This window comes from Candidatus Nitrospira neuquenensis (assembly GCF_979578155.1).
The window spans coordinates 56703-111699 of the sequence record NZ_CEFZDU010000035.1 but is presented as its reverse complement, the minus strand read 5'-3'; the positions used below and the strand labels follow the sequence as shown (position 1 = coordinate 111699).

Genomic DNA, 54997 nt, shown 5'->3' with positions numbered 1-54997 from the left:
CGAACGGCCGATCACCACGCCTCCTCCCGTTCCCGCTTGCCCTTGCCCCGGTACAGCCACCAGAGGGATCGCAGAAGCTGGACCCCGACGTAGAGCGACAGCCCGATGAGCAGCCCGCGGGCGCCGGCGCCGCCCCAGGACCAGGCCTCCGGCGCGTGCAAGAGCAGTCCCAGGACGACATGCCCTCCCAACCCCAGGCAGAGGGCGAAGACGATCCACTCACGGGCGATCGCGATTTTCCGCGACTGGTCCATGGGTCGGCGGCCGGAGCGGGAGGCGGGACGAATCCCTCGCGTCAGACGGAGCTTTTCGCGGATTCGATCTCCGTCGCGGTGATCAAGCTCGTCAGGTATTGCGAGACGAAGGTGAGCGCTTCCTCGCGCCCGTCGGCGCGCCGGCCCTTCTCCCGCCGCTGCACGGACAGCTCATGCTCGAGGTCGGACTTGACCTCGCTCAACACCCGCTGCAACGAGGAGGGGGTGAGGTTCGCATCCATGTCCTCCAGCTCCTGGCATCGGTCGAGCACCCAGTTCAGCCCCTCGATCCGCCCCTGGTAGCTTTCCTGATCGGCCAGGTCCAGCCGCGCCATCGTCGTGGCGAAGGTCTGCGCTTCATAGACCAGGTTGTAGAAGCTGGTGACGGCCCGCTGCAAAGTCGGATTCATGCTTCTCCTCGCTCAAGGGTAAACGTTGGCTCCATTCTATACGGGGGACCGGCCAAGAACAAGCGGTATTTTCGGCAGTTAGGTGAAAAGGAGGGCGTGGAACTCGGCCATGAAGCCGTAGTAGAGGGGCGCAAAGTCCTTGAGGCTCTGGGGGCTGGTCTCCTTTAAACGCTTGAAGAAGAAGACTTGGTGGCGGGGGTCCAGTTGCTGGAGCAGCTCGCCCAGCTTGGACATCTCGTAGCTGCCGGCCGGCACGCTGAGGATGTAGTGCACGAGGCGCTCGACGAACTGCTCGCCGACGTAATCGCTCGTGATGAACCCCTCGGGAAGCTTGCCGGTGGCGAGAAACTCGTCGAAGGGAATGGCCTGGGCGGCGAAGGGAACGGACGTGGGAGATGGCGTCGTCATCCTCTCCTCGGAGAATCGAGCCCGCGGGGCCCGATTCGGCGCCCACTCTACGCGAAGGCCCGCGCGAGCGTCAAGCCTCGGCCGGCCCGGCTTGACAGGCGGACGGGCCGCCAGTAGAATCGCGGCTCTTCTCGGACTCGGCGAGCGGGAATAGCTCAGTGGTAGAGCATCGCCTTGCCAAGGCGAGGGTCGCGGGTTCAAATCCCGTTTCCCGCTCCAGCCGACCCCCTCCTTCACGGCGCTTCCGCCGCCATCCTGCCCGAGCTTAGCCCGCACGATTCATGACGGTTCGTCGAGAAACCGTGGAGTCGCGTCGCGAGACGGGCGCGTGGAGCCGCGAAGGCCCGAGGCGTACTTGAACCCGTCCGTCGAGGGTCCGAGCGGCGAGCCCGCCCGCCAGCATGCACGGCAGTCGCCTGCTGGCTTGTCGCAGCCGCGAATCCGCGGTTGCAGCAGAAACGCTCATGAATCATGCGGGTTAGGGGGCCTATCCCTTCGCGGAATCCGGCTTCAATAAACCCCTGCGCGACCGTTTGTCTGCGTCTCCCTATCCCCAGAAACAGTGACTATCCTGTGGATAGGTACGACGTTCGGCGCGGCGGACCGGCTTGAGAGGCATCGAGTCGTTACGTTGCCTAGAAATTTGGCATGGATGTCGCCAGCAAATCAATGGGTTCTGCGCCTTGATTCCCGTTGATCCGCCTTCCCCCATACCTTGTATCAAGTAAAAATTTCTCATCGTCTATGCACAGGCTCGACCGGGGTTCTCGATCGGGCAAGGAGGTTGCTTGAGACGCCGACTCGATCCGGCGGCGCGCGCGGCTTCCTTCCCAGAGGCCGTGACCTGCCCCATCCCCTTCTGTTATAGTACCGCCCTTCCCAGGCCAGCCGCTGCGGCGTCGCCGAACCACGGTGTTGGTCCGAGGGGTGCCATGGAACGACGTGAGCGGGCGCGTGTCGCGGTCGCGTTGCCCGCGTCCTTCTCGGGCGGCAGCGTCGCCGGCGGCGGGCTCGTCACGGAGCTCTCCGCCGGAGGCTGCACGCTGGTGAGCGAGGAATTGCTCCTTGGCGGAACCACGCTGGTCCTGACCATTCACCTTCCGGAGCAGGCGCTCCCCCTGCGGGTGGACCTGGCCGAAGTTCGGTGGGCCGACGGGCGGACCAACGGGCTTAAGTTCCGGCGCCTGCGTCTGGAGGAAAAGCAGCGGCTTCGGCAGCTCCTTGCCCTCTTGGGCAGGAAGGAGGGCCGCGACTTCAGGCGGGCGGGATAGCCGTTGCTCGCGGGAAAGCCGCGGGACGGGAACCGGGCCGACGCGAGGACGACCACGGAGGGCGGGGATGCGCACCTTCTGGGTGAGAACCGCGATGACGCTGCTCCTGGCATCGGGCGGGTGCCTGACCGCGGGTGACCTTACGGCCGGCTCCGAGAAGGCCGGCCCCGTGCCCGATCCCCTGCAGCAGGGACGGTACCTCGTGCGGATCGCCGGCTGCAACGATTGCCATACCGCCGGCTACGCCCGGAGCGGCGGCCGGGTGCCGGACTCCCAGTGGTTGACGGGAGAGGCGCTCGGCTGGCGCGGCCCCTGGGGTACGACTTATCCGGTCAACCTCAGACTGTACATGCAGAACCTGTCGGAGGATGAGTGGGTGGTGCGGGCGCGCACCATGCGGACGAGGCCGCCGATGCCCTGGTTCACCCTGCAGGCCATGACCGACGCCGACCTGCGGGCCATCTATCGCTTCATCCGCCACCTCGGCCCCGCGGGCCAGGAAGCCCCGGCATATCTCCCGCCCGGCATCGCCCCCCCCCACACCCTACGTCCTATTTCCCGCGCCACCGGACCAGGGCGAGGCTCCCCGTTAGGCACCTCATTTCTTCCCGACGAGCCTGACCTCGAGCGCCTCGTGGGGGTAGGCCCGCTCCGTGTTGACCGCGAAATCGATCGTGTCCTTGACGGCCTGCTTCATCCTCGGCACCAGCTCCTCCCTCACCACCGGGTCCCGGAGCGTGGCCCGGACCGCGTTACGGACCGCGTAATTCGACGTGAACTCGATCGCCTCCTTCATCTCCTGGCGCAGCACCGTGGTCATCACCTCAAAGACCGTCAGGACCGACAGGGTGAACATCACGGCCCAGGGAATCGCCCGGACGAACCCCTCGGCGAGGATCTTTCCGTAGGACTTCTCGTTCATCGGTCCCTCCTGGGTTCTGGTGGCTCCATCGCGGCGGGCCGGCGGCGGGGCCTTCAGCCGGCTCCTCATTTTATCGTGATTGCACCTAGGCGTTCCACCGGCACACCCTAGCGCGCGCCGGCGGACTTGTCAAACACGGAAGACGGCCCTCAGGACGGCGGGGCGGCGGGCGGCGCGGGCGGCCGCTCGGCGAGCAGGGCGACCACCGAGGCGAAGAACTCGTTCAGCGTGGGCGCCGGCCCCCGCCCGAAGTTGAGGTGGCGTTCGCCCTGCCATTCGGCCAGCACGGTGATCGGGACCTCCGTGCCCGGCGGCCGGCTGAACTCGAGCGTCACGAAGCGGGCCACCTCCTCCCGGCCCTCCGACGCCGGCCGATAGACGGCGGCGACGAAGATGGCCTCCGGCATCCGCGTGGCCCGCGGCATCGTGATCAGGACCACGAGGCTGCCGTCGTCCAGCTTCCGGACCTCGTGCTTCACCTCCTGGGCCGAGGCGGTGTCCGGCTCGCCCGTCAGCTTGATGCCCACGAACATCCAGGCCGCCTGGAGGAACTCGTCTCCGTCCTGATTGAGCTCGCCCAGAAAGCCGGCCGGGTCGCGCAGGAACAGGTCGCGCAACAACCGGTGCGCGAAGACGTAGTGTTGCTGCCGCGGACGGGTGTCGTCATCCCGGCTCGCCGCGGGAGGGGTCGCCGAGGCGGGCGGCGCATCGCCAGCCCGTCCGACCGCCAGCCCTCCTCCCCACCAGGCGCCGGCGGTCAGCAGCATGACTCCGACGAGGGCCCGTGTCGATCGCGCGCGCATGGACGGCTCCTTTCGCTAAGAAGATGTCGGGGGTGGAGCGGCGGAACCGGCCTTCACCGTCTGGTCGCCGTGCGGGTGGATCGCCACTCCGTGATCAGTTTTTCGGCCGCGGCCAGCTCCGCCGGGGTCATCCTGCGGGCCACCTGTTCCCGGGAGTGGAGGGAATCCGTGTAGCCGTACTCGACGGCGAGGGCGAACCACATGTAGGCCGCGACGAGATCCTGCGCCACGCCCGCGCCCTTGGCGTACATCAGGCCGAGGTTGTGCTGCGCGGCGGCCTCCCCCTGCTCGGCCGCCCGCCGGTACCAGCGCACCGCCTCCGCCTCGTCCTTGGGCACCCCCTCGCCTTCGTCGTACATGAGGCCGAGGTTGAACTGCGCCTCCGCGTCCCCCTGCACCGCCGCCGCGAGGTACCACTTGACGGCCTCGCGGTCGTCCTTGGGCACCCCCTGGCCGTTGTCGTACATGACGCCCAGGTTGTACTGGGCCTGGACCAGCCCCTTCTCGGCCGCCCGGCGGTACCAGCGCGCCGCCTGCGCCTCGTCCTTGGGCACCCCCTCGCCGGCTTCAAAGAGGAGCCCGAGGTTCAGCATGGCCCGCACATCCCCCTGCTCGGCCGCCTTGAGCAACCAGGCGGCAGCCACCGCCGGATCCTTCGGCCCCCCCTGTCCCTCCAGGCACATGATCCCGTAGTTGTACTGGGCGGCGGCCACGCCCTGCGCCGCGGCCTTGCTGAACCAGTAGCGGGCCTGCTGGGGGTCGGGCGCCGTGCCCTCCCCCTTCACGTACATGTAGCCCAGGTTGTGCTGGGACTCCCCGTCGCCCGCCTGCGCCGCCAGGCGGAAATGCTCCAGCGCCGAAGTGTAGTTCCGGTGGCTGTAGGCGTTGCTGCCCAGTTGGTAGTGCCACATGGCGCAGCCGGGCAGGGCGGCGACCGCGGGGAGCAGTAGGCACAGCAGGAATCGGGTCGAGCGGGTCGGCATCCGGCGCACGCATCCTCCTCGGAAGCGAGATGACCGTTATCGGCGCGCGGCGCGGAGGTCCGCGAGCAGCCGCCGCGCCCGGCGTCGCTCTTCCGCCGACAGGGGCTCGCCGCCGAAGCGCGCACGGCAGTACAGGTCGGTCAGCGGCCCCACGAAGGCACCGGCCGCCGCCCAGCGGTCGGACACCGATCGGGCGAACTCCAGCGGCGTCGAGCCCGGCGCCTTGGGGAACCCGCGCGCCTCCAGCCCGCGGAGCATGGCCGCATAGAGACGGACGACCGCCGCGTGCTCGGACGCCCCGCCGCCGGGCCGGCGGGCTCGGAGGTGCCGCCACCCTCGCACAATCAACAGCCAGAGTCCAGCCCCGACCGCCGCGAGCGCGAGCGCCGCGCCGACGTCTTGTCCCAGCGCCCAGACCCGGCGGACCGTCTCGCGCCAATCCTGGCCGGCCCACCGGGCGACCTCTGTCAGCCAGGCGGACAGCCGCCGTCCCACCCCTTCCCCGCGCTCGCGCAGGCCCCGCGCGACGGCGGCCTGGTCGCGCAGGCTGTACTGGATCACGATCCGGTCCCACTTGAGCCGGAGGGAATCCACGAGGCGGCCGATGACCGTCGCGTAGAGGTCGCCGGCCTCGGCACCCAGGCTCGGCGTGGGGTCGAAGCTCACCCAGCCGGACCGCGGGAAGTAGACCTCCACCCAGGCGTGGGCGTCCTTCTGCCGCACCGTGTAGTACCGGCCGAAGTCGTTCCACTCGCCGGGCAGGAAGCCGGTCACCAGCCGCGCCGGGATGCCCAGGGTCCGGAGCATCACCACCATGGCCGTCGCGTAGTGCTCGCAGTAGCCGCTCTTGCGGTCGAACAGGAAGGTCTCCAGCGGCGCGCCGCCCTCTCCCTCGCCGGTGTCGAGCGTGTACCGGTAGTTGGCGCGCAGGAACCGCTCGACCGCGCGCACCTTGCCGAGGACGGTCGGCGCCGAGCGGCTCACGTCCGCCGTCAGCTCGGCCACGCGCGGGCCCATCGGGGGAAGCTGGAGGAAACGCCCGGCCGTCGGCCCGGGCGAGGCCGGCGTCGTCGCGGTCCGGTCCTCCGGCGCGATCCGGTCCGGGATCGAATAGACGCGGTACTGAAAGCGCGTGACGGGCGGATACGGCAGATGCAGGCTGCCCATGCCGTCACGCTGCAGGGCCGGAAAGCCGCCCTCCACCGTCTCGACGAAGGAGGCGGCGAAGAGCACCGTGGTGTCCAGCACCTCCAGGAGGACCTCCTGGCGCAGGCCGCCGCGGGCGAGGTCTCGACCGCCTTCGCCCGGCACCATGAAGGCTCCGCTCGGGGACCGCTCGAGCTGGTGCTGCGCCGAGAGGCTGTTGACCCAGGCGCGGCCGTTGTAGACGTCGAAGGCCGCGCCGCGGAAATACAGCCGGCCCTCGACCGGCGCCTGGTGCTCCGGCAGCACGACGCGCATGACGACGGTGTCGTCCTGCTTGATCGACCCGATCTCGCCCAAGTCCACCTTGCCGGAGAACCCCGTCGTCCTGATCGCCTCGACCCGGCTCTTCTGGAAGAACCCCGCGCCCACCCGCGGCGTCACGAAGAAGAGCACCAGCGTCAAGCCGAGGGTGCCCGCCGCGACGCCGTTCGTCGTCCAGAAGAAGGCGGGGGTCAGCGGGCTGCGCGCGGGCCGGGCCGACGCGCCGCCGGCGGCCGGCGGCGGCCCCGGCTCGCCGGCCAGGTGTCCCAGCAGCAGCGCCCACACGGCGGTCAACAGGTAGAGGATGAACACGACGCCGTACCACAGCTCCACGGTCAGGGCCGCGCAGGCCAGAAGCTGGAGAAAGCTGATCGCCTGCAGGTGCGCGAAGTCCGCGCGCTCCCGCAGCATGAAGCACTTCGCGACCATCAGGCCGCCGAGCAGGTACACGCCGGAGAGGAGCGGGTCGCGGGTCACCCAGAGCAGGTCCACGAGCAGCAGCGCGCAGAGGCCGAGCAGGGTCGCGTTCCAGACGGACCGCGACAGGAGGAACGGCCCCCAGTCCGGCAGGAGCCCGGCGAAGCGGGCGGCGCCGAGCGCCAACGCCGCCAGGCCCAGCGCGCCGACCGCGCCGGGGACCTGGCCGGTGAGGAGCAGGCCGCCGAAGGCGATCAGGACCGACAACAGGGAGGCGAGGCCGAGCGCGCCATCGGGTCTCATGGCCCGTCTCCCGGCCGAAAAACCCGGACGGCGCCGGACCACGGTCCGGGCGGCCGTGCGTCGGGCCAGGGCAGGACGAGCAGCGTCGGGTCGTCACCGTCGGCGAGCCCGGCCCTCTCGGTCGGCAACTCATCGGGGCCCGCCGGCCCGCAGAGGGCCAGGACATGCAGGAGGCGATGCAGGTGGGTACTCCCCGCGCCGAAGGGCACCGCCTCACGCCCCGCGACGAGGCTCAGGCTGAACCCCCGCTCGTGCAGGGAGACGGCGAGCGAGGCGGTGAACGACACGGCACGCTCGAAGGCCTCGTCCGCGCCGGAGAGCCGGGCCGGCCCGCCGGGCCTCGCCGTCGCCAGCACGAGCCGGGCGCGACGCAGCACCTCCGCCTCGGTCTCGCGGACGATCAGGCGGCCGTGCCGCGCCGCCGTCCGCCAGTGGATCAGGCGCGAGTCGTCGCCCGGCTGGTAGTCCCGTAGGTTGTAGAGGCCGGCGCCCGGCCCGCGCCGCGGCAGGCCGCGCTCCCGGCCCAGGCCCGCCAGCTCCCGCGTCACCTCCTCCGGCAGCGGCGTGAGCTCCGGAAAGACCACCAGTTCGGCGTCGAGCGGCCGGAAGGCCGACTTTGCGAAGAGCCCGAAGGGGAACCGCGTGCGCAGCCGCACTCCCTCCAAGCGATGGACGCCCCGCCGCGGGAAGAGCAGCGGATAGCTCTGAAGCGCGCGCGCGCCGGGCGGCAGGTGCGCGAGGATCACCCCGCGGTCCAGGGCCTGGCCCGCGGCCACGTCGAGCACCTCGAGCGAGAGCGTGGGGAAGCGGGCCTTCCGGTTCGCCACCGAGAGGGAGGCCGTCGCGGGCCGGTTGGCGAAGATCGGCGACGGCATCCGCCGCCGCACCTCCAGGCCGCGCACGCACTGCTCGGAGAGGATGCCCGAGACCACGATCAGGCTCAGCATCATCGCCAGCAGCAGGTAGAGGAGGTTGTTCCCCGTGTTGACGGCGGCGATGCCGACGCCGAGCGTGAGGAGGACGAAGCGGCGGCCCTCGCGAGTCGGGCGGACGGAGCGGCTGGGGACCAGGCGACGGAGGAGCCGGCGGAGCATCATGGGGTAGCCGTCAGCGATCAGCCGTCAGCCTTCAGCCTCGTCATTCCGGCGGAAGCCGGAATCCAGAATCAAGACTGGACCCCGGCCTTCGCCGGGGTGACGGCCTGCCCTGGGGTGACAGGCTTTGCCGGGGTGACGGAGGAAGGCCAGAGCCTGATGGCCCTCTCCTACAGCGGCACCGGAACGGATTCCACCAGGTCCTGGATCACCTGCTCGGCCTCCTCGAACCGCCCGCCGGCGCCGCCCGCCCCACCCAGGCCCGGCCTGATCAGCACGCGGTGGGAGAGCACGGCGGGGGCGAGTTCCTTCAGGTCGTCGGGGAGGCAATAGTCCCGTCCGCGGACGAGGGCCAGCGCCTTGGCGGCGGTCTGGAGCGCGAGCGCCCCGCGCGGGCTCACGCCCAGCGCCAGCAGGTCGCTCTGCCGGGTTTCCGCGACGATGGCGAGCAGGTACTCCTTCAGGCTCTCCTCCATCCGCACGGAGTCGGCCAGCCGCTGCAGCTCGATCACTTCCGGCACCGACGCGACCGGCTTCAAGTCCTCGGCCGGATGGGCGACCATCTGCCGGTCCAGGATCTTTTTCTCCTCCGCCGGCTCCGGGTAGCCGATCCGGAGCCGCAACAGAAACCGATCCAATTGCGACTCGGGCAGCGGGAACGTGCCGTGGTACTCCATCGGGTTCTGCGTCGCGACGACCATGAAGGGCGCGGGGAGCGGATGGGTGTGGCCGTCCACCGACACCTGCCCGTCGTTCATGGCCTCCAGCAGGCTGCTCTGGGTCTTGGGCGTCGTGCGGTTGATCTCGTCGGCCAGCACCACGTTCGCGAAGAGGGGCCCGGGCTTGAACTCGAAGGCCTGGCGCCGCTGGTCGAAGATGGAAACCCCGAGGATGTCCGAGGGCAGCAGGTCGCTCGTGAACTGGATGCGCCGGAACGTGCCGTCGAGCGAGCGGGCCAGGCTGTGCGCGAGGGTGGTCTTCCCGACGCCCGGCACGTCCTCGATCAAGAGGTGCCCGCGGGCCAGGAGCGCGACGATCGCGAGCTCGACCGCTCGGGCCTTGCCCTTGATGACCCGCTCGATGTTCGCCTGGATGGCGCGGATCGTCGCCGTGGCGGTCATGGTTCGCCCGCTTGCCGAGCCGACCGGACTCGCCGCCGAGCTTACCATCGGGGTCCCGGTGCGTCAATTTGCGGGCACGTCGTCGCTCTTTCTCGCGACATCCGGCACGAGCGTCAGAAACCAGGGCAGCGGCTCTTCGGACATTCCGGTGAAGAGGCGGGCGGTGAGGCTGGCCGGGACGTCCGGAAAGGTCGCCCCGCGGCGGACCTCGACATAGCGGAAGCCGGACGACGGCGCGCCGGCCGGCTCGCCGGGCCTCGGCAGGGCCGCGCGCAGGGCCGCCACATCCGACAGGACCAGCGATTCGCCGACATTCAGCGCGGCCAGCCGCCGGTGGACCTCGCCGAAGACCTCCGGGAGCACGGCCTCCTCGAAGATCACGTCCCGCGGACGGAAGCGGTCCTCCGCCAGCAGTTGCGCGAGCAGCTCCCAGAAGACCTCCCCGTCCACCGAGGCGAGGACGGCCAGCCGGCCCCGCCGCGCGACCAGGTCGAGCAGCGCGAGCGGCCCGCGGACCTCGAACTTCCAGGGGGGGAACAGGAGCGTCCGCCCGCGATGGCGGACTTCAAGGGCCGGCTCCCCGTCCTCGCGAACCGGCCGGAACTCGCCCTTGGTCCGGCGAAGGTGCTCGGCGACCAGCCCCGGGGACAGCCGCGTCGGTTCCAGCGCGCAGGTCGGCGTCGGCGGGGCGTAGCAGGCGGCGATCGTGTACCGCGGCTTCAGGCCCTTCACCCCGTCCAGCTCGAACATGTCCTGGTCGCCCCAGAAGCGGAAGGCGAGCCCCGGTCGGCCCCGGAGGCGATCGAGGCGCTCGCGGTCCGCATGGAGCCGGCCGCCGAGCGCCGAGCCGGGCTTGAGCCGGTCCACGCAGTGGAGCGTCAACGTTTTCGACCGGGCCGCCAGCCGCGGGACCACCTGCCGGGCCAGTTCCTCGGCGAAGGAGAGGTCGCCGGCTCCGAGGTCGAGCAGCGACGGGTCCTCCGCCTCCACGAGAAGGTCGAAGGGGTTGCGCGAGCGCCGGAGGAGCGCCTCGACGCGGGCGGACGACAGGCCCGCGTCGGCGTCAGGCTCCTCCAGCTTCAACAACCCGAAATAGAGGCAGAGCGCGCGCACCGCCTTGGTCGCGGGCAAACCCGTGAGGGGCTTGAGCGCCTCGCTCGACAGGTCCTGGACCGACCGGGCCTTGCCGTCTCGCAGGGCTTCGAGCAGCGCCTCGCGGAGCGGCGTCGGCTCCGCGGAACCACGGATCGCTGCGGCCAGTCGGGCGAGCGTCTCGGGCGCGGCGGCGCGGGCGAGCAGGCGGCTGGAGGCTTCCCAGGCGCCGGCATCGGCCTCCTTGGCCCGGCCGAGACGCCGGCGGAAGTCGGCGAGGAGCTGGTGGTCCATGCTCATGGGCGGAGGAAGTGCCCAGGTGACCTACGGGCGGCACACGTGTACGATGGTCGCATGCACGACGAGAAGATGGGCCGCGTCATGTCGCGCGAGAATAGTCCCGCCCCCGGTGGGCGTCAAGGTCGGCCGGGTTTGGCCAGGCCGGTGTTCCTGGCGGCGACCCTGCTCACGCTTGCCGGGGATTTCGCCTTCGGCTCGCCCCCGTCGGAGGTCGCGGCCCCGCCCGCGGAGATCTACCGGACCGGGCAGGTCCTGGATGGACGGACCGGCAAGCCGGTGTCCTTCGAGGCCTGGCTCGCGGGGCTCGCCGCCCAGGACGTGATCTACCTGGGCGAGGAGCACCGCAACCGCCACCATATCGCGGCGGCGCTCACCCTGTTGCGCGCGCTGGCGGCCGGATCGCGGAAGCCCGTGCTCGCGCTGGAGATGTTCGGCTGGGACGGCCAGGCGGGGCTGGACCGCTATCTCACCGACCGCGCGATGCCGCGCGAGCGTTTCCTGGAGGAGTCCCGCTGGGAGCAGAACTGGGGCGGCGCCTTCGAGGACTACGAGCCCCTCGTCGCGTTCGCGCGGGACACCGGCGCGCCGGTGCTGGCGCTCAATCCCCCGCGTGCGGTCGTCCGGCTCGTCGCCAAGCGGGGCCTCGCCCAGGCCGGGACCGACCCGGAGCTGGCGCGGTGGGGGCTGGAGGCCGAGGCGCCGGTCGAGGACCCCGAGTACCGTCGGGTCATCTTCGACCAGATCCGCCGCTGCCACGAGGGTCTCCCGGAGGAGGCCTACCAGCGGCTCTACGAAGCCTCCCTCCTTCGGGACGAGGGGATGGCGAAGACCATCGCCGCCGCGCTGGAGCGGGCGGCGCCGGGCTCGGGTCCCATCGTGAGCTACACGGGCGGCGGCCACGTCCAGCGGGGCTTGCCGGTGCCCCACCGCGTGCGGCGCCGGCGCGCCGGCGCGGTTCGGCAGGTCACCGTCTACCTCACGGCGCTCACGCCGGACCGGACGGAGGAGATCGCGACGCTCCTGCGCGACGGCGTCGCGGACTATCTCTGGCTCACGCCGGTCGGCGACCACGGCCCGCCGCGCCGCTGCCGCTGAAGCGGCTTCAGTTCTCGTCCGGCGTTCGGGTACAATGGGCGCCGTTTGCCCGCGGACAATCGTTGAGGAGGAGAGGCAGATGGCCGACGAGGTGGTGATCGCGCAGCGCATGCCCTATGTGATGGAGGTGGAGCCGGGCACGTATTGGTGGTGCCGGTGCGGGCGGGCGAAGACGCAGCCCTTCTGCGACGGGTCCCACACCGGCACGGAGTTCGCGCCGGTGGAGGTCGAGTTCCGGGAACGCAAGCGGGTCGCCTTCTGCGGCTGCAAGCACACGAAGAAGCCGCCCTTCTGCGACGGGACGCATTCCCGCGTCTGACGCCCGGAGTCCCTGGATGTCGGCCGGCCTGGCTTCAGCCGTTGGGGTATACTGTGCCGCCAGGCCATCGGTCGATCCCTTCCGGCTGGACCGTGCCGCCTTCTCCATCGGACGCCTGAGCCTTCCCACGAAACAGCCTCCTGGCTGTCCCGCTCCCCGCAAGATCGCCTGACGGCCATCGAGGTGATGCGCCGGATTCTCTATGGCTACGATCCAGCTACCGCCGGACCTCAAAGAGTTCTTACGGTTGCCCAACGCGAACGGGGGTGAGTACCTCGTCGGCGGCGGGTATGCCGTCGGGCTGCACGGATTCCCGACAGTACCCGACGGCCTCGACATCTGGATCGCCGCGACGCCCGAGAACGCCCGGAAGCTGGAGCGCGTCCTCGTCGAATTCGGCTTCAACCCGCCCGGGCTGTCCTGTGACCTGTTCCTCGAAAAGGACCGCATCATCCGGATGGGCGTCCCGCCCATCCGGATTGAGCTGCCGACCTTCATTTCTGGCGTCGTCTTCCAGGACTGCTACCCCTCTCGCCGGAGGAGCGAGGTCGACGGACTGCGGGTGGACTGCATCGGCCTGGAGCCCCTCACGATCAACAAACGCGCGGCGGGCCGCCACCAGGACCTCAGCGACCTCGATCGCCTGCCCTGATGGCCCTCCTCGATCCCACGTGTCGGCCCGGTGCCCGGCCCAACGTTCGTGCCGCTGCCCGCCACCTCGCCCGCGTGGACCCGGTCCTGCGCGGGCTGATCGCCCGAGTCGGCCCCTGCACCCTCGCGCCGCGCCGGGACCACTTCGCCACGCTCTGCGACTCGATCATCTCCCAGCAGCTCTCCGCCGCCGTGGCGGCGGCGATCTTCGACCGGTTCGCCGCGCTCTATCCGAGGCGCCGCCCCACCCCGGCGGCGGTCGCGGCCACGCCGGTGGCCCGGCTGCGCGCCGCCGGCCTCTCGCGGCAGAAGGTCGCCTACCTGAAGGACCTGGCCTCGGCCTTTTGCGACGGGCGCATCCGGCCGAGGCGCCTGGGCCGGCAATCCAACGAGGCGATCATCGCCTCGCTGGTCTCGGTCCACGGCATCGGCCGCTGGACGGCGCAGATGTTCCTGATCTTCTCGCTCAACCGGCCGGACGTCTTCCCGGTGGACGACCTGGGGATCAGAAAGGCGATGCGGCGCTGGTACGGGCTGCGGACGCTGCCCGCGCCGGCCCGCATGCGCCAGATCGGCCGCGCCTGGCATCCCTACGAGACCGTGGCGTGCTGGTATCTCTGGCGGAGCCTGACGCTGCCAAGCGTCCCGGCGGCATCACTCGGAGTGACTCGTCGGTGAGGGGGGGGAGGGCTCCCGGGTAGCAGCGGCCGGCCACCTCGCGGAGCCGTTCCGGGTCGGCCGAATCCCGCGCGGTCCTACTGTTTCCCGGTCGGCGCCGATCGCTCGGCTTCCTGAATGGCCCTGGTGTACGCGGCGCAGCGATCCTTCTGCGCCGCCGGGTCGGCTTCGTACTTCTCGAGGCACTTCCGCTGCGCCTTGAGCAGCTCGGCCTTCTCCTCCTTGATGTCGGCCTCTCCCCGCGTGTTGCGGTAATCCTGGTACCACTGGCACCCGGCCATCACGTCGAGCAGCAGCACGAGCCCCACCAGCCCACCCAGTCGCATCGGCGCCTCCTTTGCGTCATCGTCGACGTCCCGCTCCCGGCGCTCACCCGCCGCGCCGCCGGGGCGCGCATCTGCAGAGGAAGTGACGGAGCGGGCGGTATCCTAGTCCCGTGCCTGTGAAAAGGCAAGCGCAGCCTGCGGCGCGTCCGCCGGCGACTGGCGCGCCGGCCCGGCGGTGAGCCCGCCGGTTCCGCCGGAGCCCTCGGCCAACGCGGTCAGGAGCGCGCGGCGGCCGGCTTGGCCGTGAGCCGCATGACGAGGACGTAGAGGACGCAGAGCAGGAGGGCGAAGCCGCCGACGAGGTAGGACCGCGACTTCATCGCCTGGACCAGACCCTGGGGGTTCTGGATGAGGTCCGGCTGGCTGCCGAGCAGGTCCCCGCCGAACCAGGCGAGCACGGCGCACCAGAGCCCCGCTCCCAGGATAGTCATCAGGCTGTAGGTCCCGAAGGGCATGCGGACCAACCCGGCGGGAATGCCGATCAAGTGCCGCACGACCGGCACGAGCCTGGCGAAGAAGACCCCGCCCGCCTCGTAGCGCGCGAGCCAGCGCTCCGCGCGCAGCAGCTTGTCCTCCGGGCAGAAGACGTACTTCCCGTAGCGGATCAGCAGCGGGCGGCCCAGCCAGCGGGCGGCCCAGTAGGTCGCGGCGGCGCCGAGATAGCTGCCGACCGTCCCCGCCAGCACCACTCCCCAGAGGCTGTACCGCCCCTGCGTGGCCCAGTAGGCGGCGGGCGGGATCACGATCTCGCTGGGAATCGGAAAGATCGAGCTCTCCAGCGCCATCAGGAAGACGATGCCGGGATAGCCCCAGTCGTTCACCCACTGAAACCAGACGCTGACCCAATGGTTCATCGGCGCGTGCTCCAGGCGTTCTCCGGAAGGACGGAAGGCGGGATTCTACAGCGGCGCCGCGCCGGAAAGCCAGCGCCGCCGGCCGGCTTGTCACGCGCGCGGCGCGGGGGTATAGTGCGGCCTCGATGAACGAGGACTGGCTGGCCGTGGTGGTCGGGTTGAGCCTGGTGGTCCTGGCGGCGGCGGGGCTCGTCACCCGGGTTCCGTGGTGAACGCGCCCGCCGGACAGACCGCCGACCGCCCGGGCGTCCTCCTGTCCGTTCTCCTCGTCGTCGCGCTGGCCCTGCTGGCCAACCGGCTGACGGCCATCGGCAAGACATGGCTCGGCCACGAGATCCTGGAGTATCCGCTCTGGGCGGTCGGATTGGGCCTCGCCGCGAACCTGGCCGTGAGGGCCGCCGGCGTCCGGGAGCGGCTGAGCGCGGCCTTCCGCACCGAGTTCTTCCTCAAGACCGGCCTCGTCCTCATGGGCGCGACGATCAACTTCCTCGACATCCTGACGATCGGCGCGAAGGGCATGGTCCAGGCGGTCGTCGTCGTCACGGCGATCTTCTTCCTGACCTGGCACCTGGCCGGCTGGTTCCGGCTGGACGACAAGCTCCGCGCGCTGATGGCGGCCTCCGTGTCCATCTGCGGCGTGTCGGCGGCGATCGCCGCGGCGGGCGCGGTGCTGGCCAAGAAGGAGCACCTGACCTACGTGGCCACGCTGGTCATCGTCTTCGCGCTGCCGCTGATGCTGATCCAGCCCTACGCGGCGAAGGCGATGGGCCTCTCGGCGGACGTGGCCGGGGCCTGGATCGGCGGCAACATCGACACGACCGCCGCCGTCGTCGGCGCCGGGGCGATCCACAGCGAGGCGGCCATGAAGGTCGCCTCGGTGGTGAAGGTCTCCCAGAACGCGCTCATCGGCTTCGCCGCGTTCTTCCTGGCCCTCTACTGGGTGGTGGTCGTCGAGCGCAGGCCGGACCGGCGGCCGAGCCCGCGGGATATCTGGACGCGGTTTCCGAAGTTCGTGCTGGGGTTCCTCGTCGCCTCCCTGATCACGACGGCGGGCCTCCTCTCGCCGGAGCAGGTCAAGGCGACGATCGTCCCCCTGCGCAACTGGTTCCTCGCCGCCGCCTTCGTCTGCATCGGGTTGGAGCTGGCCTTCGACGAGTTCTTGTCGGTCGGCTGGCGGCCGGTCGCGGTCTATTGCCTGGCGACGGCGGCCAACACGGCGCTCGCGCTCGCGGCGGCCTACGTGCTCTTCGGCGACGTCTTATAAGGAGGCGGCCGCCCCATGTCGTCTGACGGTCCCGCCCGCCGCGTCGTCGCCCTCGCCCCCCTGCCGCCGGAGAAGTCGGCCTACGCGCTCGCGCGCTACAGCCGGTCGCCGGACACGATCGAGGACAGCCTCCGGTGGGTCCACGCCCACTCGTCGGAGAAGTTCTGGGAGCAGTTCTACTTCGCGTACGGCCACGCCTCGATCGCCGACCTCGGGCACGTCATCGTCTGCTTCGAGCAGGTCTCGGAGCTGGCGGCGATCCGGCTGGAGGACGAGCCGCTCTGGGACGGCCAGGCCAAGTCCAGCCGCTACCAGAGCTACAGCCCCTCCGGCTGCGTGACGCCCGCCTCGATCCGCGGCACGGAGACCGAGGGCGCATACCAGGGCATCCTGCGCAGCCTCTTTTCCATCTACGGGCTGCTCCACGGGCCGCTCACCACATTTTTCACGGCGCGCCACCCGAGACCCGAGGGGATGAAGCCGGGCGACTACGAGCGGACGATCGCCGCCCGCGCCTTCGACGTCACGCGCTACCTGCTCCCGCTCGCGGCACGGACGAACGTGGGCCAGGTGGTCAGCATCCGGACGTTGGAGAAGCAGATCACCCGCCTGCTCTCCTCGTCGCTTCCCGAGCTGAAGGACATCGCGGAGGACCTCAAGGAGGCCTGCCGGCGCCCGCCGGTGAACCTCTGGGCCGAGCTCTCCGGCCAGTCGGCCGGGCCCGCCGAGCCGCTGGCCCCGACGCTCGCCCGCCATGCCGCGCCCAGCGCCTACCTGGCCGAGGTCTATACCGACCTGGCCCGCCACGCGCGGGAGGTCCTCACGGCCGCGGGACTCGACCGGCCGGAGGCCTGGACGGCGGCGAGCGCGTCCGGCGGCGTGGACCTCATCGAGCCCCACGACCCGATGGACGAGTTGGTCGCCACCCTGCTCTATCGGGTTTCCCACGCCCCCTACCGAGCGATCCTCGCGCTGGTGCGGGATTGGACGGAGAAACAGAAGCGCGAGACTGTCGAGGTGGCGCTGCGGCGGCGCGGGCCCTACGACGAGCTGATCAAGGAGTTCCGCTCCGGCTACGCCTTCGTCTTCGACATCCTCATGGACATCGGCGGCTGGCGGGACCTGCACCGGCACCGGCGCTGCCAGCAGGTGCAGCAGACCTTCACGACGCGGCACGGCTACGAGGTCCCGCCGGTGCTCGTCGCGGCGGGCCTGGACCAGGACTACCGGATGGCGATGGACGCGGTGCGGGCGGACATCGAGCGGCTGCGCGGCGCGAGCCAGGAGGCGGCGCTCTACGCGATCCCCTTCGGCTTCCGCGTCCGCTGCCTGTTCAAGATGGACTATGCCGAGGTGGACTACATCTCCAGGCTCCGCTCCGGCGTGAAGGGCCACTGGTCCTACCGGGGCGTGGCCTGGGAGATGAAACAGCAGCTCGCCCGCCGCTACCCCTTCCTCGCCGACCGCATCCAGGCCACGCCGCCGGACGTGGAGGACACGTTGACGCGGTAGGGCCCTCGGCGCCGGATGCCACGCCCGCCCCCCTTCGTTTCTCTTTACTTGATCTTCCGTACGAGAGTTCCTATCATGTCCCCGCGCATTGGCCCGACGGACGGCGCGCTGGCGCCGAGCCAGGCCGGCGCCCCCTGCGCTGTGAGGAGGTGGCCATGCCCAGGAAACCCCTCGGGCCCTTGTCCGCCGGCGCCGCCGTCCTGCTCCTACTGACGGCCTGCGCCGGCTTCCTCTCCGAAGACGAGAAACGCTGCCAGGAGTCGGACCGGCGATGGCAGGAGTTCGCCGCCAAGCTTCCGCCCACGGCGCGCGTGGTCGTGCCCGACTTCCATGCCACCGCCAACATCAACCCCGGCGCCCCACCGGAAACACGCAGGCAGTTGCGGGATGTGTTCGCCCAGATGACCCGGCACCTGCGGGATGAGGCGGAGCGGGACCTGCTAAACCGCGGGGTCAAGGTGGTCAACCGGGAGGCGCTCCCCCACGCCGAGCAGGAGATCGTCTATTCCCAGACCGGCGTGGTCGATCTGAACACGGCCGCCAGGTTCGGCAAGGCGGTCGGCGCGACGCACATCGTCCTGGGTCGGGTGGAGATGGCCGTCAACTCTCCCTCCCATCGGTACGTGACGGCCAACGTCAAGGTCATCGAAACCGAGTCCCTCCTGCTCGTCGGATCGTTCGCCTGCGCCAGGCCGATATAGCGGGACGGCCGCGCCGGCTCATTTCCTCTTGTCCTCCTGCTCCACGCCGGTGCTATACTACGGCCCGCGATCGGCTCCGTCCCGGGAGGGATGTCGATGAAGAGCCGCCTGCAGGTCGCCGGCCATCCGATCCATGCCATGCTGGTGGGCTTCCCCATCGGGCTCTACACGAGCTCGCTGGTCTGCGACCTGTTGTTTGCGCTCCTCAGGGAGCCCTTCTGGTTTCGGGCGGCCTTCTGGGCGATCCTGTTCGGGCTGGTCGGCCATGTCGCCGCCGCGGCGACGGGCGTCCCGGATTTCCTGGCCGTCATGAAGGAGCAGCGGGAGGCGCGCCGCGCCGCCTCCTCGCACCTGATCTTCGGGGTCGGGCTCCTGATCGTCCAGGCCCTGAACCTCGGGCTCCGCAACGGCGGGGACCTCCCGGCCGGCGGCTCGGCCGGGCTGCCGCTGATCGTGAACCTCATCGCCTCGGGAGTGCTGGGCCTGCAGGGCTGGTACGGGGGCGAGCTGGTCTACCGGCATTTCGTCGGGGTCGACGTGCCCGATCCCGCGCCGGCGCACCAGGGCGGCAAGCACAAGGCGAAACACTGATTCCCGTCCGCCTCACTGCTCCGCGCCGACTCCACCACAAATCGCCCGATGAGGATCGCCGTCCATGACCGACCGCTACGCTGATGCGATCCAGGACGCCTTCGCGCGCGGCGACTGGGCCACGGCCTTCGAGCAGGCCACGGCCTGGGCGGGGGAGGCGGACCGGGGCGGGCAGCCGGACCCCCGGCCCCACTTCGCGATGAACGTCGTCCACCTCATCCGCGCCGAGTACCGCGAGGCCTGGGCCACCCACGCGCGGGCGCTCCAGGAGACGGCGGACATCGAGCGGGTGCAGGCCTGGGTCGAGGCCATGGTCGCCGCCGCCCCCGCCTGCGCGCACCTCCAGCTCGTCGCCGGCCTCTTCCTGGCCCAGGCCGGCCGGTCCGAGCAGTCGGTCGAGCGATACAAGGAGGCGATCCGGCTGGACCCGCTGTCGCCCTATCCTCACTATTTCCTGGCGCAGATCCACGAGCGGGCCGACCGGCTGGACCTGGCCATCAAGGAGTACCGCGAGGCCGTGAAGCTGAACCCGGCCTATACGGCGGCGCGGACCAATCTGGGCGTGGCCTACCAGGAGCAGGGACGTCTGGAAATGGCCATCCCGCAGTACCGCGAGGTGCTCAAGCTGAACCCGAACGACCCCGTCGCACACAGCAACCTCGCCTGTGCCCTGGCGGAGCAGGGCAAGATCGAGGCGGCGCTGGCCGAGTACAAGGAGGCGCTGCGGCTCAACCCCCGGGACGTCGAGGTGCACCTGGCGCTGGCGGGCCTCTACGAAACGAAGGGGCGGCGGGACTTGGAACTGAAGGCCTACGAGGCGGCGCTGGCGATCCGGCCAGACTGCCCGCCCGCCCTGACGGCGCTGGGGTTCTCGGAGCTGGAGCGGCGGCGCCCCGACAAGGCGATGGAGCTGTTCAACCGCGCGCTGAAGGCCGACCCGCAGCACGCGCGCGCGTACGTCGGCATCGCCCGCGTCTACCTGGCCCGCGGGAAGGAGCAGGCGGCGATGGAGAACTACGTCCAGGCCCTCAAGTACGAGAAGGACCCGGAGCGCAAGAACCAGATCATCAACCAGTTGCACAAGGAAGGCGGGACCTGGGATTCGTGACGGGTATTACAATTCTCGGATGGAACCCTGCAGGACCGTGACCTGGGTGAGGGGGTCGCCGGCCTTCTTGAGCTCCTCCCGGATCTGCTCCTTGAGGAAGCTCGAGTAGCCGACCTTCTCGACCAGCAGGTCGAGGAAGCGCTGGGCCGGCAGCAGGCTGTGGGCCTTGAGCTCGTCGAGGGTCTCGTCGCTGACCGGAACATAGGTGCTGCCGATGTGCAGGACGGCGTTGTAGTAGCGATCCTTCCCGATTCGCTCGAAGCGGAGTCCCTTCACGATCGCCCTCACGTCCCGACCGCAGAGGCGCCCATTGTAGTCAATCCCCGCGGCGAAACACAAGAGCGGACGAGCCCCCGCCCCTGGTCTCCCCCGGCGCCGCTGGGTTAGAATGGCCGCCGTGCGCGCGCGTCCCCTCATGACCAGAGCCCTCCCGCTGGTGCTCGCGGCCTGCCTGCTGCCCGCCGGGCCGGTCCATGCCAAACCCAAGGACCAGGAACGGTGGGACTCCAAGTACGACACCGGCGACTACCTCTTCGGCAAGGAGCCGATCCGGTTCCTCAAGGAGCACGTCCACCTGCTGCCCAAGGGACGGGCCCTCGACATCGCGATGGGCGAGGGGCGCAACGGGGTGTTCCTCGCCGCGCAGGGTTTCCAGGTGCTCGGGCTCGACATCTCCGAGAAGGGGTTGCGCAAGGCCCGGAAGCTCGCCGAGGAGCGGGGCGTCACGATCGAGACCAGGGTCGTGGACTTGGAGACCCATCGGCTGGAGCCGAACGCCTACGACGTCATCCTCTGCACCTATTATCTGCAGCGCAGCCTCTTCCCGCAGATCAAGGAAGCGCTCAAGCCCGGCGGGATGGCCCTGGTCGAGACCTATACGCTGCGGCACCAGAAGTACAACCCGAAGATGAAGGCCGAGTACCTCCTCCAGGAGGACGAATTGCCGGCGCTCCTCGAGGGGCTGAAGGTCGTCCTCTATCAGACGGTGGACGACGGCGAATCCGCCTACGCCAGCATCCTCGTGCAGAAGCCGTGAGCCGCCGGACCGCCCGCCCCGCCGCCGCGCCTTCCCCCCATGCCTCCCCCTGCCGAGGGACCATCCGGTGACCGAGCGCGCCGACATCGCGATCGTCGGGGCGGGCGCGGCCGGGCTGGCCGCGGCCATCTTCGCCGCCGAGGCTTCGCTCGACGGGCCGGCGCCGCCGTGCATCCTCCTGCTCGACGGGGCGGCGAGCCTCGGCGCGAAGATCCTCGTCTCGGGCGGCGGGCGCTGCAACGTGACGAACGAGGCGGTGCGCGCCGAGGACTTTCACGGCACGCGCACCGTCGTCCACCACGTCCTGGCCGCCTTCGACGAGCGGGCGACCGTTCGTTGGTTCGCCTCGCTGGGCGTAGCGCTCAAGCGGGAGGAGACCGGCAAGCTCTTCCCCGTGACGGACCGGGCGCGGACCGTGCTGGACGCCCTGCTGCGCCGCTGCCGCGAGCTGGGCGTCCCGATCCTGACACGCCGCCGCGTGACCGCCGTCGCCCGGGAGGGCGACGGCTTCCTGCTTCGCCACGAACAGGGCGCGCTGGCGGCGACGCGCCTCATCCTCGCGACCGGCGGCCGGTCGCTGCCCCGCTCCGGGAGCGACGGCGCCGGCTGGGAACTGGTCCGGGCGCTCGGCCACCGCGTCACGACCACCCGCCCGGCCCTGGTCCCCCTCGTCCTGGATCCGAGCTTCTTCCATGCCGAGCTGTCGGGCCTTGCGCAGGAGGCCGAGCTCACGACCCTCGTCGAAGGCCGGATCGCGGACCGCCGGACCGGGAGTCTCCTCTGGACCCACTTCGGCGTGAGCGGACCGGTCGTGATGGACGCAAGCCGCGCCTGGACCACCGCGCGCGCCGAAGGACAGGCCGTCGAGGTGCGGCTGAACTTCCTGCCGGGGACCAACCCGGACGACGCCGACCGGCTGCTCATCGAGCAGGCGGCCGCGAGGCCCCGCCTGGGACTGGCGAAGCTGCTCGCGCGACGGCTGCCCGACCGGTTGGCGGCGGCCCTCTGTCGCCGGTGCGGGCTCGACCCTTCGCTCGCGGCCGGCCGGCTGACCCGCGAGGGGCGCCGCGCCCTCGTGCGTGCCCTCACGGCCCTGCCGCTGCCGGTCCTCCGCGACCGCGGGTGGAACTTCGCCGAGGTGACCGCCGGCGGCGTGCCGCTCGAGGAGATCGACTTCCGCACGATGGCGTCGCGCCTCGTCCCGGGCCTGCATCTGGTCGGCGAACTCCTCGACTGCGACGGCCGGATCGGGGGCTTCAACTTCCAGTGGGCCTGGGCGACGGGGTTCCTCGCGGGCCGCGGCGCGGCCCGTGCCCTCGCCGCCGAGCGCCACGGAGCCCGCGCATGAGCGCGCCGGACCGCTGGGCCGACCCCACCGTCGTTGTCTGGAGCCGCCTGCTGCTGGACAGCTTCCGCCGTTGGCTCGGACGGGACCTGATCGAGCGGACCGGCACGGTGGAAGACCAGGCCAGGGCGCTGTTCTTCGCCCCCTTCGTCGTGATCTCGCACGGCACGGAAGAGGACCCGATCCTCAACTACGGGAACCGCGCCGCGCTGGACCTCTGGGAGACGACCTGGGAGGAGTTGACCCGCACCCCCTCCCGCTTGACCGCCGAGCCGGTGAACCGGGCCGAGCGCCAGCGCATGCTGGAGCGGGCCGCGGCGCGGGGCTACCTCGACGACTATCGCGGCGTTCGGATCTCCAAGAGCGGCCGCCGGTTCCTGGTCGAGGACGCGATCGTCTGGAACCTGGTGGAGGACACCGGCGCCCGCTGCGGCCAGGCCGCCACCTTCTCCCGCTGGACCCTCCTCGACCGGCCCTGACGGGCCGGCGCCCCCCTTTGCGCCTGGCTCCCATTCACGAATAGGAGCGGACGGGAAAGGACCGTACAGTTTTCCCCGGTGGCCCCGGTCCGGGCCGGGTCCGACACGGGGGAGACGTGCCCTTGTCCGCCAGCAACCCAGCCGGTTCACGACGAGGCCCCCGGGCCCTCTCGCTCCTCCTGCTCGGCTTGGCCCTCGTCGGCCTCGGCGGCGACCGTCCCTCCTCCGCGCCTCGGCCTCCGTCCATGACCGCCCAGAACCTCTCCGGCCGGCTTTCTCTGTCGTTCGAGCCCAACCGGGGGCAGGTGGACCGCCGCGTGGAATTCATGGCTCGCGGCCCGGGTTATCGCCTCTTCCTGACGAGCACGGAAGCCGTAGTGGTCCGCCGAACCGGCGAAACCGTCGGCGAGCCGGCGCCGCTGGCCCTGACCCCGCCCGTCGTCCGCCCGGCGACCGACCGGGTCCTCCGCATGCAGCTCGTCGGCGCCGCGCCGGACGCGACGGGCGAGGGGCGCGATCCTCTCCCCGGGCGGGTCAACTACCTCAGGGGCACCGATCCTTCCCGCTGGGTGACGGACGTCCCGACTTTCGGGGCGGTTGTCTACCGCCGGGTCTACCGGGGCATCGACCTGGTGTACTACGGGGACGGCGGACGGCTCGAATATGACTTCGTCGTCGCCCCCGGCGCCAACCCCTCCGCCATCCGGTTGCGATTCAGCGGGGCGACGTCCCTGGCGCTCGACGGCGCCGGAGCCCTGCGCCTGGAAACGCCGGCGGGGGTTCTGCACATGCCCCCGCCCAGGGTCTATCAGGACGAGGGGGGAGCGAGGCGCCACGTCGGCGGCGGATACCGGCTCGTCGGCGCCACGGACATCGCCTTCACCCTCGACGACTATGACCGCTCGCTGCCGCTCGTGATCGATCCCACCCTCGGCTACTCGACCTTCCTGGGAGGGGCGCAGGCCGACGCGATCTTCGGAGCGGCGCTGGACGCCGCAGGCCACGCCTACCTCACCGGCGCCACGGAGTCCGCCGACTTCCCCCTCACGAGCCCGATCACCACCTTCAACGTCCGCGATCTCTTCGTGACCAAGCTGGCGCCGGACGGCCGGACGCTGGTGTACTCCACGATCATCGGCGGCGACAGCTTCGACGAGGGCCACGGCATCGCCGTGGACGGAACCGGTCGGGCCTACGTCGTCGGCGTCAGCGCCTCGCACGACTATCCGGTCACGCCGGGCGTCGTGCAGCCCTGTCACTCCGGTGCCGCCTGCCTCGGAACCTCGCGCGGGGCCTTCGACATCGTCGTCTCCAAGCTCTCGGCCGAGGGTACTGCGCTCGTCTATTCGACCTTCCTCGGCGGCGCTGGCGAGGACTTCAGCCGCGCGGGGATCGCGATCGACCGGGACGGCAACGCCTACCTGACGGGCGCCACGGAGTCCGCCGACTTCCCGATCGTGAACGCCTTCCAGCCGGCCATGGGCGGCGGGCGCTTCGACGCCTTCGTCGCCAAGCTGAACGCGACGGCCACCGCGCTCGCGTTTTCGAGCTTCCTGGGCGGGGAAGACGACGACGCGGGCCGCGGCGTCGCGGTGGACCCGACGGGCCACGTGCACGTGACGGGCTACACGCTCTCCCGGGCCTTCCCCGTCGTCCAACCGCTCCAGGCCGCCTACGGCGGCGGCCATGCCGACGGCTTCGTCGCCAAGGTCGCCCCGTCCGGCGCCTCGCTCGTCTACGCCACCTACCTCGGCGGCAACTTCTTCGACTCGGGCGACGGCATCCACGCGGAAGCCGACGGCGGAACCATCGTGGGCGGCACGACCCAGTCCGAGGACTTCCCGACGGCCGGTCAGATCCCCGGGCTCCGGGGCACGGGCTCCGACGCCTTCGTCGCCAAGCTCAACGCCGCCGGGTCGGCGCTCCTCTACTCGACCTACATCGGCGGCCACAACCACGACTTCACCTACGGCCTCTCCGTGGACGGGAGCGGGAACCCCTCGATCACGGGCGCCACCCTCTCGGATGACTTCCCGGTCGCGGGTCCCGTCCAACCCGTCCACCAGGGGGACCGCGACGTCTTCGTGGCCACGCTGAACGCGACGGGCAGCGAGCTGGCCGGCTCGACCTACCTCGGCGGGTCCGGCACGGAGCTCGGCTACGCCATCGCGGTGGACCAGACCGGCGCTCGGGCGATCGTCGGCGGCACGACGAATTCGGATGGGTTCCCGGTGACGGACGGCGCCTTCCAGGGCGGCCGCCGGGGCGGGTTCGACGCCTTCGCCGCGCTGCTCGGCAACCCCGGCAACACCACCAGCACGACGACCACCGCATCAACGACGACCACCAGCACGACGGCCGCTTCGACGACCACCACGACCACCTCGGGTTCGACCACCAGCACCACCTCAACGACCCTCGCCAGCACGACGACCACGACTTCGACCACCAGCACCACGACCACCGCGCCGACGACCTCGAGCACGACCACCGCGGCCTCGACGACGACCACCACGACGGCCGCTTCGACGACCACCACGACCAGCCCGACCACGACCACCACGACCACCACGACCCTGGGCCCCGGCGTGGTCCACGACGTGATGGTCCGCTTCGCTCCGGATCAGCCGGACTTCCGCGTGGCCACCATCGTCCAGGTTCGGGTCGTGGTCACGAACGTCGGCACCGTCGCCGAGGGCGTCCGCGTCAACCTGACCGGAACGATCAATTACGACGCCGTGGAAACCGTGGTGGTGGCGCCCGGCGCGTCCCTGACCGTGCTCTTCGACTACACCGTCCCCATCCGGCTCGAGGTGACCCTGACCGCCACCGGGGAGCTGACGACGCCCGGGGTCGCGGACGCCACCCCCGCCAACAACAGCGAAACGAAGAGTTTTTCGACGACGCTCTAGTGTTGCGTCCCACAAGTTCGTGGCCTCGTCATGCCGGCGGAAGGTTACCCCGGACATGTTCAATCCGGGGCCGGCATCCAGGATCTTGCAACGTCGCTGGATTCCGGCTCGCCGCCGCTCAGTGGCCTTGTCCGCAATGACAAAAGGACTTGACGGGACACTCCACTTAGCCTCGGCACCCATCAAACCCCGCGTCCCGGGCTCCCTCGGAACCCAGGGCGTGGATACGCCAGGCCGAAAGGGAGGTCCCCCGATTCCTCCCACGCTCCAACCTGCTCGGATTAGGGGAACATACAGTTTGTGAACGCCGTTCTAGAATGCGCTCCATGCGTCCATGACGACGGGCGGGTATCCATGTTCCGGGCGGCCACGGGGTTTCCCGGAGGGCCGTAAGCAAGGAGCTTCACCATGGTCACAGGAGCGGCACGAACGGGCAGGGCGGTGCGGCGTGCAAGATGGCTCTGGTTCTGGGGCGCCGTTATCTTCACGCAACTGGCGGTGTCCGCCGGGCCCGTGACTCCGGCCGCACGGCCCATTCCCCTATCGGCCCAGGCCCTCCTCGACCGGCTCCCGCTCTCGTTCGAGCCCAACTTCGGGCAGGTGGACGCCCGGGTCACCTTCCTGGCCCGTAGCCACGGCCTGCGCCTCTTTCTGACGCCCTCGCAGGCGGTACTGACCGTCCCTCGGGGCAGGTCGGCGGACCGGTCGGCCGACCTCGTGGTCCCGATGGAGTTCGTCGGCGCCAGCCCGGCCGTGCGGATGGTCGGCGAGCAGAGCTTGCCCGGAAAGGTCAACTACTTCGTCGGACGGGACCCCAAACGGTGGCGGACCGACATCCCGACCTTCGCCCAGGTTCGGTACCGGGCGATCTATCCCGGGATCGACCTCACCTACTACGGCCGTCAGGGCCGGATCGAGTACGACTTCGTCGTGGCGCCGGGCGCCGATCCCTCCGACATCCGGCTGCGGTTTCCCGAAGCCGAGGCCGTGAGCCTCGACGCGGACGGAAGCCTGCTCGTGCAGACGGCGGGACAGACGCTGCGGTATCTTCGGCCTCAGGCCTACCAGCACCGCTGGGGCCTCCGGCAGGACGTGACCGCCGACTATCGTCTCGAGGGCGGGAAAGAGGTGCGTTTCCGGCTGGGCGCCTACGACCACGCCCGCCGCCTGATCATCGACCCGGTCCTCGTCTACTCCACCTACCTCGGCGGCTCCGACGCGGACAGCCTGTTCGGCGTCGCCGTGGACGCCTTCGAAAACGCCTACGTCACCGGGTTCAGCCGTTCCGGCGACTTCCCCAGCCCGACGCGCCTGACCCCCTTCAACAGCACGGAGGACGTCCTGGTCGTGAAGGTCAACGCGAGCGGCACGGCGATCGTCTACGCGACCCTCTTCGGCGGAACGAGCGACGACGAGGGGCACGGTATCGCGGTGGACGGCTCGGGCAATGCCTTCATCGTGGGACAGAGCTCCTCCTTCGACTACCCCACGACCCCCGGGGCGTTTCAGAATTGCCATTCCATCTCCTGCACGGCGCCGACGGGCACCTGGGACTTCGTCGTCACCAAGCTGAACGCCGCGGGCAACGCGCTGGTCTATTCCACCTTCATCGGCCGGGCGGACGACAACGAACACCGCTCCAGCATCGCCATCGACGGGTCGGGCCATGCCTACGTCACGGGCTCGACCCTTTCGGCCGCGTTCCCCACCGCCAACGCCGTCCAGCCGGCCTTCGGCGGCGGCACCTTCGACGCGGTGATCGTGAAGCTGGACCCCGCGGGCTCGACCCTCGTGTACTCCACCTTCCTCGGCGGGGAGGCCGATGAGAAGGGGTTCGGCATCGCCGTGGACCCGTCCGACAACGCCTATGTGACGGGCCGCACCACCTCGCTCGCGTTTCCCGTCGTCAACGCCCTCCAGCCGGCCAAGGCCGCTTCGCTGGACGCCTTCGTGACCAAGCTGAACAGCGCCGGCACGGCCTTCGTCTACTCGACCTACCTCGGCGGCGACAACGTGGACACGGGCGACGGCATCAAGGCCGACGCGGCGGGCAATGCCTACGTAGTCGGCACGACCCAGTCCACGGATTTCCCCACCGTCGGGCAGATCCCCGGCGCGCAGGGCAGCGGCGCCGATGCCTTCGTCGCCAAGCTCGACCCCACGGGGAGCGCCCTGGTGTATTCCACCTATCTGGGCGGCAATAACCACGACTTCTCCCACGGCATCGCCGTGGACTCGGGTGGGAACGCCTCGGTCGTGGGAGAAACCTTCTCGACGAATTTTCCGCTCGTTTCGCCCGTCCAGACCGTGCTCCTGGGCGATCGCGACGTCTTCGTGGCCACGCTCAACGGCAGCGGCTCCGCCCTGACCCTTTCCACCTACCTCGGCGGCTCCGGCACGGACGTCGGCTTCGGGGTGGCCGTGCATCCGGGCGGCAACGTCTATGTCGCGGGCCGGACCTTCTCGAACGATTTCCCGGTGACCGCGGCAGTGGTGCAACCGGCCCTCGGTGGCGGAGCCGATGGCTTCCTGGCCATGATCGGCACGACGACGACCACGACCACCGCACCGACCACGACGACCACGACGACCACCACCACCGCGCCCACGACCACCACGACGACGACCACGGCGCCGAGCACCACCACGACCACGACCACCACGACGACCGCGCCGACGACGACCACCACGGCGGCCACCACGACGACGACTGCCCCCACGACCACCACCAGCACCACGACGACCGCCGCCACGACGACGACCACGGCGGCCACCACGACCACGACCACCGCCCCGCCGGCCGTCCATGACATCGTCGCCCGGTTCGCGCCGGGTCAGCCGACCCTCAAGGTCGGCACGGTCGCCAAGATCCAGGTCATCATCACAAACGTCGGGACCGTCGCCGAGCCGGTCCATGTCACGCTGAGCGGGACGATCAATTACAGCGCCGCCCAGAGCGTGAGTGTCCCGCCCGGCGCCTCCGTCACCCTGTCCTTCGATTACACCGTCCCCATCCGGACGGAGGTGACCTTGACGGTGAACGGCCAGCTCGCGACGCCGGGCACGGGCGACGCGACCCCGGCCAACAACAGCGACACGCAGACGTACCCGACGGCGATCCTCTAACCCCCGGCGCGGCGGGGCCCCCGCGGGGCCCCGCCGCCACCACCGCCACCGCAACCCCTCCCGCAGTCGGGCGACACGGTGACCGACGCCGAAGGGCGCCTCCGGCGTCCTGGCCCGACTCCTGCCGCACGGCGACAGAGCGCTCCGCGGGGGTGATTCGCCCCCGGAGCGCGCGGGTCGCACCCAGACTCCACGACAACCGCCGCTTGCGCTGGAGATCGAAGAACGTGATCGTCACGCCGGCCTCCCCGCCGGCGAGTATCCCCTTGATCCCATCCCCGCCGGACGGTCGCTCGTTTCAAGGCCTCTGCTCGATGGGAGCGGGGGGCTGTGGTACAGTAGCGCCCGCGATCGGCAGCCTCGGAGGTAGAGCCATGACAATCCGCCCGATTCGGTCAGGCTATGTGGCGCTGGTCCTCGTCCTGGGCCCACGCCTGCTCGGTGCCGCAGCCGCCGACGAGCCCAGGCCCGGCATCCCCCCGACCCCGCTCTACGAGAACCTCGGCTCGCTCCACCACGCGATCACCACGCGCTCGCCGCAGGCCCAGCGGTACTTCGACCAGGGCCTGCGCCTGGTGTATGCCTTCAACCACGAGGAAGCGATCCGCGCCTTCGAGGAGGCGGCCCGGCTCGACCCCGAGGCCGCGATGGCGTACTGGGGTATCGCCTACGCGCTGGGGCCGAACATCAACGCCCCCATGGACCGGGGGGCGGTGCGTCCCGCCGACGAGGCCGCCCGGCGCGCGGCGGCCCTCGTCGACAAGGTCGGCGACCGGGAGCGGGCCTACATCGAGGCGCTGGCGAAGCGGTACTCGCGCGCGCCGGACGCGGACCGCTCGGCACTGGACCGGGCCTACGCGGAGGCGATGCGCGGCGTCGCCGCGCGGTTCCCCGACGACCCCGATGCGCTCACGCTGTACGCCGAGGCGCTGATGGACCTGCAGCCCTGGGACTACTGGACGGAGGACGGCCGGCCGAAGGGCCGGGCGGAGGAGATCGTCGCGACCCTGGAGACGGCGCTGCGCAAGAACCCGGAGCATCCGGGGGCCTGCCACTATTACATCCACGCGGTCGAGGCCTCGGACCGGCCGGAGCGGGGCCTCCCGTGCGCGGAGCGGCTGCCGTCACTCATGCCGGGCGCCGGCCACCTGGTCCACATGCCCGCCCACATTTATCTTCGGCTGGGGCTGTACGACCGGGCAGCGGAGCGGAACGTCCACGCCGTCGCGGCCGACCGGGAGTACCTCGCCCACCGCCGTCCTTCGGGCCTCTACCCCCTGGTGTACTATCCCCACAACATCCATTTCCTGTGGGCCGTTCGGCTCATGGAGGGACGGAGCGCCGAGGCCTTGAGCGCGGCGCGCGACCTCGCCGCGCAGGTTTCGCTCGACGCGGCGGCGAAGGAGCCGGGGCTGGAGGCCTTCACCGCCGCGCCGCTGTTCGGCCTCGTCCGGCTGGGCCGCTGGTCGCAGATTCTGGAAGAGCCGGCTCCAGCCGAGACCCTGCCGCTGACGACGGGCATCTGGCGCTTCGCCCGCGGGCTTGCCCTGGCCGCCGGCGGCAAGCTCCAAGATGCCGAACGGGAACGGAGCCGGCTCGCCGCGATCGCCGCGTCCATGCCCAAGGACCGGATGCTGGCCGTCAACCGCGCGGCGACGCTGCTCGCCATCGCGGATCGGATCCTGGCCGGCGACCTCGCGGCGCGCGGCGGACGACCGGACGAGGCGCTCCGGCTCCTCGGAGAGGCCGTGACGCTGGAGGACGGGCTGCGCTACATGGAGCCGCCGGAATGGCCGATCCCGGTCCGGCACTGGCTGGGCGCCGCGCTGCTCGACGCGGGACGGGCCGCCGAGGCGGAGGCGGCCTATCGCCAGGACCTGCAACGAAACCGCGAGAACGGCTGGGCGCTGTTCGGCCTCGCGCAGGCCCTGCGCGCGCAGGGCAAGGCCGAGGAGGCCGCCACCGTCGAGGCGCGCTTCCGCAAGGCCTGGGCCAAGGCCGACCTGACGCTCACGGCCTCGCGGTTTTGACCGGGCCTGGGCAGGGTGAGACCGGGCGTCGTTCCGGTCCTTTACATCCGCCGGGCGATCGGGCATCGTAGTCGCCGCGACGGGGCGGCCCATGTCCGATCAGCTCGACGACCTCATCAACCTGGATGACTTCGAGGCGCGCGCCGCGGCCCGGCTGCCCGCATCGGTGTTCGCCTACTACGCCGGCGGCGCCGGCGACGAGGTGACAGTCCGGGAGAACCGGGCCGCCTTCGCCCGCCTCGCGCTCAAGCCCCGCGTACTCGTGGACGTGAACCGGCGCGACCTGTCGATCACCCTCCTGGGCCGACGCCTCTCCTGCCCGATCCTCGTCGCCCCGACGGCCTTCCATCGCCTGGCCCATCCCCTGGGCGAGGTCGCCACGGCCCGCGCCGCCGCCGCGGCCGGCACGACCATGGTCCTCAGCACGCTCTCGACCTGCACGGTGGAGGAGGTCGCCCGGGCCGCGCCGGGGCCCCTCTGGTTTCAGCTCTACATCTACAGGGACCGCGGCGCCACCCGCGCGTTGGTCGAGCGGGCCGCGGCGGCCGGCTGCGGGGCGCTCGTCCTCACGGTGGACGCTCCGTTGCTGGGCCGGCGCGAAGCGGACGTCCGCCATCGGTTCCACCTGCCCGCGGGGCTGTCGGTGAAGCACCTCGAGGCGGCGGGCCTGGACCGGCTGCCCGAACGGGCGGAGGGGTCCGGCCTCGCCGCCTACTTCGCCTCGCTCCTGGACCCGGCGCTGACCTGGCGGGACGTGGAATGGCTGCGCTCGCTCACCCCCCTGCCCCTGTTGATCAAGGGCGTGCTGCGCGCGGACGACGCGGTGCGCGCGGCGGAGAGCGGGGCGGCCGGCGTCATCGTCTCCAATCACGGCGGGCGGCAGCTCGACACCGCGCCCGCGACGATCACCGTGCTCGCGGAGGTCGCGGAGGCGCTGGAGGGGCGGGCCGAGGTGCTGATGGACGGCGGTGTCCGGCGGGGCACGGACGTGGTCAAGGCGCTCGCGCTGGGCGCCAAGGCGGTCCTCGTCGGCCGTCCGGTTCTCTGGGGCCTGGCGGCGGGCGGCGAGCGCGGCGTCGCGCGCGTGCTGGCGCTGCTGCGCGAGGAACTCGACCTGGCGATGGCGCTCTGCGGCTGCCGGTCCGTCGGCGAGGTGACGAAGGACCTGGTTCAGCCGGGCGGCATGTAGCCGTCCACGACGCCCACGTGGACGGGGAAGCGCCCGCGCCGCCGGTCGTCCACGTAGCGGGCGAGGGTTTCGTGGATGACCCGGAAGGCGAGCCGGTCCCAGGGGATCTTCTCGGGCTCGAAGAGCCCGACCTCCAGGCTCTCGTGCCCCACGCCATACTCGGGCTCGGGCAGTCGGCCGCGGAAGACGACGTAGACCTGGCTGACGCGGGACAGCGTGAACACGGCGTAGAGGTCGGTGATCTCGACGCGCGCCCGCGCCTCCTCCAACGTTTCGCGCGCCGCGGCCTGCTCGGTGCTCTCCCCCATTTCCATGAAGCCGGCGGGGAAGGTCCAGAAGCCCGTCCGCGGCTCGATGCCCCGGCGGCAGAGGAGGATCTGCCCGTTCCATTCCGGGATGCAGCCGGCGACGATCTTGGGATTCTGGTAGTGAATGGTCCGGCAGGCGCCGCAGACGAACCGCGGCAGCGTGTCGCCCTCGGGCACGGCCAGCGTCACCGGCGCGCCGCACTGGCTGCAGAAGTTCACGCTCCCCTCCTCCCGGCCTGGATCAGGCTAGGCTAGGCAATCCGGCGCAGCCTCGTCAAGGGCGAGGAGGCTAGCGAGGGAGCGTGGGGTCCGGCATCCACACCTGCGGAGCCTGGCCGTGGGCCTCCAGAGCCGGCAGCCGGCGGCGGAGCCGCCAGGCCGTGCCGAGCAGGATCGCGCCGCCCGCCGCCACCGTGGCCGGGGCGCCCACCCAGGAGGCCCCGAGCCCGCCCAGGAGGCTGCCGAAGATCGTGAGCCCCAGCGAGACCGTCGCGTAAAAGCTCACGACGCGGCCGCGCAGCCGCTCCGGCGCCAGGGACTGGAGCAGCGTGTTCGTCGCGGCCAGGCTGCTCACCAGCCCGTAGCCGACGACGACCAGCGCCGCCATGGACAGCCAGAGGGTTCGGCTCGACGCCAGGCCCAGCAGCCCGAGGCCGAACAGGGCCACGGCGCGGGCGATGGCCTCGCCCAGGCCGTCGATGGTCCCCCGCCGCGCCAGACGCAGCGCCGCGGCCAGCGCCCCCGAGCCCGTCGCGGCCATCAGGAGGCCGAGCCCATCCGGCCCCTGATCGAGGATCGTCCGTGCAAACACGGGGAGCAGGGTCGCGAAGGGCATGGCGGCGACGCTGAGCACGGCCGTGACGGCCAGCAGCGTGCGGACGTGCGGCGTGGTCCGCGCGTAGGCCAGCCCCTCCACGAGCAGGCCCAGGGTGCCGTTCCCCTCGTGAGGCGCCGTCGGCGTCACCCGGACGGCCGCCAGGCAGCCGAGCACGACGACGAAGCTCGCCGCGTTGATCGCGAAGCACCAGCCCTCCCCCACCCGCGCCACCAGCAGGCCGGCCAGGGCCGGGCCGACGATCCGCGTCAGGTTGAACAGGGAGGAGTTGAGCCCGATCGCGGAGGGGATGTCCTCGCGCGGCACGAGGTCCGTCAGGAAGGTCTGCCGGACCGTGACCTCGACGACGCTGATGAGGCCCAACAGGAGGCTGAGCGCGAGGATCCAGCCGATCGTGATCGCGCCGGAGAGGGTCAGCGCCGCCAGCGCGACCGCCTGGAGCAGGAGCAGCGCCTGCGCCGCGACCATGATCCGGTGCCGGGGCCACCGGTCGGCGAGCGCGCCGCCCAGGACGCCGAACAGCAGGATGGGCGCGCGGGAGAGGAACTCGACCACCCCCAGCATGAAGGGCGAGCCCGTGAGCCGGTACACGAGCCAGGCCTGGGCCATGGACTGCATCCAGGTGCCGCAGAGGGAGATCCCGTGGCCCGTGAAGAACAGGACGAAATTCCTGTGGGCGAGGGCCCGCCAGGGCGAGCCCCGCCGGGCGGTGCCGGCGGACGACATGGGCGAAAGGGCTCCGGGATGATCCGCAGGGCCGCCTCGGAGGCCGCGCGAAGGGAGAACGCGATGCGCGCCGCGCCGGCCGACCGGCGCGATGCGCGCCCAGTGTAGTCAATCGGCCGACCGCCTGTCCACCCCGGGGCGGCCTCCAAACCGGCTTTTCTTTTTCCGTGATCGGTGGTACAAGGGTTTCACTTTACGATGGCGGCTGGAGGTCTCGCCGGGAGCCCGCATGTACCGTCCGCCGGACTGGGCGCAACCGCTCCTGCTCCCCCTCGGCGCTCTGCTGACGCTGGGAGTCTTCCTCTTCGACCTCTCCGTCCCCCTCGGCGTCGCGGTGGGGGCCCTCTACGTCATCCCCCTCCTGCTCTTCTGCTGGAGCCGTCACCGCCACGCCCCGCTGATCTTCGCCGTCGCGAGCTCGATCTTCATCGCACTGGGCGCGGCCTATTCGCCGCCCGGTCCGGTGCCGGGGAGCTACGCGATCTTCAACCGCTCCTCCGCCGCGGGCCTCGTCTGGATCCTCGCCGTGGTGCTCACCAGACGACGCTGACCGCCGCCGACGCGGCTCCGGGCCCCGCCCTATTGTGCCCCGCCCCGGCCTTTGCTACGGTGGGGCCCTCCGTCCGTCGGGCGGGCCCCTTCGGAAAGACAGGCGGCATGAGCAGGAGCGCATCGGCGAAGAATGGCGCGGAGTTGCTGGTCCGCTCGCTGGAGGCGCGGGGCGTCGCCTACATCTTCGGCGTCCCGGGCGGGGCCATTCTGCCCATCCTCGATGTCCTGGCCGACGGCGGGCCGCGCTTCGTGCTCTGCCGCCACGAGACCGGCGCCGCGTTCATGGCCCAGGCCTGGGGCCAGATCACCGGCACACCCGGCGTCGTCCTGACCACCTCGGGCCCGGGGCTCATCAACGCGGTCTGCGGCGTGGCGACGGCCACCGAGGACCGCGACCCGCTGGTCGTCATCACCGGGCAGATCCCCCGCTCCCTCCGCTTCAAGCAGAGCCACATGAACCTGGATGCGGTCGGCCTGTTCGCGCCCGTCACCAAGTGGAGCGTGGAGGCGGAGGAGCCGGGCTGGCTGCCGGAGATCGTCGCAAACGCCTTCCGCGTGGCCGCCCGGCCGAGACCGGGGGCCGTGCACCTGTCGGTCCCGGTGGACGTGGCCAAGGCGGCCGTTTCCGCCGCGCCGATTCCCGCAGCCGATACGGCGGGGCCTGGCGCGGCGCCTCCCGATCGCCTGGAGCGGGCCGCCGCCCTGCTGAACGCCGCGAAGGCGCCGGCCGTCCTGCTGGGAGTCGGCGCGGGCGCCCCCGCCGCCGCGGCCGCCCTTCGCCGCTTCATCGGCGCCCACGCGCGGCCCGGCCGCCGGGCCGTCTCGGTGTCCGGCGACGGCTCCTTCCTCATGACCTGCATGGAGTTGGAGACGGCGGTCCGGCTCCGGCTCCCCACCCTGCACCTCGTCTGGAAGGACGGGAGCTACAACCTGATCCAGTGCCTGCAGAGGCGGGATTACGGCCGGGCCTTCGGAGCGGAGTTCGGCGACACCGACTTCGTGAAGCTCGGCGAGGCCCTGGGGGCCATAGCCTTCCGGGTCGTGGATGCCGGGGCGCTCGTCCCGACCCTTGAGAAGGCCCTCGCGATCCAGGGCCCCTCGCTCATCGAGGTCGCGATCGACTACCGGGACAACCACGAGCTGGTCGCGGCGATGGAGGGCTCGGCCCAGCACTGAGCGTCCGACGGGGAACCGGAGCATGGCGATCGACGACGTCTTCATCAAGGCCTTCCAGGCCCACCGGCGGAAGGGAGACCTCTTCCACCACGACTCGCACAAGGCCCACGAGCTGTTCCAGACCTCGACGATCGGCGCCCTGATGGAGGGGGTGTACGACGGCGAGACGACCTACGCCGAGCTGGCCCGGCACGGGGATTTCGGGCTCGGCACCTTCAACGCCCTCGACGGGGAGATGATCGCCTTCGGCGGCCGCTTCTACCAGATCAAGTCCGACGGCAAGGCCTATCCCGTGGACCCGGCGCAGAAGACGCCCTTCGCCGTCGTCATGCGCTTCGACCCGACCGTGAAGGTCCTCTACGAGGAGGTGGTGGACTGGGCGCACTTCCAGGAGGCGGTGGACAAGGCCGTGCCGAGCAAGAACATCTTCTACGCGCTGCTCGCCACCGGCACGTTCGACTACCTGAAGGTCCGGGCCGTACCCCGACAGACCAAGCCCTACCCCCCGCTCGCCGAGGTGGCCGCGCGGCAGCCGGTCTACATCCACGAGGGCCTCACGGGCACGCTGGTGGGCTACCGGTTTCCCGACTATGCGCAGGGCATCAACGTGGCGGGCTACCACGTCCACTTCCTGTCCGAGGACCGGACGACCGGCGGGCACGTGCTCGACTTCCGGCTGCGGGACGCGACCGTGGAGATCGACGTGACCTCGGACCTGCACATGGAGGTGCCGGCCTCCGGGGCCTTCCTCGACACGGACCTCGGCAAGGACCAGCGCGACGCGATCGAGCAGGCCGAACGCGGCGGGTGACCGCTTCGGAGCTCGCCTACCGCCGGCCGCCGATGCCCGCCGCCTTCCCCCCGTCGTCGTTCCCGTCCCCGGCCCTCAGAGGAGCCGGGCCGCGCCCCGCTTCAGGCCCCAACAGGCCCGACCCCGGCCCGATGGACGGGCTGAGGGGATGCTCCGCCACGCCCAGGTCTGGGCTCCTCGGCGGGACGTGGGAGCCGAGCGAAGGCTCGTCGCTGCGGAGGACCTTGGCCCGCGGCTCGGTCCTCGTCGCCGATCGCGTGACCGGCTCCCGCTCCCGCCCCCCGTCGCCATCCTCCCGTGGAGGGGCGGTCCGCGGCCGATCCTGCTCGGCTGCCTTCGCCAGCGCCCGCCCCCCGACCTCCTCCACGACCAGGTTCGTCGTGATCACCGTGTCGGCCAGGGATTCGGCGGTCGGAATCTCGTCGGCGTACACGTCCGTCCGGTATTCCGGAGCGGAGGGGGCGGCGAACGAGGTCAACACCGACTGGCCGGCCTCGGCCTGAGCCCGGGACGCCTCGTCCGGTCCGTGGGCGAAGGCGACCGCGTCCAGTACCGATCGGCCGGGCTGGTCGACCCGGATCTGCGTCACGGTGGACAGTCCGGGCCGGAGCGGATGGTCACGTACCTCGTCCTCCTGCAGAGCGATGCGCACGGGCACCCGCTCGACGATATGGATGAAGTTCCCGGTGGCGTTGTCCGGCGGCAGGAGGGCGAACGCGCTGCCGGTGCCCGGCACCAGCCCTTCGACGACCCCGTGAAAGGTGTGCTCGGCCCCATAGAGGTCCACGCTCACCAGTGCCGGTTGGCCGGGCCGTACCCGGTGCAGGTCGGTTTCTCGCAGGTTCGCCTCGATCCAGAGATGGGCCAACGGGACGATCGTCATGAGGTCGGCGCCCGGCGTGACCCGGTCGCCCACCTGAGTCTTCCGCTTGGCGACGTAGCCGGACACCGGCGCCAGGATCTGCTGCCGCTTGTAGTCCAGGTAGGCCTGGATCAGCTCGTGCTTGGCCAGCTCGACGGCCGGATGCTCCCTGATGCTCGTCCCGCCGACCCGAGCGTCGAGGATATCGAGCTCCGCCCGGGCTTCTCGCACCTCCGCCTCCAGCGCATGGGCTTGGTCGGCGGCGTTTTGCAGAATCTGCCCGGAAACCGCCCCGGCCGGCGAGGCCCGCCGGTACCGCTCCAGATCGTGGCGCACCAGCGTCAGCCGCGCCTGGCGCGCCGCCAGCCTCTCTTCGAGCTGCTTGCGGGTCTTGAACAGCGCGGTGATCCGGCGCACCTCCTCGCCGAGCCGCCCACGCGCCCGCCCCAGCGCCGCATAGGCCTCGTGCTCGTCGAGGCGGACCAGGACATCGCCCCGGTTCACGAACTGCGTTTCCTCGGCCAGGACCTGGGTGACGATGCCCGACGCCTGCGCGGCCACGGGGATGAGATTGCCGGTCACGTAGGCGTTGTCGGTCCTGACCCAGAACCGGTCGTGGGTCCACCAGGACCAGCCGTACGCCGCGGCCGCCGCCGCCAGCGCGAGGGCGACGAGCAGGAGGCGACGGTTCCGCCTCGCTCGAATGGCCTGGGGATGGATTTTGCGCGGAGTGGGGGTTGCGACGGTCATGGCGTTCAGCTTGGTTGGTGGACCGGCCTCTTCCGAACGTCCTCGTTCCGATACCCGCCGCCCAGGGCTTCGATGAGGTCCACCGCGGCCACCAATTGATCGCTCTCCAAGGCGTTCAAGGCGTATTGCTGTTCCAGGACCGGATACCGATGCCTCAAGGGCTCCCGGTCGTCGTCCAGCCCGGTGGTGAGGCGCACCCCGGCCAGTCGCCAGTCGTCGTTCAGGGACGCGAGGAGGCGCCGGTGCGCCGCCAGCATGTCGCGGGTCGCCCGCCAGGCGCTCAGACTGTCCGCCACGTCCCGCATCGCCTCCAGCAGCGTGTCGTTGTACAGGTGCACGGCGGCGTCGCACTCCGCCCGCTGCGCCGCGAGCTCCCCGCGCAGCCGCCCGCCCTCGAACCACGGGAGCCGCAGGCCCGGCGCCGCGCCGTAGGCGACGCTCTGGCCGGAGAAGAGCAGGTTGCCCAGCTTGTCGGCCCCCTTGGTCAGCGTCAGCGCGTTGAAGCCGACGAAGGCGGTGAGGTCGATCGTCGGCAGGAACTGCGTCTTGGCGACCTTGACGGCCCGCGCCGCCGCCTCCGCCCGGTAGAGCGCCGCCGCGAGATCGGGACGGTGCACCAGCAGCCCGATCGGCAGGTGGTCGGGCAGCGGAACCCGGTCGGGGACGGCGACCGAGCCGGTGAACAGGTGCACGGCAGCATCCGGCCCCTTGCCGGCCAGGCGGGCCAGGAGGTGTCGCTGGACGTCCACCTGATCGCGGACCCCGGCCTCGCGCTTGTTCGCCACTTCCCATTCCGCCACGGCCTGCTTGACGGCGAGGTCGTTGTCCAGGCCCAGGCGGAAGCGGGCCTCGGCAAGGTCCCGCAAGCGGCGGCGGATGTCCACCATCGCCCGCACGAGCTCGAGCTGCCGGCGGAGGGCCTGGCCGCGGAAGTAGGCCCGCGCCACCCCGGCGGTCAAATGCAGCCGCACCGCGGCCGCTTCCGCCTCCTCGGCCGCGGCTTGGCCCAGGGCCGCTTCGAGCATCGCGCGATTCTTTCCCCAAAAATCGAACTCGTACCGGAAGCTCAAGGGATTGATGACGCCCAGGAGGATGCGCGCGCCGGCCACGTCGGGGTTGAGCGCGGCGAAGACGCCGTGCTGGGAGATCCGCTCGTAGGTGAGGGACGCGTCGGCGTCGAGGAAGGGGAGCAGCCGCGCGCCCTCGACGCGCACGAGGGCCTGTGCCTCCTTCAGGCGCGCCTTGGCGAGCTTCAAGCCGGGATTCTCCCTGAGCGCCGTCTCCTCGATCTCGTTGAGCTCGGCACTGCCGAACTGCTCCCACCAGCGATCCTCCGGCCATTGCGCCAGCCGGCTCGTCACCTCCGCCAGCGTCTCCGCCATCTCCGGCGGCTCGAGGAGCTCCGCGGGCGGATCGCCCGGCGGGACCCAGGCGCACGCGCCCGCGAGCAGCAGCCATCCGCCCCCGAGCCCGGCCCCCAGCCACCGGCTTGCCCCGCGGCAGGCCCTCACGGCAGCTCCTCCCCCATCTCCTCGGCCAGCATCGCCCGCAGCCCCTCCTCCGGCGGGAGGTGGACGGGAAGGTGGGTGGGCGCGGCGAGCCAGACGAGGGCGCCGATCCCGAGGAACAGCCAGCTCGCGAGCAGGAACGCATCGCTCAGGGCCAGGGCGCCGGCCTGCTGCTTGATGAGGGCCAGGAGCTTGGCCTTCACCATCGCGGGAGCCAGCCCCGCACCCGCCAGCCGGTCGGACAGGGGCTGCAGGACGTCGAACGACGTGAACCGGCGGCCGCCGAACCGATCGGCCAGATGCAACTGGTGAAACGTCGTCCGCCGGAACTGCACGACGCCCTGGAACGCGATGCCGAACGCCCCGGCGGCGAGGCGCACCAGCGTCGCCTGGTCCGCCGCCCGGGTGATCAACCGGCCGGACAACCCATGCAGGCCCAGCACGGTCAAGGGAGTGAAGAACGATCCGAGTAGGAGCCCCATGGCGAGCAGCGGCCACCGGATCTGATCGTAGGAGTGGAGGTCGTCGTACAGGCCGATCCAATGGAAGACCGCGGCGAAGCCGAGGGCGTTCAGACAAGCGAGCCACCGGGCGTCCACCCGCTTGCAGATCTCGTGCATGACCATGATGACCGGCGCACCCAGCAGCATCGACAGGAACACGAGCCCGGCGAGCGTGGACGAATAGCCCATCAAGACCTGTAACTGGACGGTCAACAACGCCATCAGGCCCTGGATCGAGAAGAACCCCACGGCCAGGCCGAGGATCCCGACCGCGAAGTTGCGATGGGCGAACAGCCTGAGGTCGAGGGCGGGATGGCGCTCGCCCGGCTCCCACAGGACCAGGCCGATCACCGACAGGACGACGACGACCAGCACGACGCGAAGGAAGGGCGAATCGAGCCAGTCGAAATCGTTCCCCATGTTCAGCAGGGTCTGGGTCCCGCCGAGGACCAGCGCCAGGAGCACGAAGCCGACCAGATCGAATCGGATGCGGCGCCGCGCGAACCCTCGGCCGGAGAGCAGGGCGCCGGTGACGCCGGCGACGGCCAGGGCGCAGGGGACGTTCATGACGAACAGGGCGCGCCAGCCCCATTCGTCGGCCAGCCAGCCCCCGAGAGCAAAGCCCATCGTCAGCGGCATCAGCGTCAGCAGGCCCCAGAGCCCCAGCCCCAGCGATTTGAGGCGGGCGGGGTACTCATTGAGCCAGAGGGCCTGGGCCAGCGGGAGCGTGAGGCCGCCCGTCAGGCCGAGCAGGATGCGGGCCGGCAGGAACCACCAGAGCGTCGGACCGGTGGCGCAGAGCGCCGACGCCGCGGCATAGACGAGGAACGCGGCGACGAACAATCGGTAGTCGCCGACCCGCCCCGCCAGCCACCGGGCGAGCGGGAAGCCCAGCGCCAGCGCGATGAGGAAGTCCGTCTGCGCCCAGGACCCGAAACTCGGTGTCACCCCGCCCAGGTCGCCGGCCGCGTGGGGCAGGAGCGCCACGTAGGCGCTGGCGTTGAACAGGACGACGACATGGGCCGAGCCGAGCGCGACATTCAGCAGGAGAAACCGCCAGCCGCGCAACCGTCTGCGAAAGTTCACCGCCATCGCTCACTCCGCTCGTCCGGCACAGCTCGGCGTCGGCTCACAAGGACGCGGACAGTTCCACCCGCTCGCCGCCGGGGCTCGGCCGCGACGACTCGGGCGTGCTCCGCTCGGCCTTCGTCCTGCCCGGGCCGTGGGCGAACAGCACCGCGAGGCCGGTACAGACCATCCCGCCGACCAGGTTGCCCAGCGTGACCGGAAACTGGTTCCAGAGCCACCAGCTCGACACCGTGACCTTGGCCCCCAGCAGGATGCCGGCCGGGATCGCGAACATGTTGACGACGGCGTGCTCGAACCCCTGCGAGAAAAACATCACCGTCGGCCCCCAGATGGCGAGCATCTTCCCGGAGAAGGAGGTCGAGGCGAACGCCGCGACGACCGCCAGGCTGACCATCCAGTTGCACAGGATGCCCTTCGTGAACGCGGTGAGCAGGCCCGTCGGGCCGTGCTCGGCATAGTGGGCCGTCTTCGCTTCGGCGATCGCGACCAGCTTGGCGCCGACGGCGGTGACCGGCGTGTCCCAGGCCGTGGTCAGCGCGACGACGAAGAGCGCGGCGTAGAGGAGGCTCCCCAGCAGATTGCCCACGAAGACCCAGCCCCAGTTGCTCAGCATGCGACGGAACCGGTCGGAGGGCTTCCCCGCGACCACGACGCAGGGCAGCAGCGCGAAACTCCCGGTGATGATCTCCGTGCCGAGCAGAATCGCCAGCGCGAGGCCGAAGGGAAAGAGCAGGGCGCCGACGATCCAGAGACCGGTTTCCACGGCCACGGTCACGGCCATGCTGGTCGCGATGCCCAGGTAGGCGCCGGCCAGCATGCCTCGAAGCACCAGGTGCCGGATCGGCAGCGCGAGCTTTCTGGCGCCCGCCACGAGCATGTGGTCCACCACGTCGTGGGGCTTCACATGGTCCATCACGTTCCTCCTTGCAGCGGACTTGGCGGGCCCACCCATCCGTGGACCAACGCCAGGATGCCCGGGCTGCAATGACCGTGCCGACCGGCCTGCTTGCCGTCGGCGATGTCTGGATCGAAGCCCGGCGCGCCCGGCCGGCGCGATCCATCGCGCAGGCCGATCTGGAGGGCGCCGCGCTCTTCCGTCGTCGCTCCGTGGTCGCCCACGGTATGAACGGTGGGAGTCGTGAGGCTTCGCGTGGGTGGACCGTGCGCGATCGCACAACGCGGGACGCCCCTGACCGGCCGACCGCCCCGCCCCTTGCCCGGGGCGGCGGTTGTGCGCGCACGCCCGCTTTGGTAAGGTACGCCCGCCCGTGGGTCGCGGGCGCCGCCGCGCGGAGGTTGATGCGCGGGCGATCGCGGGGGCCGAACGGGTGCCTCGCGGCCCCACCGGCCGCCGAGGGTCGAATCCGTCACACCGAGGGGTACTATGGCGACGAACGACAAGCAGATCATCTTTTCGCTGATCGGGGTGGGCAAGGTCTACCCGCCGAAGAAGCAGGTGCTGAAGGACATCTATCTCTCCTTCTACTACGGCGCCAAGATCGGCGTGATCGGGCTCAACGGGTCGGGCAAGAGCACGTTGCTGCGGATCATCGCCGGCGTCGAGAAGGACTACCTGGGCGAGATCACCATGTCCAAGGGCTACACGGTGGGCCTGCTGGAGCAGGAGCCGCACCTCACCCCCGGCAAGACGGTCAAGGAGGTCGTGGAGGAGGGGCGGAAGGAGCTCGTCGCGATGCTCCACGAGTACGAGGCCGTGAGCAACAAGCTGGGTGACTGCACGCCCGAGGAGATGGAGAAGCTGCTGGAGAAGCAGAGCGCGCTCCAGGAGAAGATCGAGGCGGCGAACGGCTGGGAGCTGGAGTCCGAGCTGGAGATCGCGATGGACGCGCTGCGCTGCCCGCCCGCCGACGCGAAGGTGGACGTGCTCTCGGGCGGCGAGCGCCGCCGCGTCGCGCTCTGCCGGCTGCTCATCCAGGAGCCCGACATCCTCCTGCTCGACGAGCCGACCAACCACCTCGACGCCGAGTCCGTCCAGTGGCTGGAGCAGCACCTGCAGCGGTACAAGGGCACGGTCATCGCGGTCACGCACGACCGGTACTTCCTCGACAACGTGGCCGGCTGGATTCTGGAGCTGGACCGCGGCCAGGGCATCCCCTTCCAGGGCAACTACTCCTCCTGGCTGGAGCAGAAGCAGGCGCGGCTGGCCCAGGAGGAGAAGGCCGAGTCCAAGCGGCGCAAGACGCTGGAGCGGGAGCTGGAATGGATCCGCATGGCGCCGAAGGCGCGGCAGGCCAAGGGTAAGGCCCGCCTCACCCGCTATGAAGAGCTGCTGGACCAGAAACAGGAGAAGCAAGCCGAGGACCTGGAGATCTACATCCCGCCGGGCCCGCGGCTCGGCGACATCGTCGTGGAGGCCAAGGACCTCGCCAAGGCCTACGGCGACAAGCTCCTGTTCGAGAAGCTGACCTTCAGCCTGCCGCGCGGCGGGATCGTCGGCGTGATCGGGCCGAACGGCGCCGGCAAGACGACGCTGTTCCGGATCATCGTGGGCAAGGAAAAGCCGGACGCGGGGACGATCCGGATCGGCGAGACCGTCAAGATCGGCTACGTGGACCAGGACCGGACGCTGGACTCGACCAAGACCGTCTACGAGGTGATCTCGGACGGGAAGGACACCCTTCCGCTCGGCAAGGTCGAGGTCAACGCGCGGGCCTACTGCGGCAAGTTCAACTTCGGCGGCGCCGACCAGCAGAAGAAGGTCAAGGACCTCTCGGGCGGCGAGCGCAACCGCGTCCACCTGGCCCGGATGCTCAAGGAAGGCGCGAACCTGATCCTGCTGGACGAGCCGACCAACGACCTGGACGTGAACACGCTCCGGGCGCTGGAGGAGGGCCTGGAGGGCTTCGGCGGCTGCTGCCTGGTGAGCAGCCACGACCGCTGGTTCCTCGACCGCATCGCGACCCACATCCTGGCCTTCGAGGGGGACAGCAAGGTGGTCTGGTTCGAGGGCAACTACAGCGACTACGAAGCGGACCGCAAGAAGCGGCTGGGCAAGGAGGCCGAGCGCCCGCACCGGATCCGCTACCGGAAGCTGACAAAAAATTGAGGAGCCCGTGAGCGCGATGAAACAATCCGTCGGGCAGGTCGCCGCGCTAATCGCCGTGCTGGCCGGGGTCGCCTGGGCCGCACCCACATCGGCGGAGCCGCCGGCCGGCGGCTTTCCCGCCGTGATCGAGCAGGCCAAGCGGGGCACGATCGGCATCCTGCAGGACCAGCCGGTTCAGCAGGGGCCGTCGGGCCAGCAGGGTCGGCCGGGGCAGGAGGGACAGGGCCCGGCCCGGGTCCTCGTGAAGGCCTCGGGCTTCCACCTGCACGACGGCTACATCGTCACGGCCCGGCACGCGGTCGAACAGGAGGAGCGGGGCGACCAGGTCGTCGCGCGGCAGGTCACGGTGCTGACCTACGAGCTGGACGAGGTCCCCGCGACGCTCGTCGGCTCGAATGCCTACCTGGACGTGGCCGTATACCGCATCGCCGAGGAGGCGGTGGTCAAGCGGCTGCCCGCGGCCGCCTTCGTGGACCGGGAGCCGGCGCCGGGCGAGGACGTCTTCACCGTCGGCTATCCCCTCGGCTGGGGCCCGGCCGTGGCCTTCGGGCGCATCGGCAACGAAAACATTTTTCTCCAGACCGTGGATACCCGCCTCATGCAGCTCGACCTGACGGCCTGCAACGGCAACTCGGGCGGCGGGCTCTTCAACGCCAGGGGCGAGGTCGTCGGGTTCATGCACGCGGTCATCCGGACCGAGACGACGCAGGGCGAGCAGCAGTGCAGCAAGATGGCCTTCTCCGTCCCGAGCCTCCTGGCCAAGCGCGTCGTGACCTCGCTCATTCAGGGGGGGCAGCCCGCCTTCTCCCGCCTGGGCCTGGGGCTGACCTCGATCAAGCGGGGGACGCGGCTGCGGGTGGCGGTCTCCGAGGTCAGCGGCCCCGCGCGGGACGGCGGGCTGCAGAAGGGCGACATCCTGCTCGGCATCGACGGCACCGAGATCGCCGACGCCCGCCAGCTTAAGAACTATCTCATCGAGCGCACCGTGCCGGGCCAGAAGGTCGCCGTCCGCGTCCTGCGGGGGGACAAGGAGCTGGTCCTGACCGTCACGTTGGGCAAGTCGTGACCGCGATCCCGTGAGCGCCCCGCCCCCCAGGCGCCCCGCCCGGCCGGCTCCCGACGGCTACCGCCTCGCGCGCGGCGCCGGCGAGGCCCTGCGGCTGCGGCTCCTGCACAACGCCTACGCGGCCGGCTCGGAGGCCCTCCTGAAACGGGCCGGGCTGCGGCCCGGGATGCGCGTCGTCGAGCTCGGCTGCGGCACCGGCAACATGACCTGCTGGCTCGCGGAGCGTGTCGGCTCCACCGGCCTCGTCGTCGGCCTCGACAACAGCCGGGCGCAGCTCGCGCTGGCCCGGCGCCAGGCCGAAGCCCGGCACCTCGTGAACGCGACCTTCGGCCTGGCGGACATCCACGGGCCCGGCCTGCCGCGGGGCCGGTTCGACCTCGCGTACGCCCGTCTGCTCCTCATGCACCTGACCGATCCGATCGCGGCCCTGCGCGCGATGAAGGCCCTCGTGCGGCCGGGCGGCGTCGTCGTCTGCGAGGAGATGGATCTGAGCCGCTGGCTCTGCGATCCCCCCTCCGCCCTCGTCGCCCGCTCGCACGAGCTGAAGGTCGCGCTGAGCGACCGCTACGGCCAGCACTGGCGGCTCGGCACGTCCCTGCACCGCGTCTTTCGGCGGGCCGGGTTCCGGGAGCTGCACGTGAGCGCGCACCAGCCCCTGGTGCTGCGCGGCGAGGAGAAGCGCCTGACCGCCCTGTCCTTCGCGCAGCTCGCGCCGCACTTCGTCAAGGAAGGCCTGGCCTCGCGCCGGGCAGTGGCCGAGATCGCCGCCGAGATGGAGCGGCTGGCGGCCGACGAGACGACCCTCTTCGGCCTGCCCTTCATGGGCCAGGTCTGGGCCGTGCGATGAGCCCCCTGGGCCTCGTCCTCTGGGCCTGGATCGGATCGAGTCTCCTGATGGCCGTCCTGTGGCTGGTCCAGCGCCGGACGAGCAACGCGGGCTGGGCGGACCTCGGCTGGTGTCTCGGGCTGATCGGCACGCTGACGTTCTACGCGCTGGGCTCCGAGGGCGAGCCGGCGCGGCGCCTGCTGCTCGCGGCCCTGATCGCCGGCTACGCCGTCCCGCTCGGGGTCTATCTCTTCCGCGAGCGGCTGTACCGGCGGACCGAGGACGGCCGGTATCAGTCCTTCCGGATCGCCCTGGGCGACCGGGCCCCACTGGTGAGCTTCCTCTATTTCCAGGCACAGGCGGCCGGCGTCGTCCTGTTCTCCCTGCCGCTGCTCGTCCTCATGCGGAACCCCCGCCCCACCTTCAGCCTCTGGGAGCTGGCCGGCGTCCTCGTCTGGGCCGTCGCGGTCGCCGGCGAGACGGCCGCCAACGGGCAGCTCGCCCGATTCCGCGCCGATCCGGCCAACTGCGGCCGGACCTGCCGGGAGGGGCTCTGGCGCTATTCCCGCCACCCCAACTACTTCTTCGAGTGGCTGCACTGGTGCGGCTATGTCGTGATGGGCCTCGGCGTCCCCGGAGGGCTGCTCACGCTCCTGAACCCCGCCATCATGCTCGTCTTCCTGCTGAAGATCTCCGGCATCCCGCTGGCCGAGGCCCAGGCGCTGGCGACCCGCGGCGAGGATTACCGGCGATACCAGCGCACGACCAGCGCCTTCATCCCCTGGCCCCCCCACTCGCCGTAGGGGGGCCGGCGCCGGACAACGAAGCTCGCGCGGCTTTGCGTCATCCCGCAATCCACGCGAGGCTGACATTCCGACAACATCCGAACAGGCTCGATGCAGGAGGGCGACCGATGCCGACCGTCAAGGTGTGGGGAAGAGGGCACCTCACCATCCCCGCTTCTCTCAGGAGGGACCCGAAGCGTGAGGAGGACGCCGCGCTGACGATCGTGAAGGCAAGCGACGTCCTGCTCCTCACGCCACGCAGGCTGATCGGCGACGCCGTGGCGAAGAAGGCAGTGAAGGCCATGAAGCAGGCGGGCCTGAAGCTCGACAGCCTGCTGGCGGACCTCAAAAAGCAGCGGGAGCGCTACAATCGGGAGCGGCATGGAGGTTAACTCGGACACGAGCGCGCTGATCCGCCGGCCTCGTGTCCTCCACCGGCGCCGCGCGCGAGGTCCTGCGATTGGCGGAAGCGCGCGCCATTCAGGTCATCGTGTCGCCTCAGGTCCCGCCCGAGGCCGAGCGGAATCTCGCGGCCAAGCTTCCCTCCCTCATTGACGACTATCACCACCTCCTCCGACAACTCATCCCGTCGTCGTCGAAGATCCCTCGCTCGACGCCGTCGAGGAGGCCGCCCGGGTCATCCAGCGGAACGATGCGCCCATCCTGGCGGCCGCCAAACAGGCGAGCGTGGACTACCTCGTGACCTGGAACACGCGCGACTTCCACGCCGAGCGGACGAGGACCTGGGCCCCCTTTCCCGTCGCCACACCGGGCGAATTCCTTCGCGCCTTCCGCGAGGCTCTGGAGAGGGAAGGGTAGCCGGACGAAGCTCGCACCGGTCTACCGTCCCGGCGACCCACGTCGGCTTGACATCGTAGGGGCGTGCCGCTAGGCTTCCTCCCCTGGGAAAGTTCCCGGAGGGACCGATGAACCGGGCGGACCGGCGGCGTCAGCAGAAGCGCAAGGACCACGCCGGACGCCGGGCCCCTCCGCCGCAGGTGCGCGCCCTCCTGGAGTCCGCCGTCGCCCTGCACCGCGCCGGCCGCTTCGACCAGGCGCAGGCCCTCTACGCCCAGGCCCTCTCCCTCGACCCGGACAACGCCGACGCCCTGCACCTCTTCGGCCTCCTGGCCTACCAGACCGGCAGGCTCGACGAGGCCGTCGAGCTGATCACGCTGGCCACCAGGCAGGACCCCGCCCACGCGACCTATGCCTTCAACCTCGGCATCGTGCGGCAGAAGCAGGGCAAGCTGGAGGCGGCGGCGGACGCCTACCGGCGCGCGACCCAGCTCCAGGCCGGCTATCCGGAAGCCCACTGCAACCTCGGCAACGTGCGGCTGGAGCAGGGCCGGCCGACCGAGGCCGTGGCCGCCTACGATCGCGCCCTCGCGCTCAAGCCCGATTACGCGGAGGCCCACAACAACCGGGGGGCGGCGCTCAAGGAACTGGGACGGCTGGACGAGGCGGTGGCGGCCTATCGCCGGGCCCTCGCGCTCAAGCCGGACCACGTCGAGGCCCACGCCAATCTCGGCACGGCGCTGATCGAGCTGGGCCGCCCGGACGAGGCCGTGGCCTCTTTCGAGCGGGCGCTCGCGCTCAAGCCCGACTACGTGAAGGCCCATTACAACCTGGCCTTCGCGTACATCGCGCAGGGGCGTCCCGACCCGGCCGTGGCGAGCCTGCGCCGCTCGGCCGACCTCAAGCACAACCACGGCCGGCCCGTGCCCCCGCAGCCGCTCACCCGCGCGCGGCTGAAGCACGAGGCGGAGCAGATCCGGTACCTCCAGGAGCGGGGGATCCTCCCGGCCGAGCATGGGCCCTACGCGGCGACGCTGGCGCGGCTCTTCCAGCGGGTGAAGGATGCCGCCCCCGGCCATCGCCTGACGGTCGGCCCGGAGGATTGGCACGCCATCGCGCCCTCCTTCAACCGCATCCTCCACTACGCCGAGTGCCCGGCCCTCGCGGACGGCGCGGTGAACCCCGCGCTCGACGCGGCCGGGATCGAAGCCCGCTACCACGCCACCGGCCCCGGCGCGACGTCCATCGACGGGCTGCTGACCGACGAGGCCCTCCGCTCGCTCCGGCGCTTCTGCCTGGAGTCCACGATCTGGAAGCGCGACTACGAGAACGGCTATGTCGGCGCCTTCTTCGGCGACGGCTTCGCCTGCCCGCTCCTCTTGCAGATCGCCGAGGAGCTGCGCCTGAAATTCCCGGGCATCTTCAAGGGGCATCCGCTGCTGCAGGCCTGGGCCTTCAAATGCGACAGCGAGATGAAGGCCCTCAACCTGCACGCCGACGCGGCGGCGGTCAACGTGAACTTCTGGATCACGCCCGACGAGGCGAACCTGGACCCGGAGCACGGCGGGCTGATCGTCTGGGACAAGGAAGCGCCGCGGGCGTGGAACTTCACGGACTACAACAGCAGCGCCAACGAGCCGAAGGTCCGGGCCTTCCTCCGCGACAGCGGGGCGAAGGCGATCACCGTTCCCTACCGCCAGAACCGCGCCATCGTCTTCAACTCCGACCTCTTCCACGAATCGGACGTGATCCGCTTCAAGGACGAGTACGAGAGCCGCCGGATCAACGTCACCCTCCTGTACGGCCGCCGAGGGGCCTAGCCGCGCCCTCAGCCCGCTTTGCGCCCGATCCAGTCCACGGCGCATGATTCCCTCGCGCGTTTCGGCGCCATCACGCAGAAGAGGGTTGTCCTGGACGGAAGGCGGTCGGGGCCCACTGCTCCCCGGTCGGAACGCTTGCCTTTGCATGGTCATGTCTATAAGAATGGTGGAGCTTATAGCTATCGATCCACCGGGGGGACTTCATGAGAACCGTGCAGATGACCCTCGACGATGAGTTGGTCAGCTCGATTGACAAAGCCGTGAAACGGCTCAGGACAACTCGATCGGCCTTCACCAGGGAGGCCTTGCGTGCAGCGCTGATGCGACTGCGCATGCAGGAGCTTGAGCGAAAACAGTGCGAAGGCTATCGCAAGAAACCGGTCAAGCGAGGAGAGTTCGACGTGTGGGAACACGAACAGGTCTGGGGCGACTGATGCAGCACGGCGAAGTCCGGTGGTACAGGTTTGCCAGGCCGGACAGGAGAAGGCCGGTCGTGATCTTAACCAGGGACTCGGCGCTCGCATTCCTTGGGGAGGTGACCGTGGCGCCGGTGACCACCACGATCCGGGATATTCCTTCTGAGGTGCCACTCACCGAAGCAGACGGGATGCCCCGGCCCTGCGCCATCAACCTGGACCACGTTCAAACCGTATCCAAGGGGAAGATCGGGGCGCTCATCGCAACCTTGACTACCGACCGGATGGCCGAGGTGCGGCATGCGCTCCATTTCGCGCTCGGACTGTAACGGCAGTCAAGGGGCATCGTCCTGGCCGGTATCCTGCTCCCCTTGAAACCGCGACCACCTCTAGGCCATGGCCCCAGAGGGGCCCCCGGAGGTGGATATGGAGGTCGAGGACTAGCGCGAGCGGTTTCTGCTCGGAGCCGAGAACGCGCGGCGCAGCCGGGCCACGGAGGCGGAACGGGCGGTGGAAGCCGCGTGCCTCGCCCGCTTCGGGACTTTGCGCCCAGCGGGGCCAACCCCGCAGGGCCGTAGCGACAACGGGCTCATCTTCCAGAGCCGCCGGTTCCGGGCGGCCTGTCGCGACTATCGCTTGAGCCAGGAGTTCATCACGCCCTACACGCCGGAGCAGAACGGGATCATCGAGCGGGTCGTTCGCAGTCGCACAGAAGAGAGTGTCCGGCAGCATCCGTGTCCGAGCTTCACCGCGGCGCGACGCGCCGTCGTCGACCGGATTGGCTGGTAGAACGACGGCCGGCCGCACCGGACACTCGACTTCGCAGGGCGGCGGACCGGGCCGTCGTCGCGAATCGCGGAGGCGAGGGCATCGTGCCATGGCGAACCGCGGCGGTCCGCGCGGCGGAACCCAGCATGTTGTGCAGGGCACCTACGGTGACGTCTACGAATGCCCTATTGCTCGGGGCGGGTGATCCCGAGCCAGGCCAGCCGCTTGCCTCCACCTGGTTCAATTGATCATCTGTAAGCTGGCCTAACCGATGCAAGACCTTCGGGGCTGGCACGGTGACGAGGCCCTGGGCGTCGAATGCACCGGGCTTCAGAAAACGCATCGAGAGTGCACACTCGAATCGGGATCCTCGAACGGCGGTGGTGTGCGGTACGAGAGTTATGAGGGCACGGTCAGTATCGGTTGGTTGGACGCTCAGCACGAGGCAAGGGCGAACTTTCGCGGCCATGCCGAGGTCCTCCAACCCAAATCTCGCCTCTTCGTGGGGCACCCACCGCGATTCTTCTTGGCGCTCGTAGTCGAGAAAGAGTTCGTCGGCAGCGGATGTGAGATCCTGATCGCTGACCATGGGGTAGTCGGCTTGCGCGGTGATTCTGAGAAGTGTGGCGAGGACCTCCCGCTTGTCCGATTCCGGAAGGTGCTCGAAGGTGTCGAGAATATACCTGGCTGCGTTTGTCACAGCCCAATGACCCAAGGTTATTGGTGCCTTGGCAAGGAGTTAGCGTCTTCAGCCTGAGCGAGCAGCGTGCAGAACGACTCCGGGTCCACGTTCCCGCCGGTGACGATCACGCCGACCTTCTTCCCGACCAGCTCGGGCTCGCGCCGCAGCAGGGGTGCGAGGGCCACGGCGGCGGAGGGCTCCACGACGAGCTTCAGTCGCTCGAAGGCGAACCGCATGGCGGGCACGATCTCGTCTTCTTCCACGACGAAGAAGCCGGCCAGGTGCCGCCGAAGGATCGGGAGCGTGATGTCGCCCAGGCTCGTCCGCAGGCCCTCGGCCATCGTGCGCGGCGCCGTCATGGGGACGACCCGGTTTTCGCGGACGGAATGGAGGGCGTCGAGCGCGCCGGCCGGCTCGCAGGCGTAGACACGCAGCGCGGGGCTGAGCCCGTGCGCGACGACGCAGGTGCCCGCGAGCAGCCCGCCGCCGCCGACCGGCGCCAGCACCGCGTCCAGGTCGGGCACGGCCGTGATCAGCTCCAGCATCGCCGTCCCCTGGCCGGCGATCACGCGCGGATCGTTGAAGGGATGGATGAAGACGCCGCCGAGCCGGTCGAGGAGGGCCGGCAGGTCACGCGAGGCCTGCTCGTGGTCGGGCGCCTCGTGGATGGTCGCCCCGTAGCCCTCGACCGCGCGCCGCTTCAACGGGTTCGCCACGCCCGTCATGACGACGTGGGCCCGGCGTCCCAGGAGCCGGCAGGCCAGCGCCACGCCCTGCGCATGGTTGCCGGAGGAGATGGTGACGACCGGCCGGTCGCGACGGTCGACGGGCAGGGCGACGATCGCGTGGTAGGCGCCGCGGAACTTGAAGGCGCCGACGCGCTGGAAGTTCTCGCACTTGAGGAAGACGGCGGCGCCGGCCGCTTCGTCGAGCTGCCGGCCAGTGAGCACCGGCGTCTCGCGGGCGATGCCGCGGAGCCGGTCGGCGGCGGCCCGGACGTCCTGGAGCGTGACCGAGTCCATGGTGCCCGCGCCGCCGGCCCCCTCCGCTCACCGCGGTGTCAGCATTTCGGCCCGATCGTGTTCGTGTAGCGGATGGCGAGGCCCTTGAGCGTCCGGACGGGCTGGTCGTAGGGCACGGCCACGCTCCCGTAGCCCATCCCGAAGCCGTAGGGATCGTACATCCAGCCGCCCATGCCCATCCCCATGGCCGGATAGACCCCGCCGTAGCCCACCATCGGCGAGGAGTAGGCGACCTCGTGCCGGATTTCCTTTTCGGGCCGGGCGAACAGCACGGCGTCCGCGCCCAGCTCGGCCGCCTTCTTGAGAATCATGCTCTGCATGCTGTCGTAGCTGTCCGTGCTCTCGTCCACGATCAGCTCGGCGAGCTGGATGTGCGGGCACTTCGGCACCTGGTCGAGGACCTCCACCTCGGAGGGGGAGGCCTTGGGCGGAAAGGTCTCGTTCGTCATCCGGATCATGTCCACGCTCGTGCAGGCGGCCAGCGCCGCCCCCGCGAGTGCGGCCGCCGCGGCCCGGCCGGCGAGGCTCCCGCTCCATCTTCCGCGCTGGTCCCTGCGCGCCATGGCGGTCACCGCAGGTGCTGCTCGATCAATTGCGCCTCGGCCTGGAGCCGCTTGTGCTCGAGGTCGTGCCGTTGCTTGCGGAAGTTCTCCAGGGCGGCCTCGAACTCCTTCTCGCCCTGCACCCACTCATCGTGGATCCGGGCCTTCTGTTCGGGATGCTCCTTCACGCGCTGGAGCTGCCGCTGGGCGAAACGCAGGTGATCGCGCTGCAGCATCCACTGCTGGCGGTGCAGGTCCCAGCCGGCGAGGTCGAGCGCGCGGATCTCCCGGAAGATCGGGTCCTCGTGCTCCGGCTGCGCCTTCATGGCGGCCAGCCGCTTGTCGAGGCCGTTCAGGCTGGTCTCGAGCTGATTGAGGTGGGCGTTCAGCATGTCCAGCATGGGGTCGGCGGGATGGGCCGGCTTCGCCGGTGCGGGCGACGACTCCGACAGGCTCGCGCATCCGTGGGCGGTCAGGAACACCAGGGCCCCGATCACGGGCAACCAACGTTCGCGCATGGGCTCTCCTTTCCCCGTCGGCCCGGCGCCGCGGGTGACTGCGGTTACGATCCGCCGGCCGCGCCCGGGAGATACCGGATGGCGAGGCCCGACTTGTAGTTCACGTAATCGACGCGATCGGCCCCCTGCACGGTGGTCCAGGGGTCGAAGAAGTAGGGGATGCCGCTGCCCGCCCCGCCGAAGATCGTGTTGTTCTGGTCCGCGTCGTTGGTGGATTCGTAGCTCTGGCTGATGTTCTGTCCCTCGAGCACGTCCATCCGGCCCATCACCACGGCGTCGGCGCCGAGGCGGCGGGCCGAGTCCAGGATCGTGGCGTCCAGGTCGTCCTCGTCGCCGTACTCGCTGGTCGCGATGACGCGGGCCAGCTTGAGGTGGGGCCTGGCGGGCTCGGCGTCCAGCGCCTCGACCTTGTACCCCCGGGGCTGCTCGGGATACCGGTGGGACGACAACGGCTCGACACGCACGTGCACGCCGCAGCCCGCCAGCAGGCAGGCCGCCACGGCCCACAGCCACCAGGACGACCGCGCGGCGGGCGGGCCGCCGTTTCCACCGCGTTGAGGCTCGGTCATGCGGCTCCAGGGATCAACGGTGAACCGGAGGCGGGGCGGGGAGCATGCGGGCTCGATCCGGCCTGGCTCACGCGGGGGGTTATAGTACGGCGGCCCCCGCCGGTCAAGCGCAAAATCCGCCGCGGGCCCGCCGCCCTGGACTTCGCGCCGGCCGCTCCGGTACGATCCCGCGCGGGACGGCCCCACGTCATCCGGAACGATGCGACAGGATCAACTCGGCGGGTTGCAGGTCAGGCTGACCGGCGGAAGCGACGGCAGGGGCGGCGGCGACGGCCCGCTCGTCGTCCTCCTGCACGGGTTCGGCGCGCCCGGGGACGACCTGGTGCCGCTCGGCCCGATGCTGGACGTGCCCGCCGGCACGCGGTTCCTTTTCCCGCAGGGCCCGCTCGCCCTCTCGCTGGGGCTCGGCGACTCGCGCGCCTGGTGGATGATCGACATGGAGCGGCTCAACCGCGACATCGCGGCCGGCCGCGCGCGCGACTTCTCGCGCGAGGTGCCCAAGGGCTTGGCCCCGGCGCGCGAGCGCCTGGAGGCGCTGCTCCACGAGGTCGACCGCCGCCTGCACGTCCCGCCGGGGAAGCTGGTGCTCGGCGGCTTTTCCCAGGGCGCCATGCTCGCCTGCGACCTGGCCCTGCGCAGCGACCGGGCGCTGGCCGGCCTGGTCCTGCTCTCCGGCGCGCTGATCGCGCAGGACGAGTGGTTGCCGCTCATGCCGAAGCGGCGCGGGCTGCGCGTCTTCCAGAGCCACGGCGGCGCGGACCCGATCCTGCCCGCCTTCCTCGCCGAGCGGCTGCGGGACCACCTCCTGCAAGCCGGCCTCTCCGTGGACTGGGTGCCCTTCCGCGGCGCCCACGAGATTCCGCCGGTCGTCCTCTCGCGCCTCGGCGGCTTCCTGCGCGGGACGCTGGAAAGCTGACCGGAGCCGGCCGGATCGCCG

At 70.6% G+C, this 54997-nt stretch carries 53 protein-coding genes and 1 tRNA gene; 30 read left to right on the top strand and 24 right to left on the bottom strand.

The window, feature by feature from the left end:
* Positions 1–11: 11 nt before the first annotated feature.
* The 3 genes from AC1U7O_RS13810 to AC1U7O_RS13800 form a co-directional block, all read right to left on the bottom strand.
* Positions 12–254: a hypothetical protein gene (locus tag AC1U7O_RS13810; protein WP_479895399.1), complete on the bottom strand. Its 243-nt coding sequence runs from the start codon at positions 252–254 to the stop codon at positions 12–14.
* A gap of 41 nt (positions 255–295) precedes the next feature.
* Positions 296–664, bottom strand: a complete 369-nt coding sequence (locus AC1U7O_RS13805; protein ID WP_479895397.1) for a hypothetical protein — start codon at positions 662–664, stop codon at positions 296–298.
* A gap of 78 nt (positions 665–742) precedes the next feature.
* Complete coding sequence (locus AC1U7O_RS13800; protein ID WP_479895396.1) at positions 743–1072, bottom strand: hypothetical protein; 330 nt, start codon at positions 1070–1072, stop codon at positions 743–745.
* Positions 1073–1216: 144 nt separating this feature from the next.
* Here AC1U7O_RS13800 and AC1U7O_RS13795 point away from each other — a divergent pair.
* Positions 1217–1291: transfer RNA gene (locus AC1U7O_RS13795), tRNA-Gly, on the top strand.
* Between the two features lie 713 nt (positions 1292–2004).
* Positions 2005–2343, top strand: coding sequence for a PilZ domain-containing protein (locus AC1U7O_RS13790; RefSeq protein WP_479895395.1), 339 nt, complete (start codon positions 2005–2007; stop codon positions 2341–2343).
* Between the two features lie 598 nt (positions 2344–2941).
* On the opposite strand, the gene AC1U7O_RS13785 is transcribed toward AC1U7O_RS13790, so the two are convergent.
* The 7 genes from AC1U7O_RS13785 to AC1U7O_RS13755 form a co-directional block, all read right to left on the bottom strand.
* Positions 2942–3265 (bottom strand): hypothetical protein, encoded by a 324-nt coding sequence (locus AC1U7O_RS13785; RefSeq protein WP_479895393.1) that lies wholly within the window; start codon positions 3263–3265, stop codon positions 2942–2944.
* Positions 3266–3414: 149 nt separating this feature from the next.
* Positions 3415–4068, bottom strand: a complete 654-nt coding sequence (locus AC1U7O_RS13780) for a hypothetical protein (protein ID WP_479895392.1) — start codon at positions 4066–4068, stop codon at positions 3415–3417.
* A 53-nt stretch (positions 4069–4121) separates the two neighbouring features.
* Positions 4122–5051, bottom strand: coding sequence for a tetratricopeptide repeat protein (locus AC1U7O_RS13775; protein WP_479895479.1), 930 nt, complete (start codon positions 5049–5051; stop codon positions 4122–4124).
* A gap of 36 nt (positions 5052–5087) precedes the next feature.
* Complete coding sequence (locus AC1U7O_RS13770) at positions 5088–7238, bottom strand: transglutaminase TgpA family protein (protein ID WP_479895391.1); 2151 nt, start codon at positions 7236–7238, stop codon at positions 5088–5090.
* Positions 7235–8335: a DUF58 domain-containing protein gene (locus AC1U7O_RS13765; protein WP_479895390.1), complete on the bottom strand. Its 1101-nt coding sequence runs from the start codon at positions 8333–8335 to the stop codon at positions 7235–7237. The genes AC1U7O_RS13770 and AC1U7O_RS13765 overlap by 4 nt, the downstream gene beginning before the upstream one ends.
* A gap of 167 nt (positions 8336–8502) precedes the next feature.
* Positions 8503–9453, bottom strand: coding sequence for an AAA family ATPase (locus AC1U7O_RS13760; protein ID WP_479895389.1), 951 nt, complete (start codon positions 9451–9453; stop codon positions 8503–8505).
* A 63-nt stretch (positions 9454–9516) separates the two neighbouring features.
* On the bottom strand, positions 9517–10839 hold the full coding sequence (locus tag AC1U7O_RS13755; RefSeq protein ID WP_479895388.1) for a hypothetical protein: 1323 nt from the start codon (positions 10837–10839) through the stop codon (positions 9517–9519).
* Positions 10840–10899: 60 nt separating this feature from the next.
* Here AC1U7O_RS13755 and AC1U7O_RS13750 point away from each other — a divergent pair, with 60 nt between their 5' ends.
* From AC1U7O_RS13750 to AC1U7O_RS13735, 4 genes are all read left to right on the top strand, one after another.
* Entirely contained in the window at positions 10900–11940 is a 1041-nt protein-coding gene (locus AC1U7O_RS13750; protein ID WP_479895387.1) for a ChaN family lipoprotein, read from the top strand.
* Positions 11941–12019: 79 nt separating this feature from the next.
* Positions 12020–12259, top strand: coding sequence for a CDGSH iron-sulfur domain-containing protein (locus tag AC1U7O_RS13745; protein WP_479895386.1), 240 nt, complete (start codon positions 12020–12022; stop codon positions 12257–12259).
* A 202-nt stretch (positions 12260–12461) separates the two neighbouring features.
* Complete coding sequence (locus tag AC1U7O_RS13740; protein WP_479895385.1) at positions 12462–12911, top strand: hypothetical protein; 450 nt, start codon at positions 12462–12464, stop codon at positions 12909–12911.
* A complete protein-coding gene (locus AC1U7O_RS13735) occupies positions 12911–13588 on the top strand; it encodes a DNA-3-methyladenine glycosylase family protein (RefSeq protein WP_479895384.1) in 678 nt (225 codons plus the stop codon). Before AC1U7O_RS13740 ends, AC1U7O_RS13735 begins: the two co-directional genes overlap by 1 nt.
* A 77-nt stretch (positions 13589–13665) precedes the next feature.
* Here the strand turns inward: AC1U7O_RS13735 and AC1U7O_RS13730 are convergent, their stop codons facing one another.
* Entirely contained in the window at positions 13666–13914 is a 249-nt protein-coding gene (locus AC1U7O_RS13730) for a hypothetical protein (protein ID WP_479895382.1), read from the bottom strand.
* A 215-nt stretch (positions 13915–14129) separates the two neighbouring features.
* Complete coding sequence (locus AC1U7O_RS13725) at positions 14130–14768, bottom strand: DedA family protein (RefSeq protein ID WP_479895380.1); 639 nt, start codon at positions 14766–14768, stop codon at positions 14130–14132.
* 205 nt (positions 14769–14973) lie between these two features.
* On the opposite strand from AC1U7O_RS13725, the gene AC1U7O_RS13720 reads away from it, so the two are divergent.
* The 5 genes from AC1U7O_RS13720 (at position 14974) to AC1U7O_RS13700 (ending at position 19944) form a co-directional block, all read left to right on the top strand.
* Positions 14974–16032, top strand: coding sequence for a YeiH family protein (locus AC1U7O_RS13720; RefSeq protein ID WP_479895378.1), 1059 nt, complete (start codon positions 14974–14976; stop codon positions 16030–16032).
* Between the two features lie 15 nt (positions 16033–16047).
* Entirely contained in the window at positions 16048–17544 is a 1497-nt protein-coding gene (locus AC1U7O_RS13715) for an FAD-dependent thymidylate synthase (RefSeq protein WP_479895377.1), read from the top strand.
* Between the two features lie 155 nt (positions 17545–17699).
* Positions 17700–18245: a hypothetical protein gene (locus tag AC1U7O_RS13710; RefSeq protein WP_479895375.1), complete on the top strand. Its 546-nt coding sequence runs from the start codon at positions 17700–17702 to the stop codon at positions 18243–18245.
* A gap of 96 nt (positions 18246–18341) precedes the next feature.
* Positions 18342–18836 carry a DUF2231 domain-containing protein gene (locus AC1U7O_RS13705; protein ID WP_479895374.1) on the top strand — a complete coding sequence of 165 codons (495 nt, stop codon included), beginning with the start codon at positions 18342–18344 and terminating at the stop codon, positions 18834–18836.
* Positions 18837–18900: 64 nt separating this feature from the next.
* Positions 18901–19944, top strand: a complete 1044-nt coding sequence (locus AC1U7O_RS13700) for a tetratricopeptide repeat protein (protein WP_479895372.1) — start codon at positions 18901–18903, stop codon at positions 19942–19944.
* Positions 19945–19950: 6 nt separating this feature from the next.
* Here the strand turns inward: AC1U7O_RS13700 and AC1U7O_RS13695 are convergent, their stop codons facing one another.
* Positions 19951–20220: a hypothetical protein gene (locus AC1U7O_RS13695; RefSeq protein WP_479895371.1), complete on the bottom strand. Its 270-nt coding sequence runs from the start codon at positions 20218–20220 to the stop codon at positions 19951–19953.
* 112 nt (positions 20221–20332) lie between these two features.
* Here AC1U7O_RS13695 and AC1U7O_RS13690 point away from each other — a divergent pair, with 112 nt between their 5' ends.
* The 7 genes from AC1U7O_RS13690 (at position 20333) to AC1U7O_RS13660 (ending at position 32061) form a co-directional block, all read left to right on the top strand.
* Entirely contained in the window at positions 20333–20980 is a 648-nt protein-coding gene (locus AC1U7O_RS13690; RefSeq protein WP_479895370.1) for a class I SAM-dependent methyltransferase, read from the top strand.
* Positions 20981–21047: 67 nt separating this feature from the next.
* Entirely contained in the window at positions 21048–22328 is a 1281-nt protein-coding gene (locus AC1U7O_RS13685; RefSeq protein ID WP_479895369.1) for a BaiN/RdsA family NAD(P)/FAD-dependent oxidoreductase, read from the top strand.
* Complete coding sequence (locus AC1U7O_RS13680; RefSeq protein ID WP_479895368.1) at positions 22325–22804, top strand: MEKHLA domain-containing protein; 480 nt, start codon at positions 22325–22327, stop codon at positions 22802–22804. The genes AC1U7O_RS13685 and AC1U7O_RS13680 overlap by 4 nt, the downstream gene beginning before the upstream one ends.
* Before the next feature lie 122 nt (positions 22805–22926).
* Complete coding sequence (locus AC1U7O_RS13675; protein ID WP_479895366.1) at positions 22927–25716, top strand: DUF7948 domain-containing protein; 2790 nt, start codon at positions 22927–22929, stop codon at positions 25714–25716.
* A gap of 408 nt (positions 25717–26124) precedes the next feature.
* The gene (locus AC1U7O_RS13670; protein WP_479895364.1) at positions 26125–28842 is read left to right on the top strand and encodes a DUF7948 domain-containing protein; all 2718 of its coding nucleotides are present in this window, start codon (positions 26125–26127) and stop codon (positions 28840–28842) included.
* 374 nt (positions 28843–29216) lie between these two features.
* Entirely contained in the window at positions 29217–30872 is a 1656-nt protein-coding gene (locus AC1U7O_RS13665; protein WP_479895363.1) for a tetratricopeptide repeat protein, read from the top strand.
* Positions 30873–30963: 91 nt separating this feature from the next.
* Complete coding sequence (locus AC1U7O_RS13660; protein ID WP_479895362.1) at positions 30964–32061, top strand: alpha-hydroxy acid oxidase; 1098 nt, start codon at positions 30964–30966, stop codon at positions 32059–32061.
* Here AC1U7O_RS13660 and AC1U7O_RS13655 read toward each other — a convergent pair.
* Together AC1U7O_RS13655 and AC1U7O_RS13650 are read right to left on the bottom strand one after the other, a co-directional pair.
* Complete coding sequence (locus tag AC1U7O_RS13655; protein ID WP_479895361.1) at positions 32043–32588, bottom strand: NUDIX hydrolase; 546 nt, start codon at positions 32586–32588, stop codon at positions 32043–32045. The two genes, AC1U7O_RS13660 and AC1U7O_RS13655, sit on opposite strands and share 19 nt — an antisense overlap.
* A 70-nt stretch (positions 32589–32658) precedes the next feature.
* Entirely contained in the window at positions 32659–33930 is a 1272-nt protein-coding gene (locus AC1U7O_RS13650; RefSeq protein WP_479895360.1) for an MFS transporter, read from the bottom strand.
* A gap of 229 nt (positions 33931–34159) precedes the next feature.
* Between AC1U7O_RS13650 and AC1U7O_RS13645 the strand changes: the two genes are divergently transcribed.
* From AC1U7O_RS13645 to budA, 3 genes are all read left to right on the top strand, one after another.
* Positions 34160–34480 carry a hypothetical protein gene (locus AC1U7O_RS13645; protein WP_479895358.1) on the top strand — a complete coding sequence of 107 codons (321 nt, stop codon included), beginning with the start codon at positions 34160–34162 and terminating at the stop codon, positions 34478–34480.
* Positions 34481–34587: 107 nt separating this feature from the next.
* Positions 34588–35658, top strand: coding sequence for a thiamine pyrophosphate-binding protein (locus tag AC1U7O_RS13640; protein WP_479895356.1), 1071 nt, complete (start codon positions 34588–34590; stop codon positions 35656–35658).
* Positions 35659–35680: 22 nt separating this feature from the next.
* The gene (gene budA, locus AC1U7O_RS13635) at positions 35681–36469 is read left to right on the top strand and encodes an acetolactate decarboxylase (protein WP_479895354.1); all 789 of its coding nucleotides are present in this window, start codon (positions 35681–35683) and stop codon (positions 36467–36469) included.
* A 16-nt stretch (positions 36470–36485) separates the two neighbouring features.
* Here budA and AC1U7O_RS13630 read toward each other — a convergent pair whose 3' ends face one another.
* From AC1U7O_RS13630 to AC1U7O_RS13615, 4 genes are read right to left on the bottom strand one after another with little or no spacing between them, the layout of a single operon-like run.
* The gene (locus AC1U7O_RS13630) at positions 36486–38081 is read right to left on the bottom strand and encodes an HlyD family secretion protein (protein WP_479895353.1); all 1596 of its coding nucleotides are present in this window, start codon (positions 38079–38081) and stop codon (positions 36486–36488) included.
* Positions 38082–38086: 5 nt separating this feature from the next.
* Positions 38087–39592, bottom strand: coding sequence for an efflux transporter outer membrane subunit (locus AC1U7O_RS13625; RefSeq protein ID WP_479895352.1), 1506 nt, complete (start codon positions 39590–39592; stop codon positions 38087–38089).
* Entirely contained in the window at positions 39589–41184 is a 1596-nt protein-coding gene (locus AC1U7O_RS13620; RefSeq protein ID WP_479895350.1) for a DHA2 family efflux MFS transporter permease subunit, read from the bottom strand. Before AC1U7O_RS13620 ends, AC1U7O_RS13625 begins: the two co-directional genes overlap by 4 nt.
* Before the next feature lie 37 nt (positions 41185–41221).
* Positions 41222–42094, bottom strand: coding sequence for a formate/nitrite transporter family protein (locus tag AC1U7O_RS13615; RefSeq protein WP_479895348.1), 873 nt, complete (start codon positions 42092–42094; stop codon positions 41222–41224).
* Between the two features lie 471 nt (positions 42095–42565).
* Between AC1U7O_RS13615 and ettA the strand changes: the two genes are divergently transcribed.
* The 8 genes from ettA to AC1U7O_RS13575 all read left to right on the top strand — a co-directional run bounded on the left by ettA (position 42566) and on the right by AC1U7O_RS13575 (position 50288).
* Positions 42566–44248 carry an energy-dependent translational throttle protein EttA gene (gene ettA / locus AC1U7O_RS13610; RefSeq protein WP_479895347.1) on the top strand — a complete coding sequence of 561 codons (1683 nt, stop codon included), beginning with the start codon at positions 42566–42568 and terminating at the stop codon, positions 44246–44248.
* Between the two features lie 16 nt (positions 44249–44264).
* Positions 44265–45314, top strand: a complete 1050-nt coding sequence (locus tag AC1U7O_RS13605) for a S1C family serine protease (RefSeq protein WP_479895346.1) — start codon at positions 44265–44267, stop codon at positions 45312–45314.
* A 10-nt stretch (positions 45315–45324) separates the two neighbouring features.
* Positions 45325–46161 carry a methyltransferase domain-containing protein gene (locus AC1U7O_RS13600; RefSeq protein ID WP_479895345.1) on the top strand — a complete coding sequence of 279 codons (837 nt, stop codon included), beginning with the start codon at positions 45325–45327 and terminating at the stop codon, positions 46159–46161.
* On the top strand, positions 46158–46943 hold the full coding sequence (locus AC1U7O_RS13595) for a DUF1295 domain-containing protein (protein WP_479895344.1): 786 nt from the start codon (positions 46158–46160) through the stop codon (positions 46941–46943). Before AC1U7O_RS13600 ends, AC1U7O_RS13595 begins: the two co-directional genes overlap by 4 nt.
* A 110-nt stretch (positions 46944–47053) precedes the next feature.
* Entirely contained in the window at positions 47054–47317 is a 264-nt protein-coding gene (locus AC1U7O_RS13590) for a hypothetical protein (protein ID WP_479895343.1), read from the top strand.
* A gap of 534 nt (positions 47318–47851) precedes the next feature.
* Positions 47852–49543 carry a tetratricopeptide repeat protein gene (locus AC1U7O_RS13585; RefSeq protein ID WP_479895342.1) on the top strand — a complete coding sequence of 564 codons (1692 nt, stop codon included), beginning with the start codon at positions 47852–47854 and terminating at the stop codon, positions 49541–49543.
* 203 nt (positions 49544–49746) lie between these two features.
* Positions 49747–49977, top strand: coding sequence for a ribbon-helix-helix domain-containing protein (locus AC1U7O_RS13580; RefSeq protein WP_479895340.1), 231 nt, complete (start codon positions 49747–49749; stop codon positions 49975–49977).
* Positions 49977–50288: a type II toxin-antitoxin system PemK/MazF family toxin gene (locus tag AC1U7O_RS13575; RefSeq protein ID WP_479895339.1), complete on the top strand. Its 312-nt coding sequence runs from the start codon at positions 49977–49979 to the stop codon at positions 50286–50288. Before AC1U7O_RS13580 ends, AC1U7O_RS13575 begins: the two co-directional genes overlap by 1 nt.
* Positions 50289–50704: 416 nt before the next feature.
* Here AC1U7O_RS13575 and AC1U7O_RS13570 read toward each other — a convergent pair whose 3' ends face one another.
* The 5 genes from AC1U7O_RS13570 to AC1U7O_RS13550 form a co-directional block, all read right to left on the bottom strand.
* Positions 50705–51196, bottom strand: a complete 492-nt coding sequence (locus tag AC1U7O_RS13570; RefSeq protein ID WP_479895478.1) for a type II toxin-antitoxin system PemK/MazF family toxin — start codon at positions 51194–51196, stop codon at positions 50705–50707.
* A 248-nt stretch (positions 51197–51444) separates the two neighbouring features.
* Entirely contained in the window at positions 51445–52431 is a 987-nt protein-coding gene (locus tag AC1U7O_RS13565) for a threonine ammonia-lyase (protein ID WP_479895337.1), read from the bottom strand.
* Between the two features lie 38 nt (positions 52432–52469).
* Positions 52470–52994, bottom strand: a complete 525-nt coding sequence (locus AC1U7O_RS13560) for a hypothetical protein (protein ID WP_479895335.1) — start codon at positions 52992–52994, stop codon at positions 52470–52472.
* A 5-nt stretch (positions 52995–52999) separates the two neighbouring features.
* Positions 53000–53491: a hypothetical protein gene (locus AC1U7O_RS13555; RefSeq protein ID WP_479895334.1), complete on the bottom strand. Its 492-nt coding sequence runs from the start codon at positions 53489–53491 to the stop codon at positions 53000–53002.
* A 44-nt stretch (positions 53492–53535) separates the two neighbouring features.
* Complete coding sequence (locus AC1U7O_RS13550) at positions 53536–54060, bottom strand: hypothetical protein (RefSeq protein ID WP_479895332.1); 525 nt, start codon at positions 54058–54060, stop codon at positions 53536–53538.
* A 199-nt stretch (positions 54061–54259) separates the two neighbouring features.
* Here AC1U7O_RS13550 and AC1U7O_RS13545 point away from each other — a divergent pair, with 199 nt between their 5' ends.
* Complete coding sequence (locus AC1U7O_RS13545; RefSeq protein WP_479895330.1) at positions 54260–54976, top strand: alpha/beta hydrolase; 717 nt, start codon at positions 54260–54262, stop codon at positions 54974–54976.
* The last annotated feature ends 21 nt before the right edge of the window (positions 54977–54997 follow it).

Bases quoted from the DNA above. Each gene is read 5' to 3' on its own strand.
- AC1U7O_RS13810 (WP_479895399.1), bottom strand. From the start codon at position 254: ATGGACCAGTCGCGGAAAATCGCGATCGCCCGTGAGTGGATCGTCTTC.
- AC1U7O_RS13805 (WP_479895397.1), bottom strand. From the start codon at position 664: ATGAATCCGACTTTGCAGCGGGCCGTCACCAGCTTCTACAACCTGGTC.
- AC1U7O_RS13800 (WP_479895396.1), bottom strand. From the start codon at position 1,072: ATGACGACGCCATCTCCCACGTCCGTTCCCTTCGCCGCCCAGGCCATT.
- AC1U7O_RS13790 (WP_479895395.1), top strand. From the start codon at position 2,005: ATGGAACGACGTGAGCGGGCGCGTGTCGCGGTCGCGTTGCCCGCGTCC.
- AC1U7O_RS13785 (WP_479895393.1), bottom strand. From the start codon at position 3,265: ATGAACGAGAAGTCCTACGGAAAGATCCTCGCCGAGGGGTTCGTCCGG.
- AC1U7O_RS13780 (WP_479895392.1), bottom strand. From the start codon at position 4,068: ATGCGCGCGCGATCGACACGGGCCCTCGTCGGAGTCATGCTGCTGACC.
- AC1U7O_RS13775 (WP_479895479.1), bottom strand. From the start codon at position 5,051: ATGCCGACCCGCTCGACCCGATTCCTGCTGTGCCTACTGCTCCCCGCG.
- AC1U7O_RS13770 (WP_479895391.1), bottom strand. From the start codon at position 7,238: ATGAGACCCGATGGCGCGCTCGGCCTCGCCTCCCTGTTGTCGGTCCTG.
- AC1U7O_RS13765 (WP_479895390.1), bottom strand. From the start codon at position 8,335: ATGATGCTCCGCCGGCTCCTCCGTCGCCTGGTCCCCAGCCGCTCCGTC.
- AC1U7O_RS13760 (WP_479895389.1), bottom strand. From the start codon at position 9,453: ATGACCGCCACGGCGACGATCCGCGCCATCCAGGCGAACATCGAGCGG.
- AC1U7O_RS13755 (WP_479895388.1), bottom strand. From the start codon at position 10,839: ATGGACCACCAGCTCCTCGCCGACTTCCGCCGGCGTCTCGGCCGGGCC.
- AC1U7O_RS13750 (WP_479895387.1), top strand. From the start codon at position 10,900: ATGCACGACGAGAAGATGGGCCGCGTCATGTCGCGCGAGAATAGTCCC.
- AC1U7O_RS13745 (WP_479895386.1), top strand. From the start codon at position 12,020: ATGGCCGACGAGGTGGTGATCGCGCAGCGCATGCCCTATGTGATGGAG.
- AC1U7O_RS13740 (WP_479895385.1), top strand. From the start codon at position 12,462: ATGGCTACGATCCAGCTACCGCCGGACCTCAAAGAGTTCTTACGGTTG.
- AC1U7O_RS13735 (WP_479895384.1), top strand. From the start codon at position 12,911: ATGGCCCTCCTCGATCCCACGTGTCGGCCCGGTGCCCGGCCCAACGTT.
- AC1U7O_RS13730 (WP_479895382.1), bottom strand. From the start codon at position 13,914: ATGCGACTGGGTGGGCTGGTGGGGCTCGTGCTGCTGCTCGACGTGATG.
- AC1U7O_RS13725 (WP_479895380.1), bottom strand. From the start codon at position 14,768: ATGAACCATTGGGTCAGCGTCTGGTTTCAGTGGGTGAACGACTGGGGC.
- AC1U7O_RS13715 (WP_479895377.1), top strand. From the start codon at position 16,048: ATGTCGTCTGACGGTCCCGCCCGCCGCGTCGTCGCCCTCGCCCCCCTG.
- AC1U7O_RS13710 (WP_479895375.1), top strand. From the start codon at position 17,700: ATGCCCAGGAAACCCCTCGGGCCCTTGTCCGCCGGCGCCGCCGTCCTG.
- AC1U7O_RS13705 (WP_479895374.1), top strand. From the start codon at position 18,342: ATGAAGAGCCGCCTGCAGGTCGCCGGCCATCCGATCCATGCCATGCTG.
- AC1U7O_RS13700 (WP_479895372.1), top strand. From the start codon at position 18,901: ATGACCGACCGCTACGCTGATGCGATCCAGGACGCCTTCGCGCGCGGC.
- AC1U7O_RS13690 (WP_479895370.1), top strand. From the start codon at position 20,333: ATGGCCGCCGTGCGCGCGCGTCCCCTCATGACCAGAGCCCTCCCGCTG.
- AC1U7O_RS13680 (WP_479895368.1), top strand. From the start codon at position 22,325: ATGAGCGCGCCGGACCGCTGGGCCGACCCCACCGTCGTTGTCTGGAGC.
- AC1U7O_RS13670 (WP_479895364.1), top strand. From the start codon at position 26,125: ATGGTCACAGGAGCGGCACGAACGGGCAGGGCGGTGCGGCGTGCAAGA.
- AC1U7O_RS13665 (WP_479895363.1), top strand. From the start codon at position 29,217: ATGACAATCCGCCCGATTCGGTCAGGCTATGTGGCGCTGGTCCTCGTC.
- AC1U7O_RS13660 (WP_479895362.1), top strand. From the start codon at position 30,964: ATGTCCGATCAGCTCGACGACCTCATCAACCTGGATGACTTCGAGGCG.
- AC1U7O_RS13650 (WP_479895360.1), bottom strand. From the start codon at position 33,930: ATGTCGTCCGCCGGCACCGCCCGGCGGGGCTCGCCCTGGCGGGCCCTC.
- AC1U7O_RS13645 (WP_479895358.1), top strand. From the start codon at position 34,160: ATGTACCGTCCGCCGGACTGGGCGCAACCGCTCCTGCTCCCCCTCGGC.
- AC1U7O_RS13640 (WP_479895356.1), top strand. From the start codon at position 34,588: ATGAGCAGGAGCGCATCGGCGAAGAATGGCGCGGAGTTGCTGGTCCGC.
- budA (WP_479895354.1), top strand. From the start codon at position 35,681: ATGGCGATCGACGACGTCTTCATCAAGGCCTTCCAGGCCCACCGGCGG.
- AC1U7O_RS13630 (WP_479895353.1), bottom strand. From the start codon at position 38,081: ATGACCGTCGCAACCCCCACTCCGCGCAAAATCCATCCCCAGGCCATT.
- AC1U7O_RS13620 (WP_479895350.1), bottom strand. From the start codon at position 41,184: ATGGCGGTGAACTTTCGCAGACGGTTGCGCGGCTGGCGGTTTCTCCTG.
- AC1U7O_RS13615 (WP_479895348.1), bottom strand. From the start codon at position 42,094: ATGGACCATGTGAAGCCCCACGACGTGGTGGACCACATGCTCGTGGCG.
- ettA (WP_479895347.1), top strand. From the start codon at position 42,566: ATGGCGACGAACGACAAGCAGATCATCTTTTCGCTGATCGGGGTGGGC.
- AC1U7O_RS13605 (WP_479895346.1), top strand. From the start codon at position 44,265: ATGAAACAATCCGTCGGGCAGGTCGCCGCGCTAATCGCCGTGCTGGCC.
- AC1U7O_RS13595 (WP_479895344.1), top strand. From the start codon at position 46,158: ATGAGCCCCCTGGGCCTCGTCCTCTGGGCCTGGATCGGATCGAGTCTC.
- AC1U7O_RS13590 (WP_479895343.1), top strand. From the start codon at position 47,054: ATGCCGACCGTCAAGGTGTGGGGAAGAGGGCACCTCACCATCCCCGCT.
- AC1U7O_RS13585 (WP_479895342.1), top strand. From the start codon at position 47,852: ATGAACCGGGCGGACCGGCGGCGTCAGCAGAAGCGCAAGGACCACGCC.
- AC1U7O_RS13580 (WP_479895340.1), top strand. From the start codon at position 49,747: ATGAGAACCGTGCAGATGACCCTCGACGATGAGTTGGTCAGCTCGATT.
- AC1U7O_RS13575 (WP_479895339.1), top strand. From the start codon at position 49,977: ATGCAGCACGGCGAAGTCCGGTGGTACAGGTTTGCCAGGCCGGACAGG.
- AC1U7O_RS13570 (WP_479895478.1), bottom strand. From the start codon at position 51,196: ATGGCCGCGAAAGTTCGCCCTTGCCTCGTGCTGAGCGTCCAACCAACC.
- AC1U7O_RS13565 (WP_479895337.1), bottom strand. From the start codon at position 52,431: ATGGACTCGGTCACGCTCCAGGACGTCCGGGCCGCCGCCGACCGGCTC.
- AC1U7O_RS13560 (WP_479895335.1), bottom strand. From the start codon at position 52,994: ATGGCGCGCAGGGACCAGCGCGGAAGATGGAGCGGGAGCCTCGCCGGC.
- AC1U7O_RS13555 (WP_479895334.1), bottom strand. From the start codon at position 53,491: ATGCGCGAACGTTGGTTGCCCGTGATCGGGGCCCTGGTGTTCCTGACC.
- AC1U7O_RS13550 (WP_479895332.1), bottom strand. From the start codon at position 54,060: ATGACCGAGCCTCAACGCGGTGGAAACGGCGGCCCGCCCGCCGCGCGG.
- AC1U7O_RS13545 (WP_479895330.1), top strand. From the start codon at position 54,260: ATGCGACAGGATCAACTCGGCGGGTTGCAGGTCAGGCTGACCGGCGGA.